We start from the raw sequence: 57,671 nt of genomic DNA, 5'->3' as shown, positions 1-57,671 counted from the left end.
GTAGAGCGATCGGTAACTGAATTAATCTAGTAATTTCAGATGCTTGTAAATTTTGTGTTGAAAGTTGGAGGTTAGTTTGTTGAGCTTTTACTTGGGTTTCGCCAACAATTTTAACAGCGCCTCCCCTAGTGAGTTGAGTATTGATGTCATAACCAATCCTTTGATTTTGATCGGAAAATCGGGCAACACCACCAACTTGATCTAATATTACTGAGCCTTTTGGTTTAGTTGGTGCAGCAAATGGCATCAACTCTACTTTGCCATCTTGAATTTGAAGCGTCTGCAACTGAGTTTGAATAAAACCTTTTCCTTCCCCAGCCTTAACTTGGGCTGTCACCCAACGACCATCTTTATCTTGTTGAATGTAGACACTGGGTTGAACTAAGGTGACATCTAATAACAGTTTTCGGCTAAGAAGGAGTTGCAACGGCGAGAACTGCACCTCCAAAGCTTTTGCAACCACCTGATCTTGATCGCTGGCAGTTGCTGGTATCGATAAAGAGCTAAATCTCAGACTAGAAAGCGAAAAACGTTCAACGTTGCCAACTTTGACTGGACGCTCCAGTAATTGCTCGAGATTTTGCTGTACTAACGGTGCTAAATCTTTGTATATATAGTTTCTAGCCCACCAAGCACCAACTATAATTCCAATCAACAAAACCCCACCCAAAGCCAAACTGGTACGTCCTAAAAGCAGGAGCCACAGACGACGATTAGATGGTTCTTGATTTTTGTTTGAATTTGGCGATCGCGTCATCATTGTTACTAGTACTAGTAATTTTTTCTGGAGTGAGGCTAGAGACAAATTAGTTAGTTGTATCAGCAAGTTACAAAATATGGTTTCATAATATTAGAACTTACGCAAGAACTTTGTGGCAAGCTGCTTGTATTTTTTAGGAGAGGCTGCGCCAATAAGACGCATTTGCAGTGCGTCTATGTTATTTCATGATTTTGTGTAATTCCTGAATTTATTTCGATATCTTGAATAACAACACATTATTAACAAAATTCGCTACTTCTCTACAAAGTAGCGAATCTGAGCTTTTCGATTACTGTTTTGCAAACCCAATCATTCTTCATCAGTTGGATCGTCAATCATTTCTGGTACTAAAGCTGGGTTACTTCTACGTTCCTTTGGTGATTGCTCTCGAATAACATCGTCTATTCTCGCAGGGTGTTTGATTTTGTCCAGTACCTCTGGACTTAATTGTGGTGCATCGCCTTCTGGATTAGACTTTTCAGCTTGACTAGGAACTGTTTCCTTATTCATAACTATTTCCCTAAACCCTAAACTTATATGCCAAGCTTAAGTTCTTCTATGGTGAGGTACACACTATCTTGGGACTTAATTTTACATAATGGTGGGTAAAAAAGGCGTCAGCTTTAACGAAACACAATAAAAGCGTCAGTTGCCAGAATTGAGAATGAATTTTGAACGAAAGAGTGGATAGCGCAGCATAAAGCCTTCTCTTCTCGTTCAAAGAGGCTTGTCTGCAACACGCTATGCGTAGCGCTAGAGAGCATCTTGATTCTGACGCCAAGCCGCAGAGCTTCTTTGGCTTTGCTCCTGAATTCTGACTTCTAAATTAGACCTCTTGCAAAAGTCCCCTAAACCCCACCCCCAGCCCCTCCCCGCCTGCGGGGAGGGGAGACTTTGACGTAAGTCAAAGGCGGGGTGGGGTTCTTATTTTGGATTTATGCAAGAAGTCTATTCTTCTTCAAGAATTCGGGTTTTTGACTAACCCAGAAAGCAAGGTCATGAAAAATTGACATTGTGGCCATTGCTAAACACATAGCTTGCTCTAATTGTTATGAAAACATGACAATTAGATCCCATAAGGGCTGATAAACTCGTGAAACAGTCAAAAAACCCACCTCTTACCCCTTGATCCCTAGATATGCTTAGTGGTTAATATAGACTTAACAAATAGAAATCCTCCGATCCTAAAGAAATGCTGATTTTGGCATAACTGAGGAATTGAAAGGATGTTGGCTCAATTTAAAAACAGATTAAAAAACTTAAAAACTGGGCAAAACCAGGAGTCAGGAATAAGAAATTCATCTGGAATGGATGAGATTTTACATAGCATTCTTTAACCAGGGGAAATCATTTACCGCTTAAACTACTGGAGGCCAAATTAATGGCAAAAGAACGCCCGCCACTAGAGGAGATGACCTTACGTCAACTACGCAAAGTTGCTAGCGAATATAGTATCTCTCGCTATAGCAGAATGCGTAAATCACAACTGCTGACATCAATACAAGAAGTCCAGCGTAGCAAAAACTTACTCAGTCCATCTCGTTCATTGGAGGCACAAGAAACTGTGGAAGCTGCAAAGTTTGAATTAGGTCAGGAAGATCGTACTGGCGGATCTTTGGCTGATGTTGATGAAGGACTCGCAGATTTGCCCTCTGGCTATGGTGAAAGCCGGATTGTACTTTTACCGCGCGATCCTCAATGGGCTTACACTTATTGGGATATTCCCAATGAACACAAAGAGGAACTGCGTCGGCAAGGCGGACAACAACTGGCACTACGGATTTATGATGTCACCGACATCAATATTGAATACCAAAGCCCACATAGCATTCAAGAATATCCTGCTGATGAATTAGCTAGAGAATGGTATCTACCAGTTCCAGTTAGCGATCGCGATTATATAATCGATATCGGCTATCGTGCTGCTGATGGTCGCTGGTTAGTACTAGCTCGTTCTAGTAAAGTACACATTCCTCCCGTCTATCCTTCTGACTGGATTGAGGATGTCGTAATCACTGTAAATTTTGAAGAAGATTTACGTGGCAAAACTCAGTACGAACTAGTTCCTCCTGCTAAGAAGATTGCAGCTACCGCCAATGGTAATGTTGGTAATGCTGTGAATGGCAACCCCATCTACGATGAAATATTTAGTTTAGCGGAATCTGCCGAAGCACAACGAGTTGCTGGTTCTATCTTCGGTTCCCAGCAAGGTGCAGTGCGTCCTGAACAAGCCATTAGCTCCTACATTTTCCCATCTGGTGTCGGTCTGTGGGCAACTCCCACTATGTCTGGCTTAACCGCTTCCGGTGCAGGAATGTCAGGTGTTGGCTTCTCGGCTTCTGCCGTACCAGTGCGTCCGCGCAAGTTCTGGTTAATTGCCGATGCTGAGTTGATAGTCTACGGTGCAACCGAACCCGATGCTACTGTAACCATTGGTGGGCGTCCAATTAAGCTGAATCCAGATGGAACATTCCGTTTCCAGATGTCCTTCCAAGATGGTTTAATTGACTACCCAATTTTGGCTGTAGCTGCTGATGGTGAGCAAACCCGGTCAATTCAGATGAAATTTAATCGTGAGACACCATCTCGGAATACTAACACCAAAGAAGAAGCTGTTTTAGAATGGTTTTCTTAAGTTTTGGCTCTGAGATTGACTCCAGACTGAAATTTTAAATTATTCCCCGCTATAGTAATTCTGTAGCGGTTTTTTTATATTATTATGTCTACAAAAAAATTATTTTTGTTATTTATCTTGATAATCAGTGCAAGCTTATTATCAGGTTGTCAAAAGATTGAAGCAAATTTAGTCCCAAAAGCATCTAAAAGTTGCCCTGGCAAAGATGCCAACTTTAGTATTGATTTTTTTAAAACCAATAATCAAGGAGAAAAAAATCCCAAAGGTATTAACAATGTGATTATTTTTAATCCCAAATCAGCAGAATTAGATTTCAAAGTTAATGTTGGTCTATCTCATAAACTTTACGCCAAAGATAGTAGAGGTAAACTACGTAAAGAATATGTAGCAAAACAGTTTCATGAACTCATCGCTGATGAAAATGCCAAGTTAAACGGACAGCTACCCATTGCGGCAATTAATGCCGATTATATAGATACTGATGATAAACCACAAGGCTTAAATATTTCTCGTGGTGTAGAGTATTCAGGAGCATTTAAAACTAAACGTTCTTCCTTTGGGATATCAGGAGGTACACCCCAGCAGCGACAGGCTACTATTCAAGCTGGCAGAAGAAAAAATGATATTCTCAATTACAATTTGGTAGGTGGTAATGGCAGATTCTATCGTCAGGGTAAATTTAAAGATATTTGTCAAGATTTGGGAGAATTTGCTTGTAAAAATGCAACTAATCGCTCTCTAGCAGCTATCACTAATCAAGGCTATGTAATCTTATTAGTTAATGACTTGAAAGCTAATTCAGATATTGAATTATCTCAACTTAATCGAGAGTTACTGCCAGATATGTTTGATAATGTTTTGGAAGGTATTGCTAGCAATAACTGTTTAGGTAAGATTCAAGAAGGGATTTTATTTGATGGAGGTATGTCTCCAGGATTGTATTACAACCAGAAAACTTATGTAGAAAACCTTGGGCCAATTGGTTCAGTTTTTTTGATTTACAAAAAATAAAATAGTTATAATTCCCAAAGTTATTGCACCCCTCCCCGATGCTTTGGCGGGGTGTGATGATTCGGGTTTAATAAGTCATTAAGCAGATCTGATATAATTACCTCGACTTGATATTATTGATTATTTACAAATGATCAAGAACTAATGACTAATTCACGAGTTAATTAATTCGGCATAATAAAACCAAACTATGTGAATAAAAATTAACTAGCTAAAACCCTCTTCCCTCCTGCCTCCTGCCTTATCTCAAGGATAAATTTTCCCACCCACCTACTTAATGCTTATTTACGACTTTGTGATTTATCTTGATTTTTAGTTTTTTGATGAGAAAATCTAATTCCTACAAAGACATCGTAAATAAACTCTAAAAAGTCTTTCTTTTGTAGTAACCCTGAAGTTTGATAACAGCCTTTTTCATCTAACAAAGGCTTCATTAGATAGTATGTAGATTGATATTTGTACCAGGGAATACAAGTCCATAAATGATGAATTAAATGGTAGTTCTGACCTAAAATCAGGATGTTAAGAATTGGGCTGGGGTATACACGAGCATTTTTCCAGCGATCGCGTTCAACAAAGGGACGATGGGGCAAATAATCAAAAAACAGGCCCAGTATTAATCCCACGATACCAGAAGGTACAACCCAAAAATTGAGAACGTACATTAAAAAATGATATTGAACTGAGATATAAAAAATAGCAACAACAATTAAGCGGCTAATGAACCATTCTAATAACTCATATTTGCGCCACAGTCGCCGTCGAAAGAAAAACACCTCGTGAGACAAAAATCGAAATGCAATCAGCCACAGCGGGCCACCTGTAGAAACAAAATGATCTGGATCGTCTTTGGGATGGTTGACATGAGCATGATGCTGTAAATGCACTCGTGTAAACACTGGGAAAACAAACCCTAGCATTAGGGCGCTACCATGCCCTAATATGGCATTAATGACTCGATTGCGGTGGGCAGATTGGTGACAAGCATCATGAATTACTGTTCCAGCACAATGCAAAGCAATAGTGTTAAAACCAAAACATAGCCAGTCTGGCCATTGCCAAAGCCAGTAACCGCAATGAGATGACACCAGTACTGTCACAGATGCAAAAAATAGTAGTAATGTAGGATTAAAATCACTAGGAGGCGCTAATAATTCCTTCGGTGGAACTTTCAGCAGTTTATCTGCTTCTGAAGTTACTGTTTTTACTTCTGTATCTACTACGTCTTTAAAGATGACTTCCAAGTTATTGCCATTTAGCTTTTTATAGTCATCAACGGCTGGGTCGATGATGATTAGGCTTTTGTCCGGGATGTCAAAAAAATTAGGATCTACAGAGGTCATAATTTTCCTGGTCGTGATTCGTTGATAAAATGGGTTTGAAACCCCAAACTGAGCCAGCACAGAATAGATTTCTTGCCTCGATTAGAGAGATGAAAAGATTGAAAATTTAGCCAATACTCTTCTCTATTCAAATTAGGTATGGACTGTAAGAGAGAGGGAATAGGAAAAATTTTGAATTCCTTGCTAAACTACACACATAAACAAAATATTTGATTTTTCATTTTGGTAATTAGTCTTGTTACTCATAATGCCAGCGACAACGGCATACATAGATTTGGGTTTGATATCGACATTTATCGATTTGCCCAGGCAATGTTTTTTCCGATGTGCTGAAACGACACTTTGTTATTGCTTTTGTAAAAAACAATTTTCAACAATATAAAGAATACAGTTATTTGAACGATCAACGCAAGAGTTTTGTCGGAATTTGACGTATAATAAAAATATTTTAGACACAGATATCATACTTTTAACAAAAATGCATATTTTTAAGACTTATGCATTGACAGAAAAGTCAAAATAGCAGTTATGATTTTCAGCGCTTCTAGCCTGATTTTTTTATTCCTCACCAAGCGATCGCAACCAACGAACGGCCTTTATAAAAGCCTGAAATAACGTATTTGCGTTGATACACAAGATGATTCGTTTGTACAGTGCGTAGTCCTAATTTTATTTGCTTAAATAAAAAAATCATCTTTTTTCCTAACTGATGCAATAAGTATATATACTTGCGATCGCTTACTCCCCTTTCGATTCCATGCAGTTGCTGTCTTCTTCTTTTAACCAAAACTCTATCGCGGGAGTATACTGGTAGCTAGAATAAGGAAAACTTCGCACGAACCATAACACTGATTTGTGGAGCATACCACTTTTTACTCTGATTTTGAGTTCCAGGCTAGCTAAAATATCAAATTTCTATACTTAATAATAAAAGTTTTGCGATGCGTCAATTATTACTAGTTTTTTCCAGTATACTAACTCTCAGTAGTTTAAATACCCCTGCCATGACAATAGCAGGTACAACGCCTGATTTACCTGAGATGCGCTTAGCTCAAAAATTCAACTGCAATAATCCTCAAACTCAAGCAGCAATTAATGAATGTACGAAGTTATCTTCTCAGAATGCAGATAAAAAACTGAATCAAGTTTATCAACAATTGATATCTACATTAGAAAGGCCTAGAAAACAGAAATTGATTGCTGCACAACAAGCATGGATCAAATTTCGAGATACCAATTGTGAGTTTGAGAGAAGCAAATATGAGGGCGGAAGTATTGCCTCTAGCATTTATTCTGGTTGTTTGGAAAATACTACAAAACTGCGTACTCAACAATTACAAGAATATCTCAAAACTGACCCTTAAGCTTAAGCTGAAAGTCAGTCTAGAAGAAGCTTTTAGAGATTAGACTTCTTGCATGAATCAAAGAGTTTTCACCCTAAATCCCTCTCCCAAGCGTAGGAGAGGGACTTTTAAATTTGGTGCAAGAAGTCTATTGAGTCAGCGACTCAATGAATGCATTCCCAAGCGATAGCCTGGGAATAAGAGAAGTTTTATCAAGCTAGGTTTTTATTAACTACTAGCTGTCACTGGGAACTAGACTAATTATCTTTTTCTAAGATTAACGCAAACCTAAAATTTCGGAAATCGCGGCTACAATATCTAAATAAAAGTTGCCTTTGACTGCTCGAAACAATTCAAATTTAGAGTCAGGGGCACCAAAAAATGGTCTGAGAAACCATCCTAACTGCATACCAACAAAGGCATAAAGCAATAACCAGGATCTTAAAATAGTGGTGCGGGTTTTTTTGCCAACTTCATCTTGTTGAGAAAGTAATTGCATTCCTTCATAAAGGAATTTCACGCCAAATATGCCTGTAATACCAAAAATAAATACATTCAGCAGTTTAAAAAATTGATAAGAATCGGGTGTAGTAATCAGAAAAAATAGCGTAACTGGTGCCAAGCTAAATAAAAGTACGCTAATCACTGATACAGATGTGAGTAATACAACGAAATGCTGTAAAATACTGCTCCGAGAACCAAACAAAACATTAAAAAAGAACAAAGTTGGGAAACAAATAATCAGTGTGATTAAATAGAATACCGGAAGCTTAATAGCACCAGATAATGCCTGTGCCCAACTGTGGGATGCACCGATAATTGCTCCATAAAGGGCAAAAAATATAGAACTAGATACAAACAGAGAACTAATTTTATTTTGTAATCGCACTCCCTGACGAATTTCTTCTAAAAATGACTGGCGATCGCGCAGTAAATTAACCAAAACAGTAAACTGTTGAATTCCGCGATTTTGCTTTTTTAGCATATTTTTATAGGTTGTATTTTTTGGGGAACTACTAATGACTAATTAACGAACTCCCAAGAGATAGCCAATAGATTTTATGACGCTTAAATAGAAGTTACCTTCTCTTTCGCGGAATAGTTCAAAGACAGAACCAGGTGTGCCAAAAAACGGTCTGAGAGTCCATCCTAACTGACTGCCTACGAAGGCGTAAAGAAATAGCCAAAATTGTAAAATTTTCTGGCGTGTCTTGCTACCTTCATTATCTTGTTCTAAAACTAAATTCGTGGCTTGATATAAAGACGAAACACCAATAAATCCAGTTATGGCAAAGATAAAGACATTTAACAAAATTAGAAATTGGTAATTATTGGTGGTAATCAAGAAAAAGAGTGTGATTGGAGCAAAGCTAAATAAAAGTACACTCGTGACTGAAACCGCAGTTAATACTAATGCTAAATGCTGGGCAAAAGTCCGCTTGGAACCAAAAATAATGTTAGCAAAGAACAACGTCGGGATACAAATCAAAAGTGTAATTAAATAAAGAGCCGGGAGTTTAATGGCGGAAGATATAGCTTGCATCCAACTATGGTATGCACCAATGATTCCGCCATAAGCAGCAATAAATAAGGAACTACAAACTAGCAAAGAAATTATTTTATTTGGTAATCTCGTACCTTGGCGAATTTCCTCTAGAAATCCTTGGCGATCGCGCAGGAATCCAATCAGCACTGCAAAGTATTTTATTCCTGAAGATTTCCGTTCAATCATGTTATCCTCACACCGATATTATTCTAAGTTTCATCTGAGTAATCACCGCCAGAACCATACTTCCAAGCATCAATCAAACGATGCCAATAATATTGTTGTTCATTCGGTTGATTCTTAATCCATGTTTCTAGCATTGGACTTAGCGAAAGCAAGGCAGTGTATACACCTAAATTACTGTAATGTAACATCCAATCTAACAAACTTGCCAAACCTACTTGCGGAATTATTTTGACAACTAATAGAGGATGATATAAACCAGTTTTTAACAGTGTTTGCGTTAGTGCCAAAAACTGCACTATATCTTGTAAAAATGGTTTTAATACTGGTGTACCCAACTGTTGCATTTCTTGAAATACTGCTGAGAGTAATTGGTTAATTTGATCTGGGGCAATTTTCTGATTTACACCAACACTCATCGCCCTTTGAAACAACCAGGTAACAGTCAAACTTGGCTGATAAGGTTGCAGCAGTGTTAACGCTTTTGCAGATAATTGTTCTGTTTCTAGCGCTTCGTCAATGCCATAAGTTAAACGCTTCAGGTGACGCACCATTGCCCCAAAACCACCAAAACTTAAAGGAGATTGACTACCACTGCTATCTCCGGCTGGGAGAATGCGATTCCAAGGGGTTTTTAGCGGACTTTGGCGATAGGTGGGAAAGAAACCAAATAGCGCTCGTTGAAATTTCAACTTGCTCAATTCCACTCCCTGATATTCTGGTAAAAGACGCAGATATTCCTCAAATAGAGCTTCTAAACTCAAGCGTTGAGGATGTGCATCCATGTAGGTAAATAAGTAAGTGGTTCTGCCATCCCTGGCTGGAAAGGCTTCCCAGAAGTACTGGCATTGATTTTGCAAAGATGTAAATGATAATAATAAATCGCCTGAATTATTTTCTGGAAAACCTTGAGTGCAACTTCCCACAACCAAGCATAAAGCATCTGGTTTTTTGCCTTGGCGTGCTTGTTGGGTGATGGGTGAAAAATGTCCCATCGCGTCGATTAATAAGCGAGTTTTGAGTTGGTTATTTACTATCACCCCGTCGGGATGAACCACCGCTTCGTTAAAAGGTGTGTTTTCTAACAACTTTCCCCCAGCGGTGAGAAATCGGGTTTTCAAGGTAGCTAGTAGATAAACTGGATCTACGCCGATATTCAAAACATCCTCTACCCAAACTTCTGTACCGCCAGCAAAACTAACTCGTGCTGGGTTATATTGAGTAGCGATCGCACTTGCTAATTCTTCCTCACTCAGCAACTTTAATTCCACAAATACATCTAATTCTTTACGAGAAATATTCCACTCTTGTTCTCTCCCCCGCAAAACACCCCGTTCCAGCAACGCCACCCGCAACCCCTTCACCACCAAGGCGCAACCAATTAAAATGCCCAAAGTGCCACCGCAGATTAGCACATCGAAATCTACAACGCCTAAAGGCTGTTGACTTTCTTTAACTAAGGTTGGTACTGGTGCGGAGTTTTCGCGCACAGATGTTAAGATGCGATCGCCTTGGCGCAATCCTGCTAAAACATCGCCGGGTAATTGGGAAAGAATTTCTTCAGTTAAAGACATTTTGGAAAAATTCAACTCTATATTCCAAAACTACCTGAGAATGAAGAAAGTAGATATGATCATGGCCAGATAAATCGTAATTAGAACTCTTAATTACGAATTACGAATTACAAATTACAAGAGTATGTCCACTACAGAACCTGTAGAACGTCTATATACTTTTGAGGAATATCTCACCTACGATGATGGCACTGACAAGCGCTATGAACTTGAGGATGGGGTACTGCTAGAAATGCCTCCAGCCTCAGATTTGCATGAAGCTATCATTACTTTCTTGTTGATCCGCTTCTATCTGGAAATCCAACGGTTAGGGTTAGACTGGCAGGTTCGCCCTAGCGGTACTGGCATTCGTACCTCCGTCAAAAAATCCTGTCTCCCTGACTTAATTGTGATGACTGAAGAACAGCGACAATTTATTCAGGGTAAATCGGCTGTGCTTGAATTACCTCCACTGTTGGCAATAGAAGTGGTTAGCGCTGAGTCTGTGAAACGAGATTACGAAAGGAAACCACTTGAGTATGCAGCCTTCTCTATCCCTGAATACTGGATTGTTGATCTTCTGGAAGCAAAGGTGACAGTCTGCTTGTTGAATCAGGGATGTTATAACCAAACAGTATTTACAGCAAACCAGCAAATATATTCTCCGACTTTCCCTGAGTTAGCACTGATAGCGCAGCAGGTATTAACGGCTTAGGGGTTTTTTATTCAAAAGACCTCACGTCAAATTATCCCAAACCGAATAGTTTAGAAATCGCAGGCAATAATTTATTAGCTGCTTCAACTATTGAGGCAACAGCAGGTAAGCCAGAAAATATCCCTTTCAACATAGTGATTGCATTTTTTGCCGTTTTTTGCTTGGTCAATTCTTGGGTACTTTTACCTGCTTCTGCTAAAGCTTGTATCTGTATTAATGCATCAGCTTTGTCTGTTTCTGGCAAATCTGCCGACTGTGAAATTGCTTCTTGCAACTGCGTCAACAGTTCTTTGATTCCCGGTTTATCAGTTTGCGGTGATTCAGGTAATTGCCCAATTGTATTGGTAACATCACCGCTAATCTTACCCAGGTTGATCACTCCACTGATATCTCTACCAGCACTGATATTGGTTGAATTATCTTGAGGCATGATGGTACTTCCTTGTGTATAAAAATTCGGCTGCTGGAGTGCAGTTGTAATCATATTTTTTAAATCACGAATCTGATCGCTTTTTTCTACCAGCAATAATTGCTGACTCTGCGATAAAGCTTTGAGTTGATTATAATCATCAAAATATTCTGCACTCAGTTGAGATTTATCACTACCTGCGGCGGTTTTGGCTCTGAGCAAGATTTTATCATCGCCGCGTTTCTCCATTGCTACGATTTCTAACTCGGCTTCGGGATGGTTTTCAGCAAGGTTTTTGAAGGCTATGGCAATGGCGCGGGGGTCAACGCCTTGATTATGGTAAAGGTCGAGGGTGTCAAAAATTGGCTTGATAAAGTCGGCAAACTCGCCGTCTGCAAATGCCTCTTGTTTATTATCAGGTTTGCGGAGGGGGTCGGGGTCTTCTTTGGTGGGTAAGCGCATGAAGACATATTCACACCTTACCCCATGCAATTTAGTTGTATTTGTAATCCCCCAATCTTCGATGTACGCGCCGGTGAGGGTTGCACCCGTTAAATCCGTTGCGTCTAGTTGCGTTTGCTTCAGTTTTGCTCTTGACAAATCGGCATCTTGCAAATTGGCTTCACTGAGGTCAGCGCCAATAAAGCTGGCATCTGCTAAATTTGCTGATTGTAAGTTGATACCTCGCAGGTTTTCACGGTAAAAATTATTATCCTGTCCCTGTCCTGTAATCAGCAGTTGACGTACTTGTGCATTCTCAAGGTAAGTTTTGCCAGGACGAACACGGTCAAGCATTTTGGCTTGATGCCAACGGCTACAGATAAGAATAGTGTTTCGGAAATCTGTGCTTTTGAGTGTGGCTTTGGTGAAATCAGCATTGGTTAAGTCAGCGCCACGAAAACTTGTACCTCCTGTTGCAGCAAAGGCGATCGCAATATTACAAACCAAGAAATATTTTTCGTCTCCTTTCATTGCTCGCCAACCGATGTAAATGCTAAACAACCCTACAGCAAAGGCTACAGCAATAGCCAAAATCCCATATCTGGCAAAAATGAAGGCTCCGGCTACAGCAAATGCTCCGGCTATTATCAATGCTTCAAATCCAGCTACAGCAAATGCTGCAGCTACTATCAATGCTACGGCTACAGCGAAGGTTCCTGCTCCTGCCACAGCAAACACTCCAGATCCGGCTGCGGCTCCACCTATAGCGAAGCCTACTGCTCCTGCCACAGCTATCGTAAAAGTTGCGGCTACCACAAAGACTCCTACTTCTACTATTGGCCGAATTGTGACCAATAAGAAAGCAACTAATAAAATTAGGGTAGTCCATCTGCCAATCTGATACCCTAAGCTGGAAGTGTCAAATATTTCTGACACCAAGTAACTATTTACAAACCAGATCAATCCTGAAAGTCCCGACAACAACCACAAGACAAGAACTAGGAAAATTGCCCAACGGCGTTGTAGTCCGGCTTTGGCATGGCTGAAGTTTGCACCTGTTAAATTAGCGTTGGTGAAGTTTGCCCCTCGGATGTCGGCATAGCTAAAGTTTGCACCCGCAAGGTCTTGTCTACCTTTGAAGTTGCGTCCTCGGAGATTTTGACCGGAGAAGTCTAAAGCCATGTTCCACTTTACAGAGGTGAGCAAATTTTACTACACGCTCACCCCTGTACATTCAGGAATGGTTAGATATATTTGTTAGTTGAAGTTCAAAGGTGCAATTTCGAGGATCAAAGCCGCAACTTCGAGGCTCAGAAGGTCATTGTTGAGGCTCAGAAGGTCAACGTTGAGGTTCAAAGGTGCAACTTCGAGGATCAAAGGTGCAATTTCGAGGGTTAAAGGCGCAACTTCAAGGCTTAGAAGGTCATCGTTGAGCCTTAGAAGGTCAACGTCGAGCTTCAAAAGGTCAATATCGAACATCAAAGGCTCATTTTTTGCTTTTTTATATTAAAACGCGATGTGCGACTTAATATTCTGACCTCTTTCCTTTTCGGCTTTGGTGTATACACAAGTCTGAAATAGCTGATTAGCCAAGGTTTTACCCCACCCTAACCCTCCCCTTGTAAAGGGGAGGGAACTAGATTTCTTTTTTCCCCCCTTTCCAAGGGGGGATTAAGGAGGGTAATTCAACTTGTGTGTACACGGTAGCTTATAAAGGGGAAGGAAGCAGATTTCTTATTTCCCCTCTTTCTAAAGGAGAATTATCGAAATCTACAACGCCTAAAGGCTGTTGACTTTCTTTAACTAAGGTTGGTACTGGTGCGGAGTTTTCGCGCACAGATGTTAAGATGCGATCGCCTTCATAGCGCGTTGTCGGCGATCGCATCCTTGATTACCCTGGTAAGCTTATTAGTTCAAAAGTACTACAATTAACGACTCAAATTTACAGTGGTTGTTGGTAAAATTTGATATATATTAATCGTCGTAAAGGTTTGGAGTTTCGCACCGGGAACTAGTCTAAAGTCCAGTTTTAAGTGACAAACAAGATAATCTCGTTCGTATTGCTTTAATCCAAAGCGCAAGGTTCCTTTTGCCGTGGATAAGCAGCGTTCTTATCCACGGTGAGTTCTTCAAAGCGCAGCGATACACCCGTGGAGTTCGGGCGTATTGAGCGCTCAAGACTTTAGCGGGTCTGTTCAGCGGGAACGTCGAAGCGATCAAGCATCATCACCTTGTTCCAGGCTGCGACGAAGTCCTTGACCATCCGCTCGTGACCGTCATCAGCGCCATAGACTTCAGCAATCTGACGCAGTTCTGCGTTCGAGCCGAAGATGAGATCGCAGCGGGTTGCGGTGAACTTCGCTGCACCAGTTTCGCGATCGCAGATATCAAAAAACATCTCGCGATGGTCAGCAGGCTTCCACTCGTAGTCCATACTTGTCAGGACACGGAAAAAGTCATTAGTCAAGACACCCGGTCGGTCAGTGAAGCTACCGTGCTTTGAATAGTCCCAATTCTGATCGAGGGCGCGAAGTCCACCGACCAGAACCGTCCACTCAGGTGCAGTCAGCGTAAGGAGCTGCGCTCGATCCAGGAAGATCCGCTCCGGCTTCACCTTATAGCCAACCGCCTCATTGTGATAATTTCTGAAACCGTCTGAAACTGGCTTCAACCATTCAAACATTTCAACATCGGTCAGCTCCTGAGTTGTATCCATCCGCCCCGGAGTAAACGGGACGGCAACGGTAAGCCCGGCCTCTTGTGCAGCCTTCTCGACCGCAGCACAACCACCGAGGACGATCAGGTCCGCCATTGAGATTTTTTTGCTGCCCGACTGAGCACCGTTAAAGTCCGCCTGAATTCGCTCAAGGGTCGATAGGACCTCGCCGAGCTCCTGCGGGCGGTTCATTTCCCAGTCTTTCTGGGGATTGAGGCGAACGCGCGCCCCGTTTGCGCCGCCGCGCTTGTCGGAATGGCGGTGGCTCGATGCTGATGCCCAAGCGGCTGACACAAGCGCCGAAACAGAGATCCCACTCGCTAAAATCTTATCCTTGAGAGAATTGATATCGGCGACATCAACGACCTCGTGATCCAGTGCTGGAATTGGATCTTGCCAGATCAGATCTTCCTCTGGAATTTCCGGACCAAGATAGCGCGTTTTCGGCCCCATGTCTCGATGGATCAGCTTATACCAGGCGCGCGCGAACGCATCACTGAAGTAATCGAAGTCACCCAAGTAGCGCTGACAGATCTCGTAATAGACGGGATCGACCTTCAACGCAATGTCCGAAGTCATCATCATTAACGGGTGCTCAACGCCCTGTTGATGGGCATCTGGTGTCTTTGGCGCATCAGGATTGCTCGGCTTCCACTGAATGGCACCTACTGGACTCTTTGTCTGTTCCCAGTCGTACTTAAAAAGATTGGTTAGGTAACTGTTGTCCCACTGGATTGGGTTTGGAGTCCACGATCCTTCGATTCCGTTCGTCATGGTATATTCGGCAAACCCAGTGCCTTCAGGGTTCTGCCACCCCAAGCCCATAGCCTGAATCGGCGCGGCTTCCGGCGCTGGACCGATCTTGTCCGGCGAGACCATGCCGTGACTTTTGCCAAAGGCATGACCACCTGCAATGAGCGCGACAGTTTCTTCGTCATTCATGCCCATACGCGCAAACGTCTCGCGAATGTCTCGCGCTGAGCCATGGGGGTCGCCTTCAGCGTTTGGACCTTCTGGATTGACGTAAATTAGCGCCTGGTGCGAAGCTGCTAGCGGGTTCTCAAGGTCGTAGTATTCCTCATTCGGCTTTCCAACCCACCGAATCGTGCGAGTGACCATCTCGTCAGGATGACCAGGGTGTTCCTTGATATCCTCAACCGGATCGCCGTTCCAGAACTCCGGCCCCCAGTATGTCGCGCGGTCTGCCTCCCAGGCATCAATGCGACCGCCACCAAAACCAAAGGTCTTAAACCCCATGATTTCGAGCGCGCAGTTGCCAGTCAGACTCATCAAATCAGCCCAGCTTATTGCCGCACCATATTTCTGCTTGATGGGCCAGAGCAGCCGTCGTGATTTATCTGTGTTCCCATTATCCCACCACGAATTGATTGGTGCAAAGCGTTGCATACCCTGACTCGCTCCGCCCCGACCGTCTGCGATCCGGTAGGTGCCTGCGGCGTGCCACGCCATGCGAATCATTTGAGGACCATAATTCCCATAGTCGGCTGGCCACCAGTCCTTTGAATCGGTCAGCAGCGCTTTAATATCGCTCTTCAACTGTTTGAAGTCAAGCTTCGCGAAGGCTCCTTTGTAATCGAAATCTCGCAGTGGGTTAGCTTGGGGCAAATTTTGGTGAAGCAGTTCGACCTGAAGTCGGTTCGGCCACCAATCATCGACTTGCGGCTTGGAGCCGAGCGCGCCGCCAATGCGGGTTCCCCGGAAGGGACATTGTGCAGGAGGGGTGGCAGGGTTGTTGTTCATGGGGCTGTTATTCATTCAGTTCAATCCTTCTTCATTAAATTCAATTCTCTCTAACAGTTTATGTTAGTCAAGCTGTGTTGAGCGCCGCCATTTGTGGCGGTTTGAACGGCAAGTGCCTTCATCGCTAAAGTTCTTGCAAGTGCTGAATGAGCTACCCTTTGCTAAGGGCATTCATTAGGGCACATTTATGCTATTGAACCGAGATATGACCAAAAATCTGCAATATGTCCCGAAAAGGCTTGATTTTATGTTGTAAATAACGGCTTTTTTGAATCGGAAGTAACAAATTATCAAAACCAGACAGGACAAGGGTTTCCAGACCATCTTGCAGAGAATTACTCAAATCTCGGCCACCCGTGACAGGTTAAGAGAATTGCACATTTGTCAAGTGGGTACGAAAAAAGGGGACAGATTCAGCTTGGGGACTGGCTTTCGCAGAGCTTTGACTACACCTAAATCTTGATTTTCTAAAGCAGCAAAATATTTAATCGGGTCGTCAGCATTGCCTTTGTCATGGGCAACACTAAAATGATAAAGTCCTCGATAAATCATCTCCAAAGAAATGCGGTCAAAAGGGAGAGATAATTCGTCGGCAACTGCATCTCCCAAATCAATTAAAACGGCATAACCCATCTTCCGCACTTCCAAACGTATTACAAATAATACAAAAATAGTTACTAAGAATATTCATATTATTAAGTATTAATGTTGATAATAATTGTTGGCTGGACGATGCTTATAGCGATCGCTATATTTGGTCATCTTCTTATGTTACAAAGTGAAGTACAAAAAGTGGGATGATAAGTATTTTTGCTACTAAAGAAATAGGTGATGATCAAAAAAAGTGAGAGAATTAGGAATTAAACCAAAGAAATAAAATCTCACGCCAAAAATGGATTATCAAAAAAAAGAGATTGAATTTTTTGCATTTTCATTAACTGTAATTAATTTATACTTCAAATTGAAGTGCGGAATGTGGGTTTAAAGACTCGTTTCTAAACCACAGTGTAATGCAACTACTGTGTGGCAAATAGTCTGCATTTTTGATATTTTTGGCGGGTTTGTGATAAATTCAAGCGTGATTGGGCCGCCTTCCTAGCTTTCATATTTTATTTAACTCCCCAGGAGGAAGACAACATCTTCCCGATTATAGGATTTCTACATACCCTTCTGTTCCATCTACGCGAATTCGTTGCCCATCTTTTATCAGTTTGGTAGCACTTTCTACTCCGACAACTGCTGGTAAACCATATTCACGTGCGATAACTGCTCCATGAGTCATCAGTCCACCAACTTCGGTGACTAGACCTTTTATGGATACAAATAATGGTGTCCAGCTAGGGTCAGTAAAGGAGGTGACTAATATATCTCCATCTTCTAGATCGGCATCTTCCATGTTTAGAATGACACGTGCTCGTCCCTCTATCACTCCAGAAGAAACAGGTAGACCTACAATCGCTTCGGCTGGGAGATTTTCTCGTTTGTACTCACCTGTAATGATTTCACCATCAGACGTGATCACACGTGAGGGAGTTAATTTTTCATATAATTTATACTCGTCTTTTCGTTTGCTGATGAGCTGGTAATCCAGTTTATTTGTGAGTACGACAGAGCGAAGTTCTTGAAAAGTGAGATAGTATATATCTTCTTTTTCATGAATAACGCCCGCTTGTACGAGTTGTTCGGCTTCTTTTAGTAAAGCCTGCTTATAAACGAAGTAGCGACTAACTATGCCGTATTTTGGATATTCACGATAACCGATAAAATTCCGGTAATGACCGATCATTCGTTTTGTTTCTTCGGCTTTTTGTTCACCATTCGGTAGTTGCTTCAACCGCTCTAATAACGCTTGTTCTTTTTGCAAAGCCTCCTGTCGCCCCTGCTCAAATTTCCGATCGCTAGCACCAGGTTCAAAGTTTTTGATATTACTGAGAATTATGGGGACAAGCGTCATTGGTTTTTCGCTCCAACGAGGTCTTGTAATATCGATCTCACCGGCACATCGCATTCCGTATTTGTTTAGATAAGCATCGATAGCGTCCCTGGCTTCCTGTGCACCCTCAAACTTAATCAGTTCATCCAGAAAATTGTCATCTTTTACCTGTTGTAAATACTCAATTACTTCCGGGTAAGGACGAATCACATCCGCGACATCCAATAGCGCCAGACCCATGGACGAAGTGATATTGTTTGGTGCAGATTGAGAAAGCTTGTCTGCTACGTTTTTTTCGCCTAACCACTCTTTCATTTTTTCATTGATCCAGGATGAAGCATTCATCGCAGTCATAATCACACCAAAACTCTGTGGATCAGCTAAACTCTTCCTTAATTGCTGTTTGTCTTCCAGGATAAAATCAAACAACTCCGGTCCTGATTTCGTTTGGATGTTATGTTTTAATTCTTGTACCGATGTTTCACTACGCTCGATCAAATCACCAACGATCGCCGGATCGTACTCGTTTAGTGTTTGAAAATCCGCAGGTGACCGACCTTTATTGCTTTTACCGGAACTCTGTTCTTGTCGATCAGCTGGTAACGACTTGATAAAATCTCCCCGCTCTATGATGGTCGTAAGTGCATCTTTTATGAGCGGATCGTGTTGTCCCATGACATTCAATAACATTTCTCTGCTGACAGGTGAAGCCAGTTCATGCATGACATCAACAAACAACCTTCCACCAGCCTTATACATGGGGCGGGCAGCTGTTAACTGCCATAAAGACAATCCCAATGGTTTCATGGCATCGGTCATCATTTGTTGATGACCGACAGATACATAAACGTGATTTTCCAGATCATTCGCTTCAGGGGTGGGATATAAAGTAGTGATCGGCCGACTCTGGACAATATAAAATGTATCATCAGCCAAACACCATTCGATGTCCTGGGGGTGGCTGAAATGTGCTTCAATCTTTCTGCCCATGCGCTCAAGCTGTAAAATCTGCTCATCCGTCAGCGCTTGCCTGTTTTGCCTCTCAGGCTCAATCTCCTGTGCTTTCGTACCGCCATCTTTGAGGGCATAAATAGCCAGTTTCTTGGTGGATATCTTCTTATCAATAACCTTGCCGTTGCACACTTTATAGATATCAGCATTCACCAGACCGGAGACCACGGCCTCGCCAAGTCCGAAGCTGGCATCAATGGATGACACTTTCCTGTTAGAAGTGACGGGATCGGCAGTAAACAAAATTCCTGCCGCCTGCGGGAAGACCATCTTCTGAACAACCACAGACAGGTGGACTTTACGGTGGTTGAAGCCGTTTTGCAGGCGGTAAATTACTGCCCTCTCGGTAAATAACGATGCCCAGCACTTGCTGATATGCTGATAGATTGCCTCCTTTGCGATAATGTTCAAATACGTATCTTGCTGACCTGCAAAGGAGGCCGTCGGTAAATCCTCGGCTGTGGCGCTGGATCGGACTGCACAGGCATTTTTTTCTCCAAGCCTGGAGAGCAGGTGGGTGATCTCTTCATTAATGTCTTGAGGAATGGCTATCCCTTTGATGACCTTGCGAAGCTCACCGCTAAGTTCGCCAATTTTATCCCGGTCTTCCACCTTTAGAAGCGATAACTGATCGAGTAATTCGTTAATCGACGACGTTTCCCCAATAATTCTTTCAAAGGCTTCAGTAGAAATACAAAAGCCATCTGGTACGCGTATTCCTTCAATCTTGGATAGTTCCCCCAGGTTCGCGCCTTTACCCCCAACAACCATGAGTTTTGTTCTGTCAATATCTTGAAAACAAAGCACAAATGAACTCATCAGTTTCCCTCCTTTGGCAATTCATATTTTGGTAATTTTGACTGCATTACAACCGATCTACTCTCGACGGTCGGTGTGCATGGGCGTTGTTATACGGCGATCGCTCACTACTGGACTTTAGACTAAGAAGCACAAAATAACTCAGAGAAGCTGAGTTGAGAAGAACCAAAGCAAAAAATTAAAAAAATCACAAATTAAGCGGTTTTTGGCGCGGCTTTACGTGAAGTAGTAGTACGCTTTTTAACTAACTTTACGAAAGTGTAAATTTAACCACAGGCTCACCTTGATCTGTCCCAGTTTGGGATGGTTTACTTCTGCACACCCCTTATTTTTTCGTTAACGCTGCGGCTATTTAGTCTAGTTCCCGGTGCGAAACTCAGAAGGCTCATTCTATAAAGCCTAAAAACCTTGGTTTTAGTTCCTGGAAACATCTTAAATCCGTATCCTTATTTTTTGGAAATTTAGTTTCGCACCGAAAACTAGTCTAAACTCCAGTTCTAAGAAACATTTCTGTTTTTTAAAAGCGCGATATTTTTATGGTTATTTTTTCTAAGTAAATGCAACGAAAATTTTACGACTGCAAATCACCATTTCAGATATGAACCTTCAATTCCCTGCTCACGTCGAATTTTGCCATCTTTTTCAAACCAAGCAATTACTTGCTGCGCTGTCAAATCTTCAATAGTAACACCGTACTCTTGGGCAATATGCTTCAAAAGCTTAAGCGATGAAATTGTCAATCTTGTTAAAAACTTTTCTGGGGAAGACAACAAGGCTGCATCTACTTTTGCTGACTCTTCCAGAGTTAAAAATTGTGCCGATGGTTGCTGTGGTGGTACATCCATAAATGCTATCTCAAACTTAGTTGATTATTGATAATAGATAGTTACTATTCAGCTATTGTCCATTACCACGGCTAGATGTAAAGCGAGTTTATCTATGATAATTTTAATGACGTATTTGTACTAAATACCCACAACGATGTTGACCATCAATAATCCAGTGGGTGCGTTCTACGGTACAATCAGGTAAGACGGCTGCAAACATTTCTAATTCGTGACCACAAATGCTAGGAAAAGACTCGGCAACGTTAGAAATAGCGCAGTTATGCTCCATTAAGATAAAGCGATCGCTCTCAAAAGAGTCATTCACATCAACAGGGTGATACTCTGCCATGAAGCCTTCCGCTTTTCTCAACTCGACTAAGTTAGCTACACGTTCTCGCAGTGAACCATTACCCACGCGATCGCGGTATTCTTGGGCTTTGCGTTGCCACTGTTTCTCTAAAATCGATTTAAATTGATCGTGTCCTACCGTTTCGGCTAAGGTGTCTAGCAGCGAAACCGCAAAATTTCCGTGGCCATCACCAAAGCGATCGCTCACTGTGCGATGCAGGCGATCGCGTCCCTGGCGACTCAGTTGATAAAGGTGCTGCGGACGCCCCATCCCCGCCGCCTGCGCTGTTGTCGAATACAAAACTAGCCCTTCCGTCTCCAAATCTTTGAGATGGCGACGAATCGCTTGGGGGGTAACGTCTAAAAGTTCAGCTAGCTCCAAAGCCGTTGCTTTTTGGTGTTTGTGCAGATATTCTAGGATATCTTGCTTGGTTGAGGACTGGTGAGTAGTCGCCATCTTATGGTTGGTGCGAGGCGTTCAGCGAACGTCCCAAAAATTTATTTGAAAATTTGACTTTGACAACATTGTTGTTGTTAATTTAGCGTAAAATGAAGATAGCTTAAACAACAATGAAGTTGTTTTAGTCTCCACCACTATTCTAGCAGCCGTGTAACCATTCCGTAATGCGAGATGGGAATCGGTTAGCCGCAGCCCGTCTCCCATCCTAAAAAAGTTCCGAACACGAGAGAGATTATTACTGATGAGTGCCACTGTCAAATCCTTAGTCAACCAACCCTACAAGTACGGCTTTGTCACAGACATTGAGGCCGACACTATTCCGCGTGGACTAGACGAGGACGTTATCCGCTTGATCTCCTCTAAGAAGAACGAGCCGCAGTTCATGCTGGACTTTCGCCTCAGAGCTTATCGCCAGTGGCAAAAAATGACGGAACCAACTTGGCCGAATGTCAAGTATCCGCCAATCAATTATCAGGATATCATTTATTACTCAGCGCCAAAACGCAAGAAAGAAAAACTAAACAGTTTGGATGAAGTCGATCCAACCCTTTTAGAAACCTTCGAGAAGTTAGGCATTTCCCTATCTGAACAGAAGCGACTGGCGAATGTTGCCGTCGATGCGATTTTCGATAGTGTCTCTGTCGCCACTACATTTAAAGAAAAGCTAGCGGAAGATGGTGTTATTTTCTGCTCAATTTCGGAAGCCTTGCAAGAACACCCAGAACTGATCCAAAAATACCTGGGTAGCGTTGTTCCTGTAGGTGACAACTACTTTGCCGCTTTAAATGCCGCCGTATTTAGCGATGGTTCCTTTGTCTATATTCCTAAAGGCGTAAAATGCCCGATGGAACTGTCTACCTACTTCCGCATCAACTCTGGTGATACGGGACAATTTGAGCGGACTTTGATTGTTGCTGAAGAAGGTAGTTATGTTTCTTACCTGGAAGGTTGCACCGCACCAATGTATGACAGCAACCAGTTACACGCCGCCGTTGTGGAACTTGTCGCCCTCGACAACGCCGAAATTAAATATTCCACTGTCCAAAACTGGTACGCTGGCGATGCCAACGGTAAAGGCGGTATTTACAACTTTGTCACCAAGCGCGGTTTGTGTCAGGGCGTAAATTCCAAGATTTCCTGGACTCAAGTAGAAACAGGTTCGGCAATTACTTGGAAATATCCTAGCTGTGTGTTGGTGGGTGATAACTCTGTGGGTGAGTTTTACTCGGTGGCGCTGACAAATAATATGCAGCAAGCCGATACGGGTACAAAGATGATTCACGTAGGTAAGAATACCCGCAGTACAATTATTTCTAAAGGAATCTCCGCAGGTAATTCTAGTAATAGCTATCGGGGTTTGGTGAAAGTTAACCCGACAGCGAAAGGGGCAAGAAATTATTCCCAGTGCGACTCTATGCTGATTGGGGATAATGCTCATGCGAATACTTTCCCTTATATCCAGGTGCAAAATAATACTGGGAAGGTGGAGCATGAAGCTTCTACTTCTAAGATTGGGGAAGATCAACTGTTCTACTTTGCTCAACGGGGTATTTCAGCAGAAGATGCCATTTCGATGATGGTTAGCGGCTTCTGTAAGGATGTTTTCAATCAGCTACCGATGGAGTTTGCTGTGGAAGCTGATAAGTTGTTGAGTTTGAAGTTGGAAGGCAGTGTTGGATAAAGGGAAGCAAGGATAAACACAGAGACTCCGTGTTCTGTGTTTATTTTTGGGAAGAATAACGTAGACGCGCAGCGGTGAAGCAGCGCGGTCTTGGGGGTTTCCCCCATGAGCGACTGCTGAACCCGAAGGGCTTGCCGCAGGCTACCGCCAAGACGCAGAGAGCGCAGAGAAAGAGAAGGGAGAGAAGATGATTATTGAAAATAGTGAAGTTGTGCTGTCAGTACGGAATCTGACGGCTAATGTTGATGGAACACCAATTTTGAAAGGTGTGAATCTGGAGGTGCGATCAGGTGAAATTCATGCGATTATGGGGCCAAATGGTTCTGGTAAGAGTACCCTTTCTAAGGTGTTAGCTGGGCATCCGGCGTATGAGGTGACTGGTGGTGAGGTAATTTTTCAGGGACAAAATCTTCTGGAATTGGAGCCGGAGGAACGCGCCAGAAGTGGTGTATTTTTAGCGTTTCAGTATCCGTTAGAAATTCCGGGTGTGAGCAATTTGGATTTCTTGCGGGTGGCGTACAATTCCCGTCGGAAGGCGCAAGGTTTAGAGGAAATAGACGCTTTTGATTTTGACGATTTGATTGAGGAAAAGCTGGATGTAGTGAAGATGAATTCCAGTTTTCTCACTCGAAGTTTGAATGAAGGGTTTTCTGGTGGTGAGAAGAAGCGGAATGAAATTCTGCAAATGGCGCTGCTGGAACCAAAGTTGGGAATTTTGGATGAGACTGATTCGGGTTTAGATATTGACGCGCTCAGAATTGTCGCTAATGGGGTAAACCAACTGGCAAGTCCAGAAAATTCGACAATTTTGATTACTCACTATCAGCGATTACTTAATTATATAGTGCCTGATTTTGTGCATGTGATGGCACAGGGGCAGATTATTACGAGTGGTGGTAAGGAACTGGCACTAGAATTAGAGTCTCGCGGTTATGACTGGGTGCTGGCAGAATTTACAGCCGCTGAGGTGGGTGTGTAATGAGTATTCAAGTATCTCCTAGTCCTATTCCTAATTCAAATGCAGTTAGTTTGACATCGACTCTGTTAGATAGAGATGATTATCTGACTGGGTTGTTAAATCAAGTAACGGCAACGAAAACAGAAGGTTGGTTGCAGGAATTACGCCAAAGTGCTGCGAATTGGGTACGTCACTCGATTATCCCAACTACCCGCGAGGAAGAATGGCGATTTACTGATTTGTCGTCGCTACGAAAAGTGCAATTTAATCTAGAAACGGGAAATTTTGCATCTCTAGAATTTGATATTTTGCCAGAAGCGGCTAACAGTCGTTTGGTATTTGTTAATGGCGTTTTTGCGCCGGAGTTATCAGCAGTTACAGATTTACCATCTGGAATTGTGGTGAGTAATTTGGCTGCTTTGTCTGCGGTTGAGCAGGAGGGTGTACGGCAGTATTTAGCTCAAGCTGAGGGAGCGCAGGAAGTTTTTACTGCTCTCAACACGGCTGGGATAACTGATGTTGCTGTAGTATGGGTGAAGAAGAATGTGGTAGTTGAAACGCCAATTCATCTAGCGTTTATTTCGGTTGTGGGTGAGACGGCGACGATTTCGCAGCCGCGTTGTTTGATGGTGGCGGAAAGTGGTTCGCAGGTGACGTTGGTTGAGGAGTATACGAATCACCAAGGCACAGAGAAAGAGGGAGTATATTTCACCAATGCAGTTACGGAAATTTGGGTTGGTGACAATGCCCAAGTGAGTCACACTAGGGTTGAGCAAGAAGGTGCAGAGGCTTTTCATATTGGGAAAACTGCGATCGCCCAAGCTCGTGATAGTCGATATACTTGTCATGCCATAACTTTAGGTGCTAAGTTGTCGCGGCACAATTTAGAAATTTTGCAAACTGGGGAGCAGACACAAACTACTCTCAATGGGTTGACGGTGATTACTGGTAAGCAGTTGTCTGATACTCACAGTGCGATCGCACTCAACTATCCCCACGGTACAAGTGAGCAATTGCATAAATGTATTGTCGGCGATCGCGCTCATGCGGTGTTCAATGGTAAAGTTTTTGTACCCAAACCAGCGCAGTTGACAAATGCAGCCCAGTTGAATCGCAATTTGCTACTATCATCTAAAGCTAGAGTTGATACCAAACCCCAATTGGAAATTACTGCGGATAATGTAAAGTGCGCCCACGGTGCTACCGTTAGCCAATTGGAAGATGATGAAATATTCTATCTGCAAAGTCGGGGAATCGATGAAAACGATGCTCGGAAGTTGTTAATTAACGCTTTCGCCGCCGAAATCATCAACCAAATACCAGTTCCTTTTCTGCGAGAAATTCTGTTAAACACAGTCAATAATCTTAAGTCTCTGACTAATGACTAATGACCATTGTACAGATGCGATTAATCGCGTCTCTAATCTACCAATGACTTTCACCTCTACCAAAACCCTTGCTGATAAAGTTCGCGCTGACTTCCCGATATTACATCAGGAAGTCAACGAGAAACCCCTGGTTTATCTCGATAATGCAGCGACATCACAAAAGCCTTTGTTCGTATTAAATACCCTGAGGAATTATTACGAGCAATATAATGCTAACGTGCATCGCGGTGCTCATATCCTGAGTGCTAAAGCTACTGATGCTTATGAAGGTGCGCGAGATAAAGTTGCCAAATTCATTAATGCTGCATCGCGTCAGGAAATCGTCTACACCCGCAACGCAAGTGAGGCGATTAACCTAGTAGCTTATAGCTGGGGAATGAGTAATTTGCAGCCAGGAGATGAAATTATTCTCTCCGTAATGGAACACCATAGTAATATTGTGCCTTGGCAATTGGTGGCGCAAAAAACAGGTGCAGTATTGAAATTTGTGGAACTGACATCAGAAGAAACTTTTGATTTAGAACAGTTTAAAAAACTGATTTCTGACAAAACCAAGTTGGTGTCGGTGGTGCATATTTCCAATACTTTGGGTTGCATTAACCCAGTGGCAGAAATTGCTGCGATCGCTCACCAATACAGTGCTAAATTCTTAGTTGATGCTTGCCAAAGTGTACCCCATTTCCCTGTGGATGTGCAGAAAATAGATTGTGATTGGTTGGTAGCATCTGGTCATAAAATGTGTGCGCCAACTGGGATAGGATTTCTGTATGGCAAGTTGGAATTGTTAGAATCAATGCCACCATTTTTTGGTGGTGGTGAGATGATTGCAGAGGTGTATTTAGACCATTCAACATACGCAGAATTACCACATAAATTTGAAGCTGGTACACCTGCAATTGGAGAAGCGATCGCACTTGGTGCTGCGATCGATTATCTTAGCAGTATTGGCATGGATAAAATCCACGCCTACGAAGCAGAATTAACAGCTTATTTGTTCCAACAATTAGAACAAATTCCCCAAATACGGATTTACGGCCCCAAACCAAATGCTAAGGGGGAAGGTAGAGCCGCTCTTGCGTCATTTACAGCCGGGGAAGTGCACGCCAATGACTTATCTACATTATTAGATCAAGAAGGCGTTGCTATCCGTTCTGGACATCACTGTACTCAACCATTACACCGTTACTTAGGTCTTGCTGCAACCGCACGAGCAAGTTTATCTTTCTACAACACCCGCGAAGAAATTGATATTTTCATCAAAGTACTGAAAGAAACCCTGGAGTTTTTTGCGGGTTTTCTTGCTTAAAGTTACAAAATATTTACATCCTAATTGTGTCGATTATCAGCAACATAACTTGCTAATACTTGGCACAATTTAATTATTTAGATTTTTCAGAGGACATAGTTGTGCTTGTTGTATGTCATCCAAAAGTGTTTTCCCACCAGGCGTAGCATTTTTAATTATACCCCATGCCAATTCCCAGTCCCTTGTATTTGCGATCGCAAACTAACTTAACCTAAATATATGCCTTTAGCAGAGGTAAATTCAAAAACTATGTTCAATATTTAAGTAAATAGTAAGTATCAAGAACAACGGAACTCAGTTTTAACCCTACTTGCGATCGCCTTGTAAATTTGTCATTTGCTTATTTTTACAACAAATCTGGCTTTACAGGATTGATTGCAAATGCCCCTAGATAAAGTATCAAAAGTTTTCTGTCTCCGCTTATAAAAGCTCCTTTGCCTTTGCCTCATTTCAGTTCTTAGAAATGAGGCATTTTCTATGTTGCCATACACCCAGGCGTAATTTGTCATCGAGAATAGAGGCAAAGGTTAGTGCTGCAATGTATTTTGCTTAACCTAGTATATTGACTTGTGCTTCATCTTTGTGTTGCTAGCGATCGCTTTTAGAGAAAAGCTTTAATCTAGTAATCAATTCGATTAGTTAAAAATACTGAGGTCGATTAAGTAGCAAATTTGATTCAATTAATCAAACAAACGGTTTTGTCATTGTTCCCGTTTGCTTATTAAGCAATGCTACCTACAGACTGGAACCAAATTTTAGACAATATTTTGCCTGATGAGAGTAGTGAGGCGTTTATAAGTGATGTTTTTGTAAGACCTCTAATAAAGGCACTTGGATTTAATCATCAAGAATATTTTTCAGAATTTACTACGGGGAATGGAACAGTAGATTTTGCTATGCGTAAGAATATTGATAGTGATATTTTTGCATTGTCTAGAATCAATCCCTATTTATTGATTGAAGTCAAAGCACCCGCAACAGGAACAGGAGCAAAATTTAATTTATCAGAAGACACTCCTCAATACATAAATACTAAAGAGCAAATAAAAAGATATTTACTTGCTTCTAAGTGCAACACATCTCAATGGGGAATTATTACTAATTCAGTTCATATTCAGCTATTTCGGCGACATGGAAAAGTTGTATTCCCTGCAACTCCAAGTATTTTAATTAAAAAGGATAATATTAATACTATTGTTTCTAATGTAAAAGATTTAATTCACAATCCGCCCAAAGCTTTAACTATTTGTGTTTATAACAACAAAGGAGGTGTGGGAAAAACTACAACAACTGTTAATCTAGCAGCTACTCTTGTACAACAAGGAAAGCGAGTGTTAGTAATTGACTTTGATCCACAGCAAGGAGATTTAACTAAATCTCTTGGTCTACAAGTAAGAAAAATTAGTTTATATGATTGTCTATCCGATAGATATTTAAACATTCACGATACACTTCAACCATTTACAGTCAAATTTAAATCTGGAAAATCATTACAATTTGACGTTATTCCCGCAGATCCCAAACTAGAAAATTTGACAGAGCAAGACTTAGCTACAAGAATTGAAAAGGGGTCTGCTAGGTTAAAAGATTCTCTAAAAGCTTTTGTGTATGAATATGATTATATATTTATTGACTGTCCAACAAATTGGATGTTTTTTAGTCAAAGTAGTCTCTACGCCTGTGATGTGGTTTTAATACCTACCAAACACAATAATTTAGCATCTCTAGATAATGCAGCTAAAGTAATTAAAGAGTTAGTACCAAAAGTTAAGGCAGCTAGACGAGATGGTGGGCCAATCGCCTTACCTATATTTTTTAATGGTGAAAGTATCACTCCTCCTCAACTTAAAACAGCAACTCAAGAAATTGAAGCCATTATTACAAGAGAGATGCAAGTATCTAAGTTTAATTTACTTCCTTACTTTTGGCCAAAGACTACAAGAGCTAACATTGACAAAACCATATATAGTCTGCCAAGCTATGCGATTGTAGCAAATGCTGCATTTTCTCGAATCCCAGCAGCTTTCAAAAATTCTACAGCTGCTGAATATTATCGTGGTCTAGCTAAGGAGTACTTTCTTGTATGAGTGATTTTGATAATATTGGCAAACTAATGCATCTGAAGTTGACTGATATTGAATCTGGAGATCAGTTTTCTGAATCGGAATTTATCATCAAAGCAGCAGCAGAGTCTATCTTACAAGCTGATGGGCGAAATTGGATTCCTGTTATTGTTAAAGAAATTGATGACTATCAATATCAAGTTGTTAGTAACCACTTTATTTATATAGTTGCTCAACAAGCTAAGTTAGAGCGAGTTTGGTGCATAGTTATATCACCAGAACCTCAAAGTATTGAGCAAGCCAAAATTTTAGCTAGAGAAATTTTACCTAAAGTAAATTTGAATATAGCATCACGAGATACTATTCTAGCTGCACTCAGATACTTAATATCAGAACCAAGTAGTGCATTAAAGGGTGTAGATCCTATTATTGCTACAAACCGAATTGCAGAGTCTAACCGCAAAACTTGGTCTAATTTTAACCCTATACTTACCTTGAAATGTGGAATTACTAAAGGTAAAAAGTTAGATGCTCTTGCAAAAGTATTCTTTTTTTCATCATTGCCAGAGCCACTGCCGTTACCACCAGAAATTGTGAGTATCAAATCTGCATCAAGAGATGAAGTGTTTACTCGTTTGATTTATTTGTCAAAATCTAAAATAGATGGTTTTGAAGCTATTGATATAGAAAAATCATCTGATATTATATTTAGTGCTAGTAAAGGTAAATGGAAAAGCTTAAATCCTATCTCTAAACTTGAATGTGGCATTGATACTATAAAAATAAAGGCTCTTAAAAAAGTGTTTAGTCTTTAATCTTATCCATTAATTACAGGAATAACTGACACTACTTTCTCAGCTTCATTTACTCTAATCTGCGCCAACCCAAACTGTTCAATAACCGCTGCATTTGTCGTCAAATGCCTACTTACTTCAGCCACTCGATACTGACTTTCTTGTGAAGCTAAAGCAGCTGGCAATAATAACTGATCTGCTAAATGTTCATCCACTGCTGCGCCGGTGTAATGAAACTCAAGCAGTTGCTGACAAGCAATCTCTGCAACTGTTTCTGCCGACAATCGCAAACGCCCAAATCCACCAAAGCCAGTTAAGCTATTCTGATACTCAGCAGTTAAAAAAATACCCGCTCCAGGAGCCACACCTTTTTCTCGCAAGGTCTGTACAGCAACTTTTAAATGGGCTGACCGTAATAAATTCTCGGCACGATTCGCCATCCGTTGCGGAATATGAGAAGGCAATTCCGTCACCACCGCTAGTCCTCGCACCTGTTGTAAATTGCCCCGTTCCAATAAGTCGATTCCACCGAGTTTACCACCGCCATCTACCTGTAACTCTACCTCTCCCCCACCTTGGGGATACCACCCCCAAGCGCCTAACTTGACTTGGGCTTCTACACCCATGCGTTGCAGTATGGGCAGATAAACTTGCTCAATATACGTCGCTGTCGGGCTAAAGTTCACATGAGTTCCACCCTTTAGTGTCACCAAGGAATTGCCAGATGCTAGTGCCAAAGGTAAGAGAATTGTCTGTAAAACTAGAGCGATCGCACCCGCAGAACCACCTTGTTGTGCTTTACTAACATCAAAGGTATAAATTCCAGCTTGCACAGCACTACCTGGGATGAATTCCAGCAGCATTGAACCCAAAGCATCACCTCGTAGTTGGGCATTACAAATTCTCGCCGCAGCCCGAACTGCTGTTAAGTGTTGTGCTGCTAATCCTGGCTTTTTGCGTCCAGCACGAATGCCTGTAATTCGTATGGGTTCGCCGGTGATGGCGGCTAGACTTAAGGAAGTGCGAAGAACTTGTCCGCCTCCCTCTCCGTAGGAACCGTCAATTTCAATCATAGGCGATTTTGGGATGTTGGATTTTGGGTTATCCCCACGGCTCTTAAAATCAAACCACAAATTATAAGCGCCCAACAGCTAGCTTTTTGGAGGTAGGTTACACAAATATACAGAGAAATTTCTGGTATGTGTTTCTGTAGTTTGCTAATTTTGAATTTAGAATTGAATAACCTTGCTTTTACCGGGATTCATCAACCCATAAGGATCGACTATTTGTTTAAATTTTAACTGCTCAGGATCGATAACTTTTCTGCCACTGTCTTCAATAATATACGTATGAGGATTGGCAATACTCACACCTTGTTCTTCGTGATAGCGGATAATTTCATTGAGGCGTTCTTCTGTGGTGTAGCGCACAAGTTGTAATGCACCAGGAACTACGACACCATTCACCCGAAAAAATTCTAAATGCATCATTACCTCATTGCCGAAGTAATTATACATCTGCTCTACTAGTTGCAAACTGCGATGGCGAGGAAACATACTTTGTAAGTAGGTAATTGCAGTATCTACACTCCGGGCAAGTAAAGTAGTGTGGTTCCAGCTAAATTCTGCTAAATGTGTACCTTTGTCTGCTTCCTCGGCTGGTTTTTTATATGTAATTTGTCCGCCATATTGCTGCACCAAACCCGGTAAAAATTCCAAACTTGGCTCGGAAATTATCAAAAATACTGAGTGAGTACCTTCAGTAATATACTCTTGCAGGGCGTGAAAGTACTGAGAAATTTGGGATGCAAAGACAGAAATCAACTTTTTAATCATGCCATCAGCATTGCCAATTGCCTGACCAAACTTTGCTGCTGTCATAAAGTCGTCAAAGGTGACAATGACTTCTGCCCAAGGATAAGCTGGCCCTAAAGGAATTTCGACTTCAGTGATGATACCATTAATTCCCCAAGTATGATTCACCTTTTGGACATCATCGCCACGTACTTCGATCGCCCGAGGTTCATCTTCTACAGTTACCACTCGCAGTCCTAAGATATTACCGCGATCGGCTAATAACCCATATTGAATCGAGCCAATTCCGCCACTTCCCCCAGCAATAAATCCGCCAATTGTGGCTGTGCGGTACGTAGAGGGTGCCATACGAATTTCCCAGCCAATTTCTCGTGTTTTTTTATCCAAAACTGCCAACTTCACCCCAGCTTCTACCCGCGCTACTCCCGGTTTTACCCAAAGAATCTCTTGCAACCGCGTCATATCTAAAATTACACCACCGTGCAACGGCACACATTGCCCATAATTCCCAGTTCCCGCACCTCGCACAGTTACAGGTATACGATGTTTTGCACAGGCGGCTGCAACTTTTAGAACCTCTGCTTCATTAGCAGGACGCACTACGATATCCCCAATTTTTCCCTCTAGTTTCGACACTAACACAGGGCTAAAAGTGTGATAATCCTGAGATAATTTTGCGACTTGGCTAGAGTCGGTAATAGTTTCTATACCTTCTAGAGAATTAATCAAAGCATCTAATTTTATCGTCATATATATCCTTTTTTTAACTCAGAAGAACGCAAAGGTTTACACAGAGAATTAACTCCTCTGCGAGCCTTTGCGCTTCCCTCAGCGCTTCTCTGCGTTTTAAAATCTTAACTTTTATCTTTCACAGCAGTTTCATGCCACTTACTTAATAGTCAGATAAAGCACTCAACCTGACCAAAATCAATACTTAGTTTCCTGTGTCTGTGCATCGATAATTACACTCCAATCATCGTTTTTCACAGCAGCTTCAAGTTGACGCTGACGTTCGGCTTCACTTGCATCTATTGTTTCTAAATCTTTAGAAAGGGTTGTATCAGCCATTGCTTTCCGCAGTTTTAGCTTTTTCTCCTCGTAGGCTTGAAGTTGGGCTTGTGACATTACCGCTTTAGTCGCTTCGCCTACCGTACTAGCCCACATTCCGCAATCAGTTGCATTACCAGGTGGCGTACTTTCGAGTTCTGCTATCCACGCATCACGCAAATCTTCCATTTCTTGACGTTTGGGAAACTTGAATGCTTGCACGCGTACAAAAGCACACTTTTGCTCACCATTTTGGCGAAGATGGCTGTTTAGGGAAAGCAATACATTCCGAGAATAGCCAATGTACTGCGTGCGGCGTTCTGCATCTAATACTGCGTAAACTCCGGCAATTTTAGCGTTCTGAGCAGCTACATTCCAAGCTTCAAAGTGAATAATTTCAGTACCATTGTTTGCCAATTCAGGAGTTATACTCACCTCAATAGCAGCATGTTCGTTGTCAGAACTATACAAAAAATCATGCAGTCCACGGTGGTTTATGGGGACATTTTGATGTTCAATTGGCGGATTATGCTGAGTTTCCATTGCAGTTGATCTCCAAGTTATTAATTAGCGATGTCTACGATGAGCTTTTTTACGAGAGACTACACCAATACTTACGCAAGCAAATATATGCCCTTAAAATATTGAAGCTTAAATCTACTCACATCTCCAAATCCTTGTTTTGAAAAAGCAAAAACAACTATTTAACTTCTTATGAATCAATTGATACCTAAAAATTGGATGTTCATCAAACAGCGGCTTACCCCTTATTTATTTTTACTACCCGCCTTAGTTCTTTTAGGCTTAACTGTCTTTTGGCCTGCACTGCAAGCGTTTTACCTCAGCTTTACTAACTATGAAGACATTGCCCAGCCGCCACAATGGATAGGTTTCGCCAACTTTCTTAAGCTTTGGAAGGATGCAGTTTTTTGGAAAACCTTGGAAAACACTTTTTTATATCTTGTAGGTGTAGTACCAATTTTAGTAATTGCTCCCTTAGTACTGGCAATTTTGGTAAATCAGAAACTGCGGGGAATGAATTGGTTTAGAGCAGCGTACTACACCCCAGTGGTAATTTCAATGGTGGTTGCGGGAATAGCTTGGAAATGGCTGTATGCAGAAAACGGATTACTCAATCAGTTATTTAAAGCTTTAGGTCTTTTTCCAGAAGGTATTCCTTGGCTAACTAGCCCAGCAAAAATTTTTGGCATTATACCAATTTCTCTTGCCAGCGTCATGGCTGTCACTGTGTGGAAAGGATTAGGCTATTACATGGTGATTTATTTAGCGGGGTTGCAATCAATTCCCGCTGATATATATGAAGCCGCAGCAATTGATGGCTCTGATGGCATTAGCAAACATTGGGATATTACTATACCTTTAATGAAGCCATATCTAGCATTAGTGGCGGTAATTTCGGCTATTTCTGCGACTAAAGTATTTGAAGAAGTCTACATTATGACTCAAGGAGGCCCTCTCAGTAGCTCGAAAACGATTGTTTATTATTTATATGAACAAGCTTTCAACAATTTGGAAATTAGCTATGCTTGTACAATTGGACTAGTGCTATTTTTGATAATTTTGGGTTTATCAATTTTGCGATTAGCTATTAATAAGCAAGGTGATGATATCACAATTTAATATTGCCTTAATTAAATATAGCAGTCCTAAATCATTTGTGAAAATTCTATATCTCTTTCTTCTTTCTTCCCTTTGTGTCCTTCTCTAACGAGACGCTACGCGATGGCGTTCTTAGCGGTTCGTTTCCTTATCTACATTTTTCACGACTCATTTAGGATTGCTATATATTAAATTAAAAAAATCATTTTCTCTCAGTTCTGATAATCTGAAAATATTCAAATATCAGTAGTTGCAGCAGAAGATCAAGCCGTACAGCAAGCGAAAAACTTAATAAAACAAGTACAACAAACGGATGAAGCTAATCGTAGCAATCTTTTAGAATTAGTAGAGAGAATGCTTATCTACAAATTTGTAAACAAAAGTCAGCAGGAGTTAGAAGCGATGTTTGGATTAACCAATTGGAGACAAACTAAATTTTACCAGGAAGTAAAAGAAGAAACAAAGCTCGATACGATACCCCGTCTGCTTAAGTTGGGTTTAAGTATAGAGCAAATTGCTGAAGCATTAGAATTGGATGTTAAACAGGTACAACAAGCTATTGATAAGCAAGGAAAAGAGGGAATAGAAAGTAATTCGTAATTTAAGAGATTTCTTTAAAACCGTGTTTGATATTCCACTACTGCACGAGTGTCATCAGTTAAGTTAGTGGAAGCACGCACACGAAATTCATTGTTTATCCGATAATTAATACCCCATTGGAAAGGATCGTTTGTTGTCAAAATTTTGATACTGGAAATGGATATTTTGGAAGAAATGTCAACCCCAGCCTCCGCTGCTAATTCTAAAGATGAATTACTTCTTCCAGCTTCGGGATTCTCAGAAATAACGGTAGGAAATATTCGCAGTTCGCTTAAGCCAAAGGTACTACCAATCTGATTAAAAGCTGACTGAAAATTATTAAACACAGCTGAACCTGCGATGTTAATCAGACCTAAAGTACTGTCTGCACGTCCTTGGGTGTCTACAAATCCACCTCCTAAAAGAGCAACAATTTCGGTTTGACTACGTGAGGGACTACTTGTTAATTCTAGATTTTCATTCAATTTGCTAGCTAAACCGTTGATAGTGGCTTCGACTCGAACACTCTCCAACGCTGATAAACCTGTGGTATTTACCCGGCTGAAGTCATTACTTTGAACTACATCTAGTACTTTGGCAAATAGTCGAATATCTAAGTTGGGGTCACGGGGTTGAGAAGGGCTAAAAGTTGCTGTATGTTTATAGCCACGAGCAAGGTTAAATTGGGTAGTAAATAAATTTACCCCTCCTTTTTCTAACTGGATAGTACCATTGGGTATAGGCTGATTAATTGAGCCGTTAACTATGAGATTACCAGTGGCGCGGAAGTTGAGAATAGGAGCACGGGTAATTTGGACGTTTTTACCTAGTTCCAAATCCAAATTATTAAATCTAGCATTCGTATTTCCCGTCCCATTTCCAATTTCAGATTTGCTCTGCTTATTGACTTTTGTGGGTGATACGCCAATACTACTATTTTCAGATGTCGTGGCGTTGGTAGATTCTGCCAGCAACACTTTACCATCAAATAAATTTACTCTACCGCCAATTATGGGATTAAGAGCAGAACCAGTAATCTGCAAATTGCCACTAGCGCCTCCCTGGTAAAGTCCCTTAAGATTCAACGCTAGCTGCTCGAGATTAACAGTCAGGGGATTTTTGATAGTTACGTTCTCATTGTTGAAAATGGGAATTTCTCCAGCAGCTTCTACCTTCCCACGGCTAAATCTACCTTGAAGATTTTCTACTGAGATGCTGTCAAAATTAAACAGCACTCTACCTGTGACGCGTCTCAGCTTACCTGGCAAAGCCTGGGCTGAAAAAGTAGCATTATTAATAGTAGCAATTCCATCTACTTGGGGTTTTTGCAATGTTCCCCGCACCTTCAGGTCTACTTCTCCTTCACCTTTCTCAAATACCACTTGATTAGTCAATGTGTTTAACAGTGCTAATCCCTCGTTTTCCAACTTCATATCTAAACTGATTTGATCGCTGTCTGGTGCAACGGAAGCAAAAGGCAATTTATAAGGGATACTGCCAGTAATATCAACAGGTTTTGGCCCAGCAACCGCTACAGTACTACCAAAATTTAAGCGTCCGTTGGCATAGCTGAAACTTGCTATTGCTGACTCTATTTTGTTCTGATTTAGTACTCCTTCTGTGATTTGCAATTCTCCTCTAGCTTGGGGATTAGCAATACTACCTGCTAAAGCTGCTGTAGCGTTAAGATTACCCGTGATTCCAACTGGTAGTTTGACAACATTATTCAATAGTTTAACTGGAAAATTATTCACCCGCAGCTGACCAGATTGTTCATCACCACCAACGTTTCCTGTAAAGGAAATCAGTCTGTTTTGAGACTGGATTCGTAAAGGTCGCAAACTCAAAACACCGTTTTCAAAGTTGCCTTCGGCAATCACTTTATCGGCAGTATAAAAACGATTTCTTTCTTCCTTTTTACCCCAAGCAAAGTTTTGTCCATTCAAATTAAAATCCACTGATAATCCATTGGCTGTAACTGTATTTACAGCCACTTCGCCATTGAAAGTCCCCTTTAAGTCTGCCAAATCTGGTATGGGAGTGGAATTAAGTCGCTGTTCTTCCTGTTCTGCCACCAAAGCTTCAATTTCAGAAAATCGTTGGATTTGGGTGAATAAGGGTTCATTTGGTATTCCTTGGGGGTTGGTAGTCAAATCCGCTGCTGTACCGTAGATTTCTGCTGAACCACCTGGCAAATTTTGTAAATCAAATACCTGTGCTATAGTCAGAACATCTTGGATCTCACCCTGGTTGACGTTCAGTTTCCCTTGTAGTTGAGGGCCTTTAGCGCTTTGAGCAAAAGTACCGACAAGGGCATAGCGACTTTTCCCCTTGACAAATTCGCTACTTGCGAGTGTGGCTTTACCGTCACTGTAGCGAAATTGAGCGGCTAAACGATCGCCTTGAATTCGGCCAATTTGGGGATTGGCGATCGCTAAATTCCCCGTTGCTGCCAATGTCTGCTGATTAAACAGCAAATCCCCAGTTACCAATCCAGCTATCTTACCAGCACCCAGTCGAGTAATTGGTGGTGGAGTCAAATTCAATATTTGTAAGGGGAAATTTGCAACTTTCAATGCCCAATCATTCCCTTGAACATTACCTGTGGCTGATGCTTGCTGCCATTTTACTAAGAAAGATTTCGGGCGATTATTAGCATCTAAATTGAAGGATAAGCGATCGCTATTACCCGCCAAGTTCAAACTTAAACCGCGTCCCTGTGCGGAATCAATGTTTCCAGTTAACAACGGCTCAAAAGCAATGTCTTGAACAACTAAGTCTCGTAAGTTGATTTGTCCTACTACATTTGGCAAGGGCAGCTTGCCTGTGATTTGTCCATTAAAATCTACTCTCCCCGCCACAGCAACCTGATTAGGAAGATTAATCGGTAACTGTTTTAAGTTGTAATTCTGCGCCTGGACGTTGAGATTTAGGGCAGTAATTTCCGGTATACCTGCCTTTGTTGCATTGGCTAATATGTTACCAGTGACACTTAAACCGGGAGCAGTTGCTCGCTCAATGGTCAGCCTTTCACCACTCCAAGCGATCGCAGCCGTCAGAGGTCGCTCTAGACCAGGGATACCTTGGGATAGTTGCACCTGTCCAGCAGCACGCACATCAGCTAATTTGGACGATCCGAGCGTGCCAGTTAATTGTAACTGACCGCCAAACTGTCCCCGCAATTGCTGATTTAACCGATTTAATTCTACACCGCCAGCATTAACTACAGCTTGATAGCGACCATTAGCTACTTGGATATTAGAGGCTGTAATATTTCCACCTGCAACATTTACCCGTCCTTGACCAGTGGCTTGGATGGTTTGTGGTTGGAAAGATTCTACAGAACCTGCCACCTTTGCTTGACCAGTTAACGTCCCTCGTAACTGCGGTGGTACTGCTGCTAACTGCTGTAAAGGTACATTAGTTGCCTGAACTTGCGCCTGATATACACCATTACCCACTTGGATATTAGAGGCTGTAATAGTTCCACCTGCAACATTTACCCGTGCCTGACCGTTGGCTTGAATAGTTTGCGGTTTAAAAGAATCAACAGAACCCGCCACATTGAATTGACCAGTTAACTTCCCTCCAAACTGCGGTGGTACTGCTGCCAACTGGCGCACAGGTACATTGTTAGCCTTAACTTGCGCCTGGTATACACCATTACCCACTTGGATATTAGAGGCTGTAATAGTCCCACCCGCAACATTTATCCGCGCTTGACCGTTGGCTTGAATAGTTTGCGGTTTAAAAGAATCAACAGAACCCGTTACATTGAATTGACCAGTTAATGCTCCCTGAAACTGCTTTGGTACTGTTGCCAACTGCTGCACAGGCACATTCTGAGCCTGAACTTGTGCCTGATATACACCATTTGCTACTTGAATATTAGAAGCTGTAACCGTACTATCACCAATAGTAAGGCGACCTTCACCACTGCCACGGAAGGTTTTCAGGCTGAAATTATCTCTATCACCTGCAATTTGGAACGTTCCCGCCAAAGGATTATTTAAAGCTGGGGGAGACTGTTTTAATATTTGTCCCAACCGCACACCATTAGCTACAAGTTGAGCCGAGAAGCTTTGGTCTTGCAGTTGGATATTAGAAACTGCAACCGTGCCGCCACCAATTTGAACTCCTGCACCATCACTGCGAATTGTGGCAATTTTAAATGGTGCTGTGCTGCCTGAGAGGATGAGACGACCGTTGAACTGTGCCTCAGCCAAAGAGACATTTTGCAGTTGACTTTTGTCTACAAAGGGTTCCAATTTTACCCCAGAGGCAACAGCCACAGCTTGCCAACGCTGATTGGCATAACTACCAGTTGCCCTGACAGTACCACCACTTATATTTAGAGCCACATTACGGAAAGAAACGGTGCGATTTGGAGCGATTGCAACTTCGCCTGTACCGGGGTAAGTTCCATTGGGAGCTTGAAACTGTACCACAGTTTGGACATTGGTGGGAGCACCACTTAGTTGAGCAGTACCTGAGACATTGCCGATTTGAAAATCGGGTGTTATTTCGTAGACTTTGGCGATCGCATCTCCTGGAACACTCTTTGCAGCGAAATTTAAATTCAGTTGCGGGTTTTTACCGAGTTGAATTGTACCAGCGCCCGTAATCTCACCACCGACTTTGGCCAACCCTTGAATATCTTTTAGAGTAATTAAAGAGGAACTAGTAACAAGCTCAAACTTACTACTGATACTATTAAAATCAACTTTATCAATTCGGGCAGTTTGGATCGTGGCAACTGAGCCGGAAAGAATTGGCTCTTTTGTCGATCCAGTAATTTGCAAAGAAGCTTGTACTTGTCCAGCGATCGGTATAGGTAATTTTACTTTGAGAGTCTCTTGGGCATTCGCCAAACTCACCGCATTTACACGCGCTGCCAATTTCAAACCTGCTTTCGTATCGACGATTCCCGTAGCCACTAAAGGAATTTTACCGTAGTTGCTAGTAACATTATTTAACTGCAACTCGGTTCCTTGGAAGTGGAGGTTTCCTTGGCTATTGCTCAACAGTTGCGGGACTTTTGGTATTTGCAGCGTTACCCCTTGCACAGTAGCGTTGCCAAACAATAAAGTCTGCTGTCCTGGTGTCAACCGTACTAACAAGTTGCCATTGGCTCGACCCGCCTGTAAGTTCACTGGTAACTTAATCAACCGAGTAATATTCTCAGCCAGAAAATCTTGTGCTTGCATCTGGAAGTTACCTGCTAGCACCTTAGAACGTGTCTCTCCCTGAATGGAAATATTACCACCACTGTCTGCTTGACCCCTGACTTCAAACCGTATCAACTGATTGTTTGCTAAAAGTTGAGCAGATCCGTTGAGTTGAGAAAATCCCACAGGGGATAAAAGAGAAGCGGAAGATGAAGAAGATATTCCTCCCCCTGCTCCCTCTGCTCCCCCTACTCTCCTCTGCGGCATCAATGCCAGCTTGGCATTGCGAAACCGCAGGTTGTTCAAATCAGTTTTAATAGCGGCGCTTTCACCTGACGAGGTTATAGTAGTGGAAACCCAGCGTCCTTGATCATCCTGTTCAATGTAAATATCTGGGTTGACTAAGGTGACATCTAGCTTTAGATGGTGGTTAAAGATTAATTGCAACAGATCAAAACTCACCTCTACAGATTCGACTGTGGCCCGGTCTGGATCTGTGGGTGTGGCTGGGATAGCTGAAGCCCCAAACTGCACTCCCGTCAACGAAAATTGTGTGACTCTTCCCAAATTTACCGGACGGTTAAGTGTAGTAGTGAGACTTTGTTGTGCCAAGGGTGTTAACTCTGTTTGAACAAAAGTCCACAACCGCCAAATACCGACAATCACTCCCAACAGTAAAAGTCCGCTCAAAGCAATGCTACCCCGACTCAACACCAGCAACCACATACGCTTGCGATTAGGGGAAAGGTAGTAAGGATCTTGATCGGGATATTTATTCATTTGCTTTCACTGTATTAATTGCCGGATATCGCTAGCACACACAAGCATTAACTGGCACATTGATTCAGTATGCCATTTCCAGGATACGCCAACTAAACCCAAGACCTCATTGGTTGAGTTACGATATTTGCTCGATCCAATACTTATGCTTAATAATATTGGTGTTTTCAGGAAAATCTGATTAGAGTGAAAATTATTCCTGTGACTTTCCTTGAGGCACGATCTCGAACTTTAATATGAATAAACCTTAAAAAGGACAGATGATTACACCAATGCGTGTTTTTGTGTTAATTTTTAATGCTCGAACGGAAAATGAGGGGATTCACACGATTCGGGAAGGCGATCGCAATAAAATTCTGATGTTCGAGTCAGAAGACGATGCCACGCGCTTTGCCCTGATGTTAGAAGCTCAGGATTTCCCCGCACCGACACCGGAGCCGATCGATGCTGAAGAAATCAAGGAATTTTGCGAAAGTGCTGGATATGAATGGGAAATCATCCCAGAAAACAGCAATTTAGTTGTAACTCCCCCAGAACTTAACATCGAAAAAACTGACTGGCAAGAAAATGCCCAGAAGGAGGATACTGTTGAAGACACCTTCCCTCTCAATCAACAGCCACTAGAAGAACCAGAATTGTCTGATTCTGAACTAGAAAAGATTCGTCGCAAATTGGAAGGATTGTTGTAAGTAGTCATTAGTCATTAGTCATTGGTCGCTAACTGACTAATGACAACGGACAAATGACAACGGACAAAGGACAAATGACAAATGACAAATTTGCAAGAACGCGGGCATCTTTTAACTGAGCTGGTAAATCCTAACAGTCTGAACTTAGACCAGCTCAGTTCTCTGGAATTGGTGGAGTTGTTTAATGACGAAGACCAAAAGGCTGTCGCGGCAGTCGCAGCGGCGAAAATTCAGTTGGCAGAGGCAATTGAGCGCACCGCAGAGCGTTTGCGGCACGGAGGACGCCTATTTTATATCGGTGCGGGCACAAGTGGTCGGTTAGGGGTGTTAGATGCTGCTGAGTGTCCACCTACTTTTTGTACACCCCCAGAGTTAGTACAGGGGATTATTGCTGGTGGTGCTGGCGCACTAGTACGCAGTTCTGAAGATTTGGAAGACAGCATCGAAGATGGTGAGGCTGCGATCGCTGGGCGACACATTACCCAATTAGATGTCGTAGTTGGCATTACCGCTGGTGGGACAACGCCTTATGTCCACGGTGCGCTTCATGCTGCTCGTCAGCGAGGAGCTACAACTATTTTTATCGCTTGTGTTCCTGCTGAACAAGTTAGCTTTGATGCCGATATTGACATTCGTCTATTGACAGGGCCAGAAATAATTGCCGGTTCAACTCGCCTGAAAGCTGGTACAGCCACTAAATTAGCTTTAAATATCCTTTCTAGCGGCGTAATGGTCAAGCTAGGCAAAGTTTATGGCAATCGCATGGTGGATGTAGCAGTAACAAATCAAAAATTACGCGATCGCGCTTTGCGAATTTTGCAAGACCTCACAGGTTTAAGTCGGGAAACTGCTGGTTTTTTACTGGAACGTAGTGGGAAATGGGTTAAGCTAGCGCTATTGATGCACTGGACTGGTTTGGAAAAAGACGAAGGCGATCGGCTACTTTCAGAACACCAAAGTAATCTCAGGGCAGCAGTTGTCAGCTATCAAAACCACAAGGAACCTTGAAGAAATTTTCTAAATAAATACTTTATAATCTGGCTGCTACTTGTTTTAGTAGTACGCCTTTTTTTTAGACTAATATTCCCTAAAAAACTGAGATCAATTAGCATAATTAAGAATAGTAAACTTAAATAAATATTTTTAACATAAGTAAGTCCGCAAAATAAAACCAAACTATATTAACGAAAATCAACGAGGCTAAAACCCCCTTCCCTCCTGTCTCCTGCCTCCTGCCTTATCCTAACGACAAATATTTACGCCCACCTACTTATATTGTTGTCAACGTGAATAACAAAAGCAGAACTTTCTAAAGACTGCTGATTTTTTTAAACTAGAAATTCAGAACTTATACGGATATGATTCAGTATGAAAATTATTAAAATGATATATCAATAATACCGAACACATTATGATGTCAACTCTGGCAAACTACTTTAATCATAAAATATTAGTAGAAAAGTAAAGTCTGCTAATAAAAACTCTATGCTAGATAAATTATTTACTAGTAGTAGTTTTGCTATCTTTGCATCTGCCTTGCTTTTAATAATTTTGATTTAGACTGCTATATACCAAATGTATTTGCACTTATTCACATATCTGCAAATCGCTATATAGCTATAACATTGTGACAGAAATGTTGTCTACCTTTAACAAGTGACTTGAGAAATTCATCTGGTTAATTGAAATGGTAGCTGAATTTACGCCGTGCGCTGCTAGCATCAGTTTTTAATGGCTAACTTTTTAAGAAAAGGAACAAACTATGGCTCATCAGGGACTTATTTCAAATAATCTAGTAAATGAATTTAAAACTTGTACTCAGTTGCAATACAATGGCAAATTAAATATTAAAAGTTCAAAAGGCAGCCAATGGACTTTTTACTATCGACTGGGACGAATAGTTTGGGCAACAGGGGGAACTCATCCCTTCCGACGTTGGCGTAGACAGATAGCTCAAAATTGTCCCCAGATTAATGTTGATAAGTTGCAGTTACGTGTACAAGACCTATCAATTGATTATTGGGACTATAAATTGATAGAAGTATTTTATAAAAAACAGAAAATTCAGAGGGAACAGATTCAATCTATTGCAGAAAATACGATAGCAGAACTATTATTTGACCTAGCTTTACAAGGGAACTTTGCTTCTCTCAGTTGCAATCGCACTCAAGAAGTTATCTTAGAAACCCCAATGAGCTTTACGAGTTCAGAAACGTCTGTAAAGCACATGCAAGACTCATGGAAAATTTGGTCAGAAGCTGGTTTAGCAAATTTTTCTCCTGACTTGGCACCAGTTCTACGGCGACCAGAACAACTTGAGCAGATGGTAAGTCCATCTGTCTACAAAAACTTTGTGAATTTAATCAATGGCAAATTTACTCTGCGAGATTTAGCCATGAAAATGAAGCAGAGTGTATTGCCACTGACCCGTTCGTTGCTTCCCTATGTCCTTAAAGGAATCATTGAATTGGTAGAAGTACCTGACTTGCCTTTAGGAATTACTGAAGTTAACAATAACTCTACTACCACACAAGCAAAGAAGCGAGTTGCTCCACTTGTGGCTTGCGTCGATGATAGTCCTCTGGTGTGCAAAATGGTAGAAGATATTGTCACTTCCAATGGATTCAGGTTTGTCAAAATTCAAGATGCTGTACAAGCTCTACCAACGCTCATTCAAGATAAACCAGACATGATTTTCTTGGATTTGATTATGCCAGTTGCTAGTGGTTACGAAATTTGTACTCAGTTGCGACGAATATCTACCTTTTCCAACACACCAATAATTATATTAACAGGCAGTGATGGTTTTTTAGATAGAGTTCGTGCCAAAGTAGTTGGTTCTACAGATTTTCTCACTAAACCTGTAATGGCTGATAAATTAATGGGTATAATACGTAAATATTTACCTACACCGAGCGTATCCACTGATAAGAGTAAATCTAATTTAGAGGTTTGTAATTAGGGAGAATTAGAGGCAAATTTTGGTTCTGAATTCTTCCTCAAAATTTATAAACTTTTCCAACTCAGTAAAAACTAAATTATTAGGGTAAACAATTTTAGATTTGAAATTGACTCTCTTACTCAAATCAGTAATTTGTTAATTTCTTTGGAACTTTGGATTTATTTTAATCTTTAAATTATTTTGCTCTCAGTCTTTTTTAAAGTTTGAATCTTTAATCCAAAATTTAAAAGATAAAATCTATTTTGTATTCCAATATCTTATATTAATTTATATTGATTACGTATTTTTTCTGAGGTTGATATAAAAAGATTAAATCAAAATTAGACAAATACGAATTTTTGTATTTATAGCAGTCCTATTTGATTTGTGAAATATTGTTTAGAACAAAGGGGTTAGGGCTAGTCTCTAGTCCCTTCCATGTCTTTTTTGAGGAATCATTTAGGATTTGTCTATTTTGTTTACATTTTGAGAAAAAGTTAACGAGTAATTGCCATGAATACTGTTTTAGTTGTTGAAGATAGCTTAACAGATATGGAAATAATCAGCCGTTACTTGCAACAGGCAGGTTATTCTGTGATTAGCGCCACTAGTAGTGAAGAGGCTCAAGACAAAATAGATAAAAATAAGCCAGACTTAATATTTCTCGACGTAATTTTACCAGGGAAAAGTGGCTTTGAAATTTGCCGAGAACTGAAAAATAATCCCGATACTAGCAAGATCCCTGTGGTTTTTTGCTCTACAAAAAATAGCGATGTAGATAAAATTTGGGGTAATATGTTAGGCGCTGATGGTTATCTATCAAAACCGATTGATCGAGATGAACTAATTGTAATTTTAAAGCAATTATTTTAATAAAAATCTCATAAATCAATAAATTTTAGAAGCCACTATTTTTAGATAGAATCTATTTAAAAATAAACGGTAACTGCAAATAGTGGCTAAAGATAAATAATCAAGGACAAAGGATCAATAATTTTGGAAACTCAGGAAAAGTTTTTAAGTTTTAATTTGGGAGTAAGTGATACAGCCGTCATTTCTTTACAACACATCACAGAAGTTTTGCAAGTATCATTAGCAGAAATATGTAGCGTTCCTCAGATGCCCAGTAGCGTCTTGGGTATTTATAACTGGCGTGGTGAGATGCTTTGGTTAGTAGATTTAGAGGCAATGTTCGGTTATCCTTTAATGTCGCAAGAATCAAATTTACTTTCAAAAATGATGGCGATTGTTCTGGAAAATGAGGGTAAGTATTTGGGACTATTGGTGCGACGACTTCTAGATATTGAGTGGCTGGATACTAAGCAAATGAAAGTCCCAGGTGCCGAATTATTTTATCTGAAAATTTCACCTTTCTTGCAAGGATATTTTCTTAATGATTCTGAGGAGATAATTTTCAATTTAGATGCTATATCAATTATTCAAGCTCCCATGTGGGAAATTCATAATTGACAACTACCTAATTACTAATTCGTGAGATACAGAGCCAAAAAATTTATCTGTATAAAATTAAAGTTAGCAGAATTTTGCTTTTTAATTTGTCAATCTTCCATTATTAAAAACTAACAATTAATGAGATTAAATCATGAAATTTTTGTATCAAAATAATAGAAAAAATGAGCAGTTAGTTAGTAAATTAGAAAATCAGAATGGGAGTCCAAGCGTAGTAAATATTGTTAACGATGAAATATCATTATTAAGTGCGATCGCTCAAGAATTTAAAAGTTGGCGGCAACAGTTACAAGACATTGCAACTCAAATGCGCCAAGTACCTGATATCGATACTCTAGTCAAAGTCACTGTAGAGCAAATTAGGGAAAAGATTGGTTGTGATCGCGCTTTGATTTATCAATTTATTTCCTTTGATTCTGGGACTGTTTTAGCAGAATCAAGAACACTAGATTGGACACCAGCTTTAGGCGAAAATATTCCGGTAATTCTTTTTGGCTCTTACACAAATCAAGACTATTTAGAACCTGTAGCTATTGACAATATCAATCATCTACAACTTACCCCTTATCAAAAACAGCTACTAGAGAAATTTCAAATCAAAGCTAGTTTAAGTTTACCAATTACAGTAGAAGGTAAAATATGGGGCTTACTGGCAGTAAACAATTGCTCCTCAACACGGCAATGGCAGGAAGTAGAAATTAGCCTATTATCTCAAATTACAACAGAATTGACCTACAAATTGCAGAGCTTTGAATTGCAAAAAGAATTACAAAAGCGAACACAGGCTAAGAAATCAGTAGCTCAAGTCATCGAAAAAATTCTCCACCTATCAAGTCTCGATAAAATTTTCCAAACAACCACTCAAGAAATCCGGAATTTACTGCGATGCGATCGCGTCGGTGTCTATCGCTTCAAACCTGATTGGAGTGGCGAGTTTGTAGCTGAGTCGGTGGGTAATGGTTGGGTGAAATTGGTCACGCCTGATTTTTATATGGTTTGGGAAGATAGCCACTTGCAAGAAACCCAAGGAGGACGTTATGCCAAGGGTGAAACTTTTGTAGTTAAAGACATTTATCAAGCAGGTCATGCTCAATGCCACATTGATATTTTAGAACAATATGAAATGAAAGCTTATATCATTGTCCCAATTTTTACTGGAGAGAAATTATGGGGCTTGCTAGCAGCTTATCAAAATTCTGGGCCTCGTGATTGGCATCCTTGGGAAGAAATTTTCCTGACTCAGATTGGCTTGCAATTTGGTGTAGCTGTCTCACAAAGAGAATATGTAGAACAAGTGCAGAAAAAATCTGAGCAATTAACTCAAGTTTTTGCCCAAGAAAAAGCTTTAACCAAAATAGTCAACCGCATTCGACAATCCTTAGATGTAGAAAGCGTCTTTAGAACAACCACTCACGAAGTAAGACAATTACTCAAATGCGATCGCGTCACTGTCTATCGTTTCAACCCCGACTGGAGTGGTGAATTTGTTGCTGAGTCAGTAGGTGATGGTTGGATAAAATTGGTAAGCCCTGATATTAAAACTGTTTGGGCAGATACCTATATGCAAGAAAATCAGGGAAGTCGATATACCAAAAGTGAAAGCTTTGTTTCTAATGACATTTCTCAGATCAGTCGTTTTCCGTGCTACGTAGAAATGTTAGAGCAGTTTGAAGTCAAAGCTTATGTAACTGTACCTGTATTTTCTGGAGAAAAATTGTGGGGTTTGCTGGCAGCTTATCAAAACTCAGGTTCTCGTGATTGGCAACCTTGGGAAGTCAACTTTTTGACTCAAATTGGTTTGCAGTTTGGTGTAGCTATATCACAAGCAGAATATCTTGAACAAGTGGGGGTAAAATCCAAAAAACTAGCTCAATTAGCGGAACAAGAAAAAGCGATCACCAAAATCACCAACCGCATTCGACAATCATTAAATGTAGAAGAAATCTTCAAAACAACCACTCAAGAAGTACGGCAATTCTTAAAATGCGATCGCGTCGGGATCTTTCGCTTCCAACCTGACTGGAGTGGCGAATTTATCGCTGAGTCAGTGGGTCATAATTGGGTAAAACTAGTAGGTAGTGATATCAAAAACCTCTACGAAGATACCTACTTACAAGAAACTCAAGGAGGTCGATATGCTAAAGGTGAAAGCATAGTTGCTAATGACATCTATCAGGTTGGTTATTCCCCCTGCTACATTGAGTTGTTAGAGCAGTTTGAAGTCAAAGCTTATATAATGGTTCCTGTATTTTCTGGGGAAAAATTGTGGGGCATACTGGCAGCTTATCAAAATTCCGGCTCTCGTGATTGGGAAGAATCACAAGTCATCTTGTTAGCACGTATTGGCGACCAGTTAGGACAGGCATTACAACAGACTGAATATTTGCAACAGCTACAAGCGCAGTCAGCAAAATTAGCAGAAGCTGCAACACGGGAAAAGGCAGCCAAGGAATTACTACAACAACGATCTATTCAACTCCTAACAGCTGTTAGACCTGCCCTTAACGGCAATTTGACGGTACGCGCACCGATTACAGAAGACGAGCTAGGCACGATCGCAGATGCTTACAATAATACTCTGCAAGCACTGCGGCAAATTGTTGTTCAAGTGCAAGGGGCTGCTCAACAAGTTGCTCAAACTTCTACCAATAGTGAGGCTTCACTAGCGGGACTAACCAATCTGGCACAACAACAGTCTGAGGACATTACCGCAGCCTTAGATGATATTCAACAGATGGTAGACTCTACTCAAGCTGTAGTAACGAATGCTGAGTTAGTACAACTAGCAGTACAAAAAGCCAATCAAACTGTAGAGTCTGGTGATACTGCCATGAACCTGACTGTAAAAGCAATCCAAGGAATTCGTGAAACCGTTGCTCAAACCAGCAAAAAGATTAAACGCCTCAGCGAATCCTCGCAAAAAATTTCCAAAGTGGTGAATTTGATTGGTAATTTTGCCACACAGACAAACGTACTGGCTCTGAATGCAGCCATTGAAGCTACTCGTGCCGATGAATATGGCAAAGGCTTTGCAGTTGTAGCTGATGAAGTCCGTTCTTTATCTCGTCAATCAGCAGCAGCAACCATCGAAATTGAAAAATTAGTTCAGGAAATTCAAGCAGAAACTGGAGAAGTTGCAGTAGCAATGGAAACTGGTATTCAGCAGGTAGTAGAAGGTACAACTCTTGTCAGTGACACACGCCAAAACTTAAATGCGATCGTTTCTGCAACTGCCGAAATTAGTCAGCTAATCGAGCGAATTACCGCAGCGACTCAAAAACAAATGGCCCAATCTGTAACAGTAACTAAATCAATGCAGGATGTTGCAGAAATTGCCGATAAAACTTTTGCTGAATCTCAAGAAATTGCAACTGCATTCCAAGATTTATCAGGAATGGCGCAAGAGTTATTAACAACTGCTAGTAAGTTTAAAGTGAAATGAGAAATAGTTAGGAGTTAAGAGTTAGGAGTTAGGAGTTAGGAGTTAGGAGTTATTAGGTCAAAGCATTAATTATATAAAGCGCTATTTTATTGGCAAATGTAAAATGCTTTGACTTTAATTACTTATAACTTTTTAGTTCAAGAGAGGAGAAGAGTAATTGGCAGAGAGTGTTATTCAACAGAAGAGTTTTAAATTTGCTTTAGAAATTATTCACCTATATATTAAACTGCAAGAGCAACGGGAATATGTGCTTTCTAAGCAATTACTACGAAGTGGGACAAGTATTGGCGCGAATGTTGAAGAGGCTAGCGGTGGTCAGAGTAGAAAGGATTTCTTGGCAAAAATGTATATTGCATACAAAGAAGCTAGGGAAACCAAATACTGGCTACGTCTACTACAGCAGTCCAAACTAGTAAATATTGATTTAACTAATGAATTAATCTATGCAGACGAAATCATTCGGATTTTGAGTTCAATAGTTAAGACAACTGAAAAATCAATTGGTCGATCAACTCCCAACTTTTAACTCCTAACTCCTAACTCCCTAATTATGATTACAGATAACGAAATTCGTGAACAAGGGTACATCTACTTTCTAGTTGAAGCCCCAGAATTAGTCCAAATTATTGAACAAGAACTATTTAGCTTATCGCAAGATTATAATATTGCTAAAATTCACAATTTAATGCGGGCTACTCATACACTCAAAGGTGGTGCAGCTAACGTTGGGCTAGAATTAATTCAGATGATATCCCATTTTTTAGAAGATGTATTTAAGGCTTTATACAATCCAAAAGTGATAATTGATGCAGAATTACAAACACTTTTATTACAAGCTTATGAGTGTTTGAGCATAGCATTAAACACTGAGCTAATCGGCAGTACTATTAATGATGAAGAATTGCTTCATAGAGCAACTTCAGTTTTTGCACAGTTGCAAGAAAAACTGGGTGATGCATTTGGTGCTGAATCTCATATTCCTACTTCTGAAGAATTGGGATTTGATATTGTACAATCTGTTTTTGAAGTAGGAGTAGAACAACGTCTCAATAGTATTGCTGATGTTGTTAATAATCCACCCAATAGTGAAGAATTTATTGAGTTTTTACACTCTCAAGCTGAAGTGTTTCTTGGCTTGGCAGAATCTCTCAATTTACCTGGATTGGGAGAAATTTCCCAAATGATTCTCTTAGCGTTACAAGCAAATCCCAGTCAGGTGCAGCAAATTGCAGAAATTGCCCTTGCAGATTTACAACAAGCAAAAAAATTAGTATTAGAAGGCGATCGCACATCTGGTGGAGAACCTTCTTCTGGTTTGCGAAAACTCACAATAGTGAAAAATAATGAGTTATATGAAGAATTACAAAATGATTTATCTGCTAGCAAATTGATAATTAACGAAGAACAATTTTATCATTTTCTTACTACGTCTGATCACAATAAAAGCGAATGTGTAAAACCAACAACTGCAAAATTTTATTTAAAAGTAATTCGCTATATTTTTGGCTGGTTTAATCACCAGATGCTAATACCAGAGGCAGAACTCACTTTAACTTTACTAGTTCCCAGATTAGAAAGCAAAAGTCTGCTTAATTATATCGATAACTGGCTAAAAGACTTTCTTTATTTTGTTCAAGATGAAGAAGATAATCAAGGTATTTGTATTTATCGACATGGAATTATCTTAATCATCTTATTCGCAGTTGCAAAGTTTCAATATTCTCTGAAAGCATCTGATAGCTACCTCTCAGAAATTAAGATATTACAAAACAAAATTTACAAATTAGCAAAAGAATATAAAAGTTATCCTCCTGTTACTAACGAAGAAAAAAATTGGCTTGATAGTCCCAATTTACAAAAACTATTAGTGATTAAAGAGATTGAATCTTCTCAATCAACTGATAACTTACTAGAAGTAATATGGGGGGAAGAAGCTAGCCAGAACCTTGTTGTTGAAGTCATAACAACCCAAACTGATGATTATTTAAAAGAGCTTGATTCATTAACTGTCAGTGAGCAGGTAGTTGTAGACGTTCCGGAAACAGCTATTGAAGTCATATCTGATATAGCTACACAAATCAACAAAGAAATAGAAGATAAATCACAGTATGTTCAAACTAAAAACTTTCGCCAACCTTCATTTATTCGGGTAGATACAGAGAGACTGCAACATCTCAATTATCTAGCAGGAGAATTGCTGATTTACCAAAAACGGCGTAGTTTGCAAGACGAACAAGTCAAAGAAATAATTGAGCAATTAATACACCAACTAACTAGACACCAAACAACTTTAAATGAGTTACGCGAGCTGCCTTTACAAATACAAAATATTACCTCACAACAAACGCAAAGTTTTGCAGTGGATTTTGACTCTCTAGAAATGGATGTATATACAGAATTTCACATGACATTGCATGAAGCAATAGAAGAGACGCTGCAACTACAAGAAACCACAGAGTCTCTTGACTTGCTTCTGACACAAGCTACTCAAATTAGTGATAAACAAGAGAATTTAACTCTTAATATTATAGATAGCTTAGTCGAAGCACGAATGTCGCCTTTAGGTAATATTCTGAATCGCTTTCCCCACATGGTAAATAAGTTGGCGAATGTTCATGCTAAACTTGTAAAATTGAAACTTACTGGTACTGAAGTACTAGTAGATAAAGCGATCGCCCAAAAGCTCTACGATCCCTTGTTACACTTAGTACGTAATGCTTTTGATCATGGTATTGAAGCTCCGCAGGTTCGCCGAGAGCTTGGTAAACCAGAAGAAGGTTTAATCGAAATCTGCGCTTATCATCAGGGTAGCCAAACTGTTATCGAAGTTCGAGATGATGGTCAGGGATTGAATTTAGATAAAATTCGCAAAAAAGCTGCTGAACTTTATCCTATACAAACTGAAGAAAAAACTAGAAGTTATGCTTATAATATGGCTGAAGCTGAACTTTTAGATTTGATATTTTCGCCTGGATTTACTACTGCAAATAAAGTAAGTGAAATTTCTGGGCGCGGCATGGGTTTAGATATTGTGCGGACTCAGATGCACGCACTCAACGGCTCGATTTCACTTCAATTCTTACCCAACCAAGGAACAATATTCATACTCAAAATCCCTTTTTCTATGACTACAGAAAAGTTAATGCTAGTTCAAGCCAAAGGTGTTGTTTATGGTATGATGTTAGATAGTATCGAAAAAATCTTGATTCCCTCTGAACAACAGATTAAAGAAATTGAAGGGAAAAAAGTCTTGTATTTGAATACAGATAATGATGAAACTATAGTCAGCCTTCGTCAACTTTCAAAGTTGATTAATTATAATGGTTCATTCATTAATAGTGAGACTCCATACAACACATCAAATACTCACGACCCAAGCATAGCGAAAAATCCGGTGATTTTGCTACAGCGAAATCAGGGAAAAGTTGCCTTAGAAGTTGACCAAATAATTGGCGAACAAGAACTGGTAATCAGACCTTTAGGAAATGCGATCGCACCGCCAAAATACATTTATGGTTGTAGTAATTTAGCTAATGGTAATCTCATCTTAGTAATTGATGCTTTGTTGCTGGTAAAATCTAGCGAAATCCAACAAACAACACTTGATATCAGGGCACTACCAGTAGCTTCTTCATCAAATAAAAAAGCCTTGCCGATATCAGGGCATACTTTTTCATCTACACCATTACTTGCGGCATCGACTTCTACAACAACTATAGAAACCCAACCCAGTTATTCTCAAGAGTCAGATCATAAATCACCAAAACTTGTTTTAGTAGTAGATGACGCAATTAGTCTCCGACAAACTCTCTCTCTGACTCTACAAAAATCTGGCTATCAAGTAATACAAGCTCAAAATGGTGTAGAAGCTTTAGAAAAATTACAGTTACATCCCGAAATTAAAGTAGTAGTCTCCGATTTAGAGATGCCACGAATGAATGGTTTTGAGTTGTTGAGCAATTTCCGTCAATACACCAATTTAGCAAAAATACCTGTAGTGATTCTTACTTCTCGTAGCGCTGAAAAACACCGCCAACTTGCTAAAGAATTGGGTGCAAAAGCTTACTTAACCAAGCCTTTTTTAGAACATGAGTTTATCTCTAAAATTAAAGAGTTAATTAACAGTAATGCAGATGATTTAGATGGTTTAATCCTAGTGAAAAATAATTAAGAATTTGTGATTACGAATTATCGGGTAGATTACTTGGATCTACACCTAGAGAACGTAAATATTCGGCTAATTGTTCAGCCTTTTGCCGTTCTTGTTGTGCCTGTTCTGCATCTGTCAAATAGCGGTTTCCTTGCTCGTCATACCAACATAAAAACTCCTGTTGTATGCCGCCAATTACAGCTTGATGTCGCCCAATACCTAACCCCACTTCTGGCATCAAATAGGGTTCACCTATTTGTAGTTGGTAGTTTCCATCAATTAACTTATACACTTCCAAGGGTTGATGTTGATCGCGTCGCCAAAACTCAGGATTATAAATTACGTAGTACAATACACCGAGTTTTCTATATATATTTAGCTTTTCGTCATATTCACCTCCTGGAGTATGGGATACTATTTCTAATGTGAATATTGGAACTATCTCATTTTCTTCCCAAACTGCATAACTTTTGCGTGATTTGCCACCCTTTTTCCGTTCTACTCCCAGACTTAAAAAAGCATCTGGGACTACAGGTACTCTAGGATTTAGTCCTGTAGTGTGATACACTCCCATATCTACTCCGAAATACCAATCTATGCGATTTGCCCAAATGGAGTTAAGTAAGAAAAGTAAAATGTTGGGCAAAAAGTTTTGGTCTTCGTTATCCACTGGTATATCGTCTGAACAAGGAAGTTCGTCAGTAGTTGGTAACGCATTTTTGAGATCGGGTGAGAGCATAACCTTTGTCTCGTTGGCGTTTGATACCTTTATTATAAATAAGTGACCAAAAGTTTAACGTTTGGGTTCAGCTTCCCCAAACTTAATCAAAAATGCGATCGCAATACTAACAAGTAAAATTAACGTCATACTCAAAGCTGAACCAAATCCCCAATTTTGGGTTGCTCCAAGAAACTGATTATAAACTAACCGCGCCGCCGTCATACTAGAAGCGCCACCGAGTAATTCTGGATCAACAAAATCTCCCAAGCCGGTGATGAATACAAGCATAGAAGCAGCCGCAATTCCCGGAAAAGTTTGCGGTACGGTTACTTGGAAAAAAGTTTCTACTGGATTTGCACCTAAATCAGCCGCGGCTTCTAGCAACCGCTTGTCTAGCTTTTCGAGAGAAGCATATAAAATCAAAACCATATAAGGTAATAAGCTGTAACTCATGCCAATCAATACAGCTTGACTATTATTAAGTAATTCCCAAGTAGGCAAGCCTAAATTACTGAGTAAACTATTTAATAAACCAGTAGGACGAAGAATTGTAATCCAAGCATAAGAACGGAGTAACGAAGAAGTCCACAAAGGTAAAACAAAACCTAATAACAGCAAATTTCGCCAACGCTGCGGCGCTATCTGAGCAATCCAATAAGCGACGGGGAAGCCCAAAATTAAACAAATTATTGTAGTGCCAAATGCAAAAAATAGCGATCGCCCAACTACTTGTACGTAAAGAGAGTCAAATATTCGGATATAATTTTTGAATCCGTTGGGATTGACTAAATCTCCCGGTCGGATGTCTGCAACTAAACTTAACTCAAAAATTATCAAAGTTGGCAGCACCAACAAAAGTAATAACCAAATCCCAGATGGTGCAAGCAATACCAAAGGCTGAAGCCAATTTTTGACGGGGCGCTGCAATTCTTCTATTTTAGAAATTTCATTTTTTGGAAAATTCATCACTTATAACTCTGTCAATTTGAGATTTTGAGTCGCACCTTTGGTGCGCTTCCAGCGCAACTTGGATTTGGGATTGAATTAAAAATCTCAAATCCAAAATTTATTTAGCTGCTAGTTAATTGAGTCCAATAACGATCGTAAACTTCTTCAAATTTTCCTACAGGTGTAACACGTTCACAATTTTTTAACAGGGACTCTGGCGGAAACAAATTAGCGTTGTTTTGGATTGTTTTTGGCAATTGCTCAAATCCGGCGTTATTCGGGGTAGAAATATTCAGGCGTTGTGTGAGTTGGGCTGCTATTTCTGGTTGCAAAATCATGTTAATCCAAGCATAGGCTCCAGCTTGGTTCGGGGCTGTTTTGGGAATTACAATAGTGTCTGTCCATAATGAAGAACCACTACGAGGAATCACATATTTGAGTTTAGGGTTTTCTTGAGAGATTTTCACTGCATCTGCTGAATAACACATTGCCAATAATAAATCTCCTGCGAGAATTTGATTTTGCCAAGCGTCAGTGTCAAAACGGGCGATCGCAGGTTTTAGCACCTTCAATTTTTCATAAGCTTGTTTGATTTCTTGTTCATTTTTTGAGTTGTAAGAATAACCGAGCATTCGTAAGGTTGCACCCATAACTTCTCGAACATCATTGAGCAAGGTCATTCGCTGATTAAGTTGCTCTTGATTTTGCCAAAGGTAATCCCAGTCTTGTGGTACATCTTTGATTTTTTCAGAATTGTAAAGTAAACCTGTTGTCCCCCAGTTAAAAGGGATACTGTAGCGGTTATTGGGGTCATAACTAGGATTTTGAAACCGGGGAAATAAATTCTCTAGACCGATTAAGCGAGCGTGATTTATTTCTGTTAACAAACCTTTATCTACCATCTTCTGCACCATGTAATCAGATGGGTTGATGATGCTGTAAGCGCCACCGCCTCCAGCTTGCAATTTAGCCAGCATCACATCATTGGAATCATACACATCCGCTAGCACTTTCATGCCAGTTTGGGCGCTAAAAGTTTTTAATAACTGGTTGTCAGTATATTGCGTCCAGGTAAAGATATAAAGTTGGTCACGCTGACTATTAGTATTAGAATTAGCACGTACTTCAGCCAGCCTCCAGCCACAACCACCTAAAGATAAGCTAGAAAGTGCTGCCACCCCTTTTAAAAATTGGCGTCTGTTAGTCATTAAGTTAATAGTTAATCATCTTTTGTATTGTTGGCGATTGATTCTAAATATGCCTTTAATTGGAGTGCCCATAGGTAGTTTAAAGATTAACTTAAGTGTATCTATCTGTGCAACTGTTAATAAGTTACAGGTGTCAGCTAGTGTTATGCACGGTTCTTAATCAAGGTTGAGTTATAAAAATTAACAAAGCGATCGCTCGTCAAATTATTAAGTAAACCCAGGGTGGCAAGCTGAACTGCACTTCTGTACTAGCAAAAATCACAAAGTTTGTCCTTACCTTAGAGGTTGTTTGAAAAGGGTTGGCTTGAGCCTCAAGTATGACTCAGGGGTACACTCTCAAATCCCAAAACTCCGATTCTCTGGTAGCAGTTTCTTGGTAGCCAGGGTAGTGAAACATACGCTTGAGACTTTTCAAACATCCTCTTAGCAGTTAAAACTGTGACCGGAGTTTTGGATTCATAACTGTAGAGAGGAATCATACAAATGTCTAATTGGCAAAACTTGATTTTCTTTAACTCTAAACTTCAAAATTTAAAGTCGTGGATCGACGGGTTCGCTTTCCAATGCCAGAATACTGAAAACACATTCATGTACGCGGCGCAGAGGGGTATGGGCGACAAATCGCTCTAATGCTTCAACACCCAAAGCAAACTCGCGCATAGCCAGAGAACGTTTGTGAGATAACCCACGTTGGCGCAGACGTTGCAGATTCTCTGGGGTTGAATATTCAGGACCATAGATAATCCGCAGATATTCTTGTCCACGACATTTCACCGCAGGCTGAACAATGCTACGATTACCTCGAACAATAAAGTCCATAGGCTTGACAACCATACCTTCACCCCCAGCTTTGGTAAGTTTTTCCCACCAATAAACCCCCTCTGCTTGACTGCTGGGGTCAGTCAAATCTATTACTTTATAGGCAGTAGCTAGGAGCAAGGCAGGGTCTTGTTGGCAGATTCTGGCAATTTGCTCTATATGCCAGCGATGGTCTTTATCGATATGGACAGCTTTTTCTGTTGCCAGGATATGAAAAGGGGCTAACTTTAATCCAGAAATATCAGTGACAGACCAGCAGTATTGGCGGTAG

41 protein-coding genes and 1 pseudogene (2 of these 42 cut by a window edge) are annotated in these 57,671 nt (G+C 40.7%); 20 read left to right on the top strand and 22 right to left on the bottom strand.

Annotated elements, in window-relative coordinates; genetic code table 11:
• A protein-coding gene (locus V7K56_RS20065; RefSeq protein WP_334912876.1) for a translocation/assembly module TamB domain-containing protein crosses the window boundary here: on the bottom strand, positions 1 to 757 show its start. It extends 4,661 nt beyond the left edge of the window; the window shows 757 of its 5,418 coding nt (coding positions 1–757); its start codon is at positions 755 to 757; the stop codon falls past the left edge of the window.
• Between the two features lie 312 nt (positions 758 to 1,069).
• Positions 1,070 to 1,270, bottom strand: coding sequence for a hypothetical protein (locus tag V7K56_RS20060; RefSeq protein ID WP_334912852.1), 201 nt, complete (start codon positions 1,268 to 1,270; stop codon positions 1,070 to 1,072).
• An 871-nt stretch (positions 1,271 to 2,141) separates the two neighbouring features.
• Between V7K56_RS20060 and V7K56_RS20055 the strand changes: the two genes are divergently transcribed.
• Complete coding sequence (locus tag V7K56_RS20055; protein WP_334912850.1) at positions 2,142 to 3,395, top strand: DUF4912 domain-containing protein; 1,254 nt, start codon at positions 2,142 to 2,144, stop codon at positions 3,393 to 3,395.
• Positions 3,396 to 3,479: 84 nt separating this feature from the next.
• Positions 3,480 to 4,406 (top strand): phosphodiester glycosidase family protein, encoded by a 927-nt coding sequence (locus V7K56_RS20050; RefSeq protein WP_334912848.1) that lies wholly within the window; start codon positions 3,480 to 3,482, stop codon positions 4,404 to 4,406.
• A gap of 281 nt (positions 4,407 to 4,687) precedes the next feature.
• Here the strand turns inward: V7K56_RS20050 and crtR are convergent, their stop codons facing one another.
• Complete coding sequence (crtR, locus tag V7K56_RS20045) at positions 4,688 to 5,749, bottom strand: beta-carotene hydroxylase (protein ID WP_334912846.1); 1,062 nt, start codon at positions 5,747 to 5,749, stop codon at positions 4,688 to 4,690.
• A gap of 941 nt (positions 5,750 to 6,690) precedes the next feature.
• Here crtR and V7K56_RS20040 point away from each other — a divergent pair.
• Complete coding sequence (locus tag V7K56_RS20040) at positions 6,691 to 7,113, top strand: lysozyme inhibitor LprI family protein (protein WP_334912844.1); 423 nt, start codon at positions 6,691 to 6,693, stop codon at positions 7,111 to 7,113.
• 256 nt (positions 7,114 to 7,369) lie between these two features.
• On the opposite strand, the gene V7K56_RS20035 is transcribed toward V7K56_RS20040, so the two are convergent.
• The 3 genes from V7K56_RS20035 to V7K56_RS20025 are packed head-to-tail and all read right to left on the bottom strand — an operon-like array spanning position 7,370 to position 10,395.
• Positions 7,370 to 8,077, bottom strand: a complete 708-nt coding sequence (locus V7K56_RS20035) for an actin-binding WH2 domain-containing protein (protein WP_334912842.1) — start codon at positions 8,075 to 8,077, stop codon at positions 7,370 to 7,372.
• Positions 8,078 to 8,119: 42 nt separating this feature from the next.
• On the bottom strand, positions 8,120 to 8,824 hold the full coding sequence (locus tag V7K56_RS20030; protein ID WP_334912840.1) for an actin-binding WH2 domain-containing protein: 705 nt from the start codon (positions 8,822 to 8,824) through the stop codon (positions 8,120 to 8,122).
• Between the two features lie 23 nt (positions 8,825 to 8,847).
• The gene (locus V7K56_RS20025) at positions 8,848 to 10,395 is read right to left on the bottom strand and encodes an FAD-binding oxidoreductase (protein ID WP_334912838.1); all 1,548 of its coding nucleotides are present in this window, start codon (positions 10,393 to 10,395) and stop codon (positions 8,848 to 8,850) included.
• A 124-nt stretch (positions 10,396 to 10,519) separates the two neighbouring features.
• Between V7K56_RS20025 and V7K56_RS20020 the strand changes: the two genes are divergently transcribed.
• The gene (locus V7K56_RS20020; RefSeq protein WP_334912836.1) at positions 10,520 to 11,089 is read left to right on the top strand and encodes a Uma2 family endonuclease; all 570 of its coding nucleotides are present in this window, start codon (positions 10,520 to 10,522) and stop codon (positions 11,087 to 11,089) included.
• A 31-nt stretch (positions 11,090 to 11,120) separates the two neighbouring features.
• On the opposite strand, the gene V7K56_RS20015 is transcribed toward V7K56_RS20020, so the two are convergent.
• The 8 genes and pseudogenes from V7K56_RS20015 to sufR all read right to left on the bottom strand — a co-directional run bounded on the left by V7K56_RS20015 (position 11,121) and on the right by sufR (position 21,811).
• Positions 11,121 to 13,121, bottom strand: coding sequence for a pentapeptide repeat-containing protein (locus V7K56_RS20015; RefSeq protein ID WP_334912834.1), 2,001 nt, complete (start codon positions 13,119 to 13,121; stop codon positions 11,121 to 11,123).
• 75 nt (positions 13,122 to 13,196) lie between these two features.
• On the bottom strand, positions 13,197 to 13,418 hold the full coding sequence (locus tag V7K56_RS20010; protein WP_334912832.1) for a hypothetical protein: 222 nt from the start codon (positions 13,416 to 13,418) through the stop codon (positions 13,197 to 13,199).
• 229 nt (positions 13,419 to 13,647) lie between these two features.
• Entirely contained in the window at positions 13,648 to 13,824 is a 177-nt protein-coding gene (locus tag V7K56_RS20005; protein ID WP_334912830.1) for a hypothetical protein, read from the bottom strand.
• Positions 13,825 to 14,121: 297 nt separating this feature from the next.
• The gene (gene katG / locus V7K56_RS20000; RefSeq protein ID WP_334912828.1) at positions 14,122 to 16,431 is read right to left on the bottom strand and encodes a catalase/peroxidase HPI; all 2,310 of its coding nucleotides are present in this window, start codon (positions 16,429 to 16,431) and stop codon (positions 14,122 to 14,124) included.
• A gap of 384 nt (positions 16,432 to 16,815) precedes the next feature.
• Positions 16,816 to 17,043: pseudogene (locus tag V7K56_RS19995) on the bottom strand (IS4 family transposase); the annotation flags it as partial.
• A 520-nt stretch (positions 17,044 to 17,563) separates the two neighbouring features.
• A complete protein-coding gene (gene ppsA / locus V7K56_RS19990) occupies positions 17,564 to 20,179 on the bottom strand; it encodes a phosphoenolpyruvate synthase (protein ID WP_334912826.1) in 2,616 nt (871 codons plus the stop codon).
• Positions 20,180 to 20,763: 584 nt separating this feature from the next.
• On the bottom strand, positions 20,764 to 21,024 hold the full coding sequence (locus V7K56_RS19985) for a hypothetical protein (RefSeq protein WP_292782264.1): 261 nt from the start codon (positions 21,022 to 21,024) through the stop codon (positions 20,764 to 20,766).
• Positions 21,025 to 21,127: 103 nt separating this feature from the next.
• A complete protein-coding gene (gene sufR, locus V7K56_RS19980) occupies positions 21,128 to 21,811 on the bottom strand; it encodes an iron-sulfur cluster biosynthesis transcriptional regulator SufR (protein WP_334912822.1) in 684 nt (227 codons plus the stop codon).
• A gap of 244 nt (positions 21,812 to 22,055) precedes the next feature.
• Here sufR and sufB point away from each other — a divergent pair, with 244 nt between their 5' ends.
• The 6 genes from sufB (at position 22,056) to V7K56_RS19950 (ending at position 30,025) form a co-directional block, all read left to right on the top strand.
• A complete protein-coding gene (sufB, locus tag V7K56_RS19975) occupies positions 22,056 to 23,495 on the top strand; it encodes a Fe-S cluster assembly protein SufB (RefSeq protein ID WP_334912819.1) in 1,440 nt (479 codons plus the stop codon).
• A gap of 187 nt (positions 23,496 to 23,682) precedes the next feature.
• A complete protein-coding gene (gene sufC, locus V7K56_RS19970) occupies positions 23,683 to 24,474 on the top strand; it encodes a Fe-S cluster assembly ATPase SufC (RefSeq protein ID WP_334912817.1) in 792 nt (263 codons plus the stop codon).
• The gene (sufD, locus tag V7K56_RS19965) at positions 24,474 to 25,841 is read left to right on the top strand and encodes a Fe-S cluster assembly protein SufD (protein WP_334912815.1); all 1,368 of its coding nucleotides are present in this window, start codon (positions 24,474 to 24,476) and stop codon (positions 25,839 to 25,841) included. The genes sufC and sufD overlap by 1 nt, the downstream gene beginning before the upstream one ends.
• Before the next feature lie 43 nt (positions 25,842 to 25,884).
• On the top strand, positions 25,885 to 27,147 hold the full coding sequence (locus tag V7K56_RS19960; protein ID WP_334912874.1) for a cysteine desulfurase: 1,263 nt from the start codon (positions 25,885 to 25,887) through the stop codon (positions 27,145 to 27,147).
• A 728-nt stretch (positions 27,148 to 27,875) separates the two neighbouring features.
• Positions 27,876 to 29,234: an AAA family ATPase gene (locus V7K56_RS19955; protein WP_334912813.1), complete on the top strand. Its 1,359-nt coding sequence runs from the start codon at positions 27,876 to 27,878 to the stop codon at positions 29,232 to 29,234.
• A complete protein-coding gene (locus V7K56_RS19950; RefSeq protein WP_334912811.1) occupies positions 29,231 to 30,025 on the top strand; it encodes a hypothetical protein in 795 nt (264 codons plus the stop codon). Before V7K56_RS19955 ends, V7K56_RS19950 begins: the two co-directional genes overlap by 4 nt.
• 2 nt (positions 30,026 to 30,027) lie before the next feature.
• Here V7K56_RS19950 and rtcA read toward each other — a convergent pair whose 3' ends face one another.
• The 3 genes from rtcA to V7K56_RS19935 form a co-directional block, all read right to left on the bottom strand.
• The gene (gene rtcA, locus V7K56_RS19945; RefSeq protein ID WP_334912809.1) at positions 30,028 to 31,077 is read right to left on the bottom strand and encodes an RNA 3'-terminal phosphate cyclase; all 1,050 of its coding nucleotides are present in this window, start codon (positions 31,075 to 31,077) and stop codon (positions 30,028 to 30,030) included.
• Between the two features lie 156 nt (positions 31,078 to 31,233).
• Positions 31,234 to 32,568, bottom strand: a complete 1,335-nt coding sequence (locus tag V7K56_RS19940; protein WP_334912807.1) for an FAD-binding oxidoreductase — start codon at positions 32,566 to 32,568, stop codon at positions 31,234 to 31,236.
• Between the two features lie 177 nt (positions 32,569 to 32,745).
• Positions 32,746 to 33,408: a GIY-YIG nuclease family protein gene (locus V7K56_RS19935; protein ID WP_334912805.1), complete on the bottom strand. Its 663-nt coding sequence runs from the start codon at positions 33,406 to 33,408 to the stop codon at positions 32,746 to 32,748.
• Between the two features lie 171 nt (positions 33,409 to 33,579).
• Between V7K56_RS19935 and V7K56_RS19930 the strand changes: the two genes are divergently transcribed.
• Positions 33,580 to 34,506 (top strand): carbohydrate ABC transporter permease, encoded by a 927-nt coding sequence (locus V7K56_RS19930; RefSeq protein ID WP_334912803.1) that lies wholly within the window; start codon positions 33,580 to 33,582, stop codon positions 34,504 to 34,506.
• A 213-nt stretch (positions 34,507 to 34,719) separates the two neighbouring features.
• Complete coding sequence (locus tag V7K56_RS19925) at positions 34,720 to 35,085, top strand: DUF2887 domain-containing protein (RefSeq protein WP_334912872.1); 366 nt, start codon at positions 34,720 to 34,722, stop codon at positions 35,083 to 35,085.
• A gap of 14 nt (positions 35,086 to 35,099) precedes the next feature.
• Here V7K56_RS19925 and V7K56_RS19920 read toward each other — a convergent pair whose 3' ends face one another.
• Positions 35,100 to 41,012, bottom strand: a complete 5,913-nt coding sequence (locus V7K56_RS19920) for a translocation/assembly module TamB domain-containing protein (protein WP_334912801.1) — start codon at positions 41,010 to 41,012, stop codon at positions 35,100 to 35,102.
• A 260-nt stretch (positions 41,013 to 41,272) separates the two neighbouring features.
• Between V7K56_RS19920 and V7K56_RS19915 the strand changes: the two genes are divergently transcribed.
• The 8 genes from V7K56_RS19915 (at position 41,273) to V7K56_RS19880 (ending at position 53,725) form a co-directional block, all read left to right on the top strand.
• On the top strand, positions 41,273 to 41,701 hold the full coding sequence (locus V7K56_RS19915) for a DUF3110 domain-containing protein (RefSeq protein ID WP_334912799.1): 429 nt from the start codon (positions 41,273 to 41,275) through the stop codon (positions 41,699 to 41,701).
• A gap of 81 nt (positions 41,702 to 41,782) precedes the next feature.
• Positions 41,783 to 42,709, top strand: coding sequence for an N-acetylmuramic acid 6-phosphate etherase (gene murQ, locus V7K56_RS19910; protein ID WP_334912797.1), 927 nt, complete (start codon positions 41,783 to 41,785; stop codon positions 42,707 to 42,709).
• A 754-nt stretch (positions 42,710 to 43,463) separates the two neighbouring features.
• Positions 43,464 to 44,663, top strand: coding sequence for a response regulator (locus V7K56_RS19905; RefSeq protein ID WP_334912795.1), 1,200 nt, complete (start codon positions 43,464 to 43,466; stop codon positions 44,661 to 44,663).
• 492 nt (positions 44,664 to 45,155) lie between these two features.
• Entirely contained in the window at positions 45,156 to 45,515 is a 360-nt protein-coding gene (locus V7K56_RS19900) for a response regulator transcription factor (protein WP_334912793.1), read from the top strand.
• A 123-nt stretch (positions 45,516 to 45,638) separates the two neighbouring features.
• Positions 45,639 to 46,112: a chemotaxis protein CheW gene (locus V7K56_RS19895; protein ID WP_334912791.1), complete on the top strand. Its 474-nt coding sequence runs from the start codon at positions 45,639 to 45,641 to the stop codon at positions 46,110 to 46,112.
• 133 nt (positions 46,113 to 46,245) lie between these two features.
• The gene (locus tag V7K56_RS19890; protein WP_334912789.1) at positions 46,246 to 49,554 is read left to right on the top strand and encodes a GAF domain-containing protein; all 3,309 of its coding nucleotides are present in this window, start codon (positions 46,246 to 46,248) and stop codon (positions 49,552 to 49,554) included.
• 157 nt (positions 49,555 to 49,711) lie between these two features.
• Entirely contained in the window at positions 49,712 to 50,080 is a 369-nt protein-coding gene (locus tag V7K56_RS19885; protein ID WP_334912787.1) for a four helix bundle protein, read from the top strand.
• A 24-nt stretch (positions 50,081 to 50,104) separates the two neighbouring features.
• On the top strand, positions 50,105 to 53,725 hold the full coding sequence (locus V7K56_RS19880) for a hybrid sensor histidine kinase/response regulator (RefSeq protein WP_334912785.1): 3,621 nt from the start codon (positions 50,105 to 50,107) through the stop codon (positions 53,723 to 53,725).
• 10 nt (positions 53,726 to 53,735) lie between these two features.
• On the opposite strand, the gene V7K56_RS19875 is transcribed toward V7K56_RS19880, so the two are convergent.
• From V7K56_RS19875 to V7K56_RS19860, 4 genes are all read right to left on the bottom strand, one after another.
• Positions 53,736 to 54,443 carry a Uma2 family endonuclease gene (locus tag V7K56_RS19875; protein WP_334912783.1) on the bottom strand — a complete coding sequence of 236 codons (708 nt, stop codon included), beginning with the start codon at positions 54,441 to 54,443 and terminating at the stop codon, positions 53,736 to 53,738.
• 54 nt (positions 54,444 to 54,497) lie between these two features.
• Positions 54,498 to 55,391 carry an ABC transporter permease gene (locus V7K56_RS19870; protein WP_334912781.1) on the bottom strand — a complete coding sequence of 298 codons (894 nt, stop codon included), beginning with the start codon at positions 55,389 to 55,391 and terminating at the stop codon, positions 54,498 to 54,500.
• A gap of 104 nt (positions 55,392 to 55,495) precedes the next feature.
• Complete coding sequence (locus tag V7K56_RS19865; protein ID WP_334912779.1) at positions 55,496 to 56,581, bottom strand: ABC transporter substrate-binding protein; 1,086 nt, start codon at positions 56,579 to 56,581, stop codon at positions 55,496 to 55,498.
• Positions 56,582 to 57,112: 531 nt separating this feature from the next.
• On the bottom strand, positions 57,113 to 57,671 hold the end of the coding sequence (locus V7K56_RS19860; protein ID WP_334912777.1) for a polynucleotide kinase-phosphatase. Its footprint extends 2,018 nt past the window's final position; only the last 559 of its 2,577 coding nucleotides appear in the window; its start codon lies off the right edge, out of view — the gene reads right to left on this strand; it ends in the stop codon at positions 57,113 to 57,115.

The sequence above is a fragment of the Nostoc sp. genome, from assembly GCF_036917535.1.
GTDB lineage: Bacteria > Cyanobacteriota > Cyanobacteriia > Cyanobacteriales > Nostocaceae > Nostoc.
Note: the sequence above shows the minus strand (reverse complement) of the source record. Positions and strands in the feature narration are given on the sequence as shown.

Coding starts and splice junctions, on each gene's coding strand:
- V7K56_RS20040 (WP_334912844.1), top strand. CDS start 6,691: ATGCGTCAATTATTACTAGTTTTTTCCAGTATACTAACTCTCAGTAGT.
- V7K56_RS20020 (WP_334912836.1), top strand. CDS start 10,520: ATGTCCACTACAGAACCTGTAGAACGTCTATATACTTTTGAGGAATAT.
- ppsA (WP_334912826.1), bottom strand. CDS start 20,179: ATGAGTTCATTTGTGCTTTGTTTTCAAGATATTGACAGAACAAAACTC.
- V7K56_RS19920 (WP_334912801.1), bottom strand. CDS start 41,012: ATGAATAAATATCCCGATCAAGATCCTTACTACCTTTCCCCTAATCGC.
- V7K56_RS19875 (WP_334912783.1), bottom strand. CDS start 54,443: ATGCTCTCACCCGATCTCAAAAATGCGTTACCAACTACTGACGAACTT.
- V7K56_RS19955 (WP_334912813.1), top strand. CDS start 27,876: ATGCTACCTACAGACTGGAACCAAATTTTAGACAATATTTTGCCTGAT.
- murQ (WP_334912797.1), top strand. CDS start 41,783: ATGACAAATTTGCAAGAACGCGGGCATCTTTTAACTGAGCTGGTAAAT.
- V7K56_RS20025 (WP_334912838.1), bottom strand. CDS start 10,395: ATGTCTTTAACTGAAGAAATTCTTTCCCAATTACCCGGCGATGTTTTA.
- V7K56_RS19905 (WP_334912795.1), top strand. CDS start 43,464: ATGGCTCATCAGGGACTTATTTCAAATAATCTAGTAAATGAATTTAAA.
- V7K56_RS19985 (WP_292782264.1), bottom strand. CDS start 21,024: ATGGATGTACCACCACAGCAACCATCGGCACAATTTTTAACTCTGGAA.
- sufD (WP_334912815.1), top strand. CDS start 24,474: ATGAGTATTCAAGTATCTCCTAGTCCTATTCCTAATTCAAATGCAGTT.
- sufB (WP_334912819.1), top strand. CDS start 22,056: ATGAGTGCCACTGTCAAATCCTTAGTCAACCAACCCTACAAGTACGGC.
- V7K56_RS20035 (WP_334912842.1), bottom strand. CDS start 8,077: ATGCTAAAAAAGCAAAATCGCGGAATTCAACAGTTTACTGTTTTGGTT.
- katG (WP_334912828.1), bottom strand. CDS start 16,431: ATGAATAACAGCCCCATGAACAACAACCCTGCCACCCCTCCTGCACAA.
- sufR (WP_334912822.1), bottom strand. CDS start 21,811: ATGGCGACTACTCACCAGTCCTCAACCAAGCAAGATATCCTAGAATAT.
- V7K56_RS19950 (WP_334912811.1), top strand. CDS start 29,231: ATGAGTGATTTTGATAATATTGGCAAACTAATGCATCTGAAGTTGACT.
- rtcA (WP_334912809.1), bottom strand. CDS start 31,077: ATGATTGAAATTGACGGTTCCTACGGAGAGGGAGGCGGACAAGTTCTT.
- V7K56_RS19915 (WP_334912799.1), top strand. CDS start 41,273: ATGATTACACCAATGCGTGTTTTTGTGTTAATTTTTAATGCTCGAACG.
- V7K56_RS20055 (WP_334912850.1), top strand. CDS start 2,142: ATGGCAAAAGAACGCCCGCCACTAGAGGAGATGACCTTACGTCAACTA.
- crtR (WP_334912846.1), bottom strand. CDS start 5,749: ATGACCTCTGTAGATCCTAATTTTTTTGACATCCCGGACAAAAGCCTA.
- V7K56_RS19900 (WP_334912793.1), top strand. CDS start 45,156: ATGAATACTGTTTTAGTTGTTGAAGATAGCTTAACAGATATGGAAATA.
- V7K56_RS19870 (WP_334912781.1), bottom strand. CDS start 55,391: ATGAATTTTCCAAAAAATGAAATTTCTAAAATAGAAGAATTGCAGCGC.
- V7K56_RS20015 (WP_334912834.1), bottom strand. CDS start 13,121: ATGGCTTTAGACTTCTCCGGTCAAAATCTCCGAGGACGCAACTTCAAA.
- V7K56_RS19865 (WP_334912779.1), bottom strand. CDS start 56,581: ATGACTAACAGACGCCAATTTTTAAAAGGGGTGGCAGCACTTTCTAGC.
- V7K56_RS20030 (WP_334912840.1), bottom strand. CDS start 8,824: ATGATTGAACGGAAATCTTCAGGAATAAAATACTTTGCAGTGCTGATT.
- V7K56_RS19890 (WP_334912789.1), top strand. CDS start 46,246: ATGAAATTTTTGTATCAAAATAATAGAAAAAATGAGCAGTTAGTTAGT.
- V7K56_RS19940 (WP_334912807.1), bottom strand. CDS start 32,568: ATGACGATAAAATTAGATGCTTTGATTAATTCTCTAGAAGGTATAGAA.
- V7K56_RS19880 (WP_334912785.1), top strand. CDS start 50,105: ATGATTACAGATAACGAAATTCGTGAACAAGGGTACATCTACTTTCTA.
- V7K56_RS19935 (WP_334912805.1), bottom strand. CDS start 33,408: ATGGAAACTCAGCATAATCCGCCAATTGAACATCAAAATGTCCCCATA.
- sufC (WP_334912817.1), top strand. CDS start 23,683: ATGATTATTGAAAATAGTGAAGTTGTGCTGTCAGTACGGAATCTGACG.
- V7K56_RS19960 (WP_334912874.1), top strand. CDS start 25,885: ATGACTTTCACCTCTACCAAAACCCTTGCTGATAAAGTTCGCGCTGAC.
- V7K56_RS20010 (WP_334912832.1), bottom strand. CDS start 13,418: ATGTTCGATATTGACCTTTTGAAGCTCGACGTTGACCTTCTAAGGCTC.
- V7K56_RS19930 (WP_334912803.1), top strand. CDS start 33,580: ATGAATCAATTGATACCTAAAAATTGGATGTTCATCAAACAGCGGCTT.
- V7K56_RS20060 (WP_334912852.1), bottom strand. CDS start 1,270: ATGAATAAGGAAACAGTTCCTAGTCAAGCTGAAAAGTCTAATCCAGAA.
- V7K56_RS20005 (WP_334912830.1), bottom strand. CDS start 13,824: ATGCGATCGCCGACAACGCGCTATGAAGGCGATCGCATCTTAACATCT.
- V7K56_RS20050 (WP_334912848.1), top strand. CDS start 3,480: ATGTCTACAAAAAAATTATTTTTGTTATTTATCTTGATAATCAGTGCA.